We start from the raw sequence: 57,671 nt of genomic DNA, 5'->3' as shown, positions 1-57,671 counted from the left end.
TTACTGTTTAAAGTTGTTTTGTGCTAAAATAAGGAATAGTTTATTTTTAATTTTAGAAAATGAATATAAATATTTGTTAAGCAAACACTATTTATAACTACTTAATTGCTACATTTACCATTGCGCATTTTTATAGCCAAAAAAAACTTAAAAGTATTATTGTTTATTATTAAAATATTCTGAATGATTAAATGAAAATACTAACCACACCTTGGAAAGACCAATTCCTGGAATTGGTTGCCAACGCTAAGACCTCAATAAAAATAACCTCTCCTTTTCTGAAAGAACCTATTTGCAGCGAAATGCTCGAAGCAAAGCATCCTGATACTTCGCTTGAACTTATTACTTCTTTTAAATTAAGTCACACCTATTCTGGCTCGTTGGATATTGATGCACTTATGAAGATAAGTCATGCTGACGGAGTTATTAAAAATTACTCTAAACTTCATTCTAAAATTTATTTATTTGATGATAAAGAAGTTATCATAAGTTCAGGAAATCTTACGGATAGTGGTTTGAGTAAAAATTTTGAATATGGTATTTATTCTAAGGATGAAGCAATTGTATCTAAAGTTGTGGAAGATTTTAATTCATTATCGAATCACGAAAATACGAATATCGTTTCCATTGGAAACTTAGTTACTGCTAAAGAAATATTATCAAAAATACCTATAAAAAAGAATAAATTTCCTTTAATAGAATTTGAAACAGTTTACGGCGCATCCGATTTACTGGAAGTTCCAACAAAATCTATACGAACAACGTTAACCGATTGGAGAAAAGAGGTTTTCTTATGTATCGATATAATTCCGAGAATCAATTTTACTTTAGAAGAAATTAATGCTTTTGAACCTCATTTAAAAAGAATTTATCCTGATAGTTATTATATCACAGACAAAATTATGGAGCAATTACTCTATTTGAGAGATATTGGATTGGTTGAATTTTTGGGTAATGACAATTTTAGAAAACTTTGGAAATAAAAAACCTATTACTGATTGGTAATAGGTTATCTTATTGCTTTATGAGAACTATTATTCTTTTTTCGCTGTTTTTTTAGTTGTTTTCTTTTCTTTTACTTCTTCAACAACTTGTTCTTTGATTGCTTCAGCATTTTCAACTTTTGGCTCTTCTTTAGAAACCAATCCTTTGCTTTGAAGAATATTGTACCAATTGATTAATTTCTTAATATCCGAAGCATATACTCTTTCTTGGTCATAGTCTGGAACAATTTCTGCAAAATAAGCCGCCAATTTTGACGCATCATCTTTTGAAGTTACAGGAGTTGGTCCTTCGTTTTCTTTTACAGCAATAGCGCGCATGATATCAACCAATGGTTTTTCTTCGCTATAGGTATACATTGAAATTTCAGAAAGTAAACTAACATTACTTCTCATTCCTACTGTAATTCTTTTTCCGTCTAATAACGACTCAGCTAAAAAACCAGTACGTGTTTGAATTTTTAATTCGAATAAACCTGGTTTACCTGCAATTGCTAAAATTTTTTCTACGTTCATTTTACTATTTTATTATGGGACAAATATATGTGAATTATGAATTATCTTCCTTTTTTGTTTGCAAATTTCATTCTATAATCAGGAAAAGCTTTTCCATCCATAATGTTTTGCAATTTCTTTTTGATTAATGTTTTCTTCAATGAAGAAATTCTATCTGTGAATAAAACTCCTTCGATATGGTCGTATTCATGTTGAATTACTCGCGCAATTAAACCATCAAAAACCTCGGTTTTCATCTCAAAGTCTTCTTCGCAATATTCGATAGTAATTCGTTCTTTTCGGTACACATCTTCACGAACATCTGGAATACTCAAACAACCTTCGTTGAAACCCCATTCTTCACCTTCTTCTTTTAAAATTTTAGCATTGATGAATGTTTTCTTGAAGTTTTTTAGTTGTTCTTGTTCTTCATTAGATAAATCTTTATCATCACTAAAAGGTTTGGTATCTATAACAAAAAGACGAATAGCCATGCCGACTTGTGGTGCTGCAAGTCCAACACCATAAGCGTTATACATTGTTTCATACATGTTGGTTATTATTTCTTTGAGATTAGGATAATCGGCAGCAATTGGTTCTGCTACTTTTCTCAAAACTGGTTCACCATAACCGTATATTGGAATAATCATAGCGATTTTTATATTATAATTTCTAATTTTAAAAGTGCAAAAGTAACTAATTTAAATCATTTTTCGAGTTAAATACTCTTGCAATAAAATAGTAGCTGCAATTTCATCAACCAATGCTTTGTTTTGACGTTGCTTCTTTTTCAATCCGCTATCAATCATAGTTTGAAATGCCATTTTTGAGGTAAATCGCTCATCAACGCGTTCAATTTCCATCTCGGGAAAAGCAACTTTAAAATCGGTAACAAATTTTTCAATTACTGGAGTACTTTCAGATGGTTGACCATTCATTTGTTTTGGTTCGCCAATTAGTACTTTTGCAACTTTTTCTTTTGAAAAGTAGTCTTTTAAAAAAGCAATTGCAGTATCAGATGGAACAGTAGTTAATCCGGAAGCAATGATTTGCAACTCGTCGGTAACTGCAATTCCTGTTCTTTTAAAACCATAATCTATAGCAAGGATTCTTGGCATTTGTGTTAATTTACAACTACAAAGGTAGCAATTGGAGTTTTGCTAGTGCCAAAAAAAGTTAGATTATCTTTATCTAAAACGTAATGTGTTGTTTCTTCCAGCATTCGAATAAACTCATTTTCGGTAGACATATCAGGACAAGCCATTCTGGTAGCGCCAATTTCAGAAAAAGAAATACTATTAACTTTTGGCATAGCATAACTTCCCATCATGTTGTTACAACCTGCAAAAGCGCTGAATCTTCCATCAGATGAATTCATTTTTATGAAATTGGTTTTACTACCTTTTTGCTTAACGGTTTTCCCATTAAGCTTTATAAGTTTCCATTTGGTTTCTGCCAAGGTATGTTTTCCAACAGCTGGATTTACATGCTCAATTTTGGCAGTGGCTTCTAACTTATTATTCAGATTAACTGTTGGACCTGTTACTTGATTGTTTTCTATTTCAACCGCATGTGCAGGTAATTTTGTAAGCTCATATTCCTTTGCTAAACTGCCTTCAATTATTTTTCCTTCTAAATCTAATTGAGTTAATTTACCAGTAGTAACCAAATATTTATTGGGTGAATTTTGAATTTCAAGTAATTCTAAAACATTTCCAAGCGTGTTCCACGAAATTGTTCCTTTTTGTTCAAATATTTTATTTCCTTTTCCTAAATATCGCACTGATTTGGTGTATGTATTATTTTCGTTTACTGTGATTTTTGTTTCCATTCCTTCACAGTCAGCACATGGAAGTATGCCTTGATAAACACCTACATAATTTTGATTGTTATTTACTTTTGGGAAATCATTTAAAGACAAAGACTTCTTTTCTTGATTTGTCTCTTTTTTGTTTTGGCAGCTTAGTAAAATAGCAATAAAACAACAAGTTAGAAATAATTTTAATTTCATGATTGATTAGATTGATAAACAAAAGTATTAATAATAACCAAAGAAAAAGTTAAAGAAAAATCAATTTTATCAATAGGTTAAAAAACTTATCTTTGCTCACCCAAGACCATAAGGTCGAACCGAACGAGATTAAATTCAAAAAAGATGGTTACACTTAAAAATATTATTGAAACCGCTTGGGAAAACCGAGCTTTACTTCAAGAAGAAATTACTATAAAAGCAATTAGAGAAGTAATTGCATTACTTGATTCAGGAACATTGCGTGTTGCAGAACCAACAGCCGATGGCTGGCAAGTGAACGAATGGGTTAAAAAAGCGGTAGTTATGTATTTCCCAATTCAAAAAATGGAAACATGGGAAGCCGGAATTTTTGAATATCATGATAAAATGTTGCTAAAAACAGGATATGCAGAAAAAGGAATTAGAGTTGTTCCACCAGCAACAGCAAGATATGGCGCTTACATTTCAAAAGGTGTAATTCTAATGCCAAGTTATGTAAACATTGGTGCTTATGTTGATGAAGGAACCATGGTTGACACTTGGGCAACTGTTGGAAGTTGTGCACAGATTGGAAGAGATGTTCATCTTTCGGGTGGTGTTGGAATTGGAGGCGTTTTGGAACCATTACAAGCTGCGCCAGTAATTATTGAAGATGGAGCATTTATTGGTTCACGTTGTATCGTTGTAGAAGGTGTTCGAATTGAAAAGGAAGCCGTACTTGGTGCAAACGTTTGCTTAACCGCATCAACAAAAATAATTGATGTTACTGGTTCTGAACCGAAAGAATATAAAGGATTTGTTCCTGCTCGTTCAGTTGTTATTCCTGGAAGCTATACTAAAACTTTTGCTGCTGGTGATTATCAAGTACCATGCGCTTTAATCATAGGACAAAGAAAACCATCAACAGATTTAAAAACTTCTCTGAACAATGCTTTAAGAGAATATGATGTAGCTGTTTAAAAAAAAAGATAAATACAACTTGAAATCTATGAACTGATTGCTTCTTTAGCTAGTTCATAGATTTTTTTATTTGTTTTTACCGATAATTTTAAATAAGACTGGTAATCAACTGAACCTGTTCAGGTTCTAATTCATAATACAAAGGCAATCTCAGCAGACAATCTGTAAATCTATCAGAATTATTTAAAATTCTACCATCATGTTTATCATGGTAAAATTCACTTTTATGAAGTGAAAGATAATGAAAAACAGATAATATGTTATGTTCTTTTAATTTAGAAATAACAGCAGTTCTACTTTCTAAACTATTAAAAACCAAATAAAACATATGTGCATTATTTGTCGCATAATCAGGTAATTCTGGTAGACTGAAATTAGGATTTGTTTTTTCACTTAAATGCTTGTGATAAGTTTCCCAAATTAGTTTTCTCTTAGTTTGTATTTTTTCTAAATTTTCTAATTGTGCCCAAAGAAACGCAGAAATAATTTCGCTTGGCAAGAAAGAAGATCCTGTATCAACCCAACCATATTTGTTAACCTCACCTCTGAAAAAAGAAGCTCTATTGGTTCCTTTTTCCCAAATAATTTCAGCTCTTGAAATTAAGTTTTCATCATTTACCACTAACATACCTCCTTCGCCTGAAATAATATTTTTAGTTTCATGAAAGGAAAATGCGGCTAAATGACCTATACTTCCAAGTGCTTTTTTTTCACCGGTTTTGCTTATATAAAAACTATCAATCGCTTGTGCTGCATCTTCTATTACATATAAATTATGCTTATTTGCTAGTTCCATTATTTCATCCATATCACAAGCAACACCTGCATAATGCACTACTACAATTGCTTTAGTTTTTGGAGTAATTAATTCTTCTAAAATAGAAGTATCTATATTGGGATTATTTCTTTGAGAATCGACGAAAACTATTTTTGCTCCTTGTCTAACAAATGCAAGAGCACTAGAAACAAAAGTATAACTTGGAACAATTACTTCGTCATCTATGCCAATGTTGGCTAAAATAGCACACATTTCTAAAGCATCAGTACATGAAGTAGCCAGCAATGCTTTTTTAAAACCATATTTAGCTTCAAAAAAATCTTGACATTTTTTAGTAAAAATTCCATTCCCAGAAATTTTTCCAGATTGAACAGCTTCTTCTATATATTTAGTTTCATTACCTGTTAGATATGGTTTATTAAATGGAATCATCATGGTCATTTTTTAAATAAATATTATTAGTTTTATTTTAAATTAAAAAGAATTAGAAATTATTTTTCCAATAATTTTTGATTATGATTTCTTCTGAAATTATGTAACCCATTTTTGTATAGAACTTACATGCTTGTTCATTCTCTGATTGTGTTGGAATTAAAAGACGCTTTACATTATTTTCTAGACAATAATTCTCAACTTTAAGTAAAAGGTTTTTCCCAATACCTTTTCCTTGCAAATTTGGTTCAATGGCTATTAATCCAATTTGTGCAAATGTATCTTTAATTTTTACAGTTACAAATCCAGCTATATCATCGTTTTCTTTGTAATAAAATATTTTATCTGCAAAACTCTTATTAACACTGTTTTTTATCCAAAGTTGATACAGTTTTTTAAACTTATTATTAGGAATGTTTTTATCTAATTTATACCTGCTAAATTTTCCACTCTCATAAGCCAATTCATATAGTAATTTTTCATTTATTTTAGAATCATCAAAGTCTATTATATCAATTTTTATTTCAGAACTTTTATCTAAGTTTTTACTAAAAATAGTTTTGATTTCCCAATGAGACAAAGAATGAGTTTCTGAAATAATATTTAAAGGATATTTACTCCTAACCTGGAAAAAAGTAAAAAAGTCTGAGTTAAAAACTTTTGAATCTGATGTTTCGCATTCAACAAGTAAATCACCTACTGGAAATCCAAAAAAATTAGAGTCCCATTCTAGTTTTTTAATTTCCATAATTATTTTACTATTTCGTAATTAAAATTATCCTTGATTAAAATTTTCAGTCGTTCAAGATTATAAATTTCTAAAATAATTTTTCGATTATGAATTCGTGAATTTATGTCAAGTGGATTATCTATATCCGTTTGAGTAATAGACTCTAATTCAAATATAACTAAATCCAGCTTTCTTGCCCATAAAAGGATTGGACTTTTTTTAGGAATAAAAACTTTTGTCCCCAAATACAATAAAATTAGAATGTTGCCAACAGCTTCTTGACGAAAATTAGCATATATAGCATGGTTAAAGCTCAACATCAACTGATTGTATTCTGCTAAAGGAAGAAAATTATCTAATACTTTAAAATTATCTCCAAAATACTCAACTCCTTTTGATTTTACAGTCTCTTTGTATTCTTTGGTGCCTGAATAACTTAATGGAACTACTACTTTTTTATTTCCTAAATTAATTTTGGACAAAAATTTCATTGCATATTCATGGTTATTTGTAATTGAAGCCGAATTTCCTATTTGGATATTATCACCTTCAACCCATTCTTGCATTAATGCTTCACTTAATACTGACTCAATTGGATAATAAAAAAATTCAACACAGGAAATATTTTTAAATTTTGGAAAATAGTTTACCAAAATATTATAATCTATTTTCGTTTTGTCAATGGCGATATAATTTATCCTTTTAGAAATAAATTTTTCCATTTTATAAACTTTTATATTTTCAACCAGCTTATTAAATAGTCTTAATATAAAAGACTTTTTTGTTTTTTTATAATAGGTACTTTGTGTATCATATAATTCAAATCCTTTGGTATGCAAGAGCTTATTATACAAATCATTCCCCCAAATTATCCAATAAATAGTTGCTTTATTTTTTATAAATTGATTTATAAATCTAATTTTTCTTGAATTTAAAAAATGAATAATCACAGAAGAAAATTCAACATTACTGTATTTTTTTTTAAACTCTTTAAACAGAATTACATTTTGCTGATAGTTAACATGCTTTAAGTTATGCCTAGTAAAAACTACAAATAAGTTTTGATTAGGCGCTACTTCTTCAAAAATAGAAATAGTTCGATTTATAATTTTTTCATCATGTACTAGATGTAATATCATTTATTCCTATTTATTAGAATCTATACCAATTGGTGTTTTGATAACTTTATTTTTCTTAGTGTTTTCTCGAATAGAATAGTTTTTCTTCCAAGTTTCTTCGTTTACATAACCGCGTTTATGGTCTAAATGAACACAAATTGCTGAATAACGAATTTGTTTCGACTTCAATCCTTTGTTGAACATGCGTTCACCCAATTCTCTGTCTTGACCGCCATATTGCATTTCTTGATTAAAACCATTTACTTCCATCAAATCTTTTTTCCAACCCGAAGCATTGTGACCATTCCAAGAAGCATTTGTTGGTGTTATGGCATTTAATATTTTAGAAATAATTCCTTTTGACGTAAATTTAATATTCTTATAACTTGAAGGTAAACCTTTTTCTTTTAGCCAATTGATATCAAAACAACGCTGGTTTATTATATCATCTTTAGTAATAGCTTTTGAAATATCCATAGGCAATTTAAAATAACCGCCTGAAAGAAAATAACCTTGTTCTCTGTACTTATTATGAACTTCCACAAAATCTTCTCGAGGAATACAATCACCATCAGTGAAAATTAAATAATCTGATGTTGATGCAAGGATTGCTTTATTCAAAATTTGAGATTTTTGAAAGCCATTATCTTCTTGCCAAACATGAATAATTGGAATTTCAATTTCTCCTCGTAATCTATCTATTAATTGTTTTGTGCTTTCTCTTGAACCATCATCGGCAATGATGATTTCGAAATCTTTAAACGTTTGCACACTAAAACCCCAAACAACTTTTTCGAGCCATTCTTCTGAGTTATACGTACTAAAAATTACCGATAGTGTCATAAATTTATTTAAAACGTTGCAAAGTTACATATTTTTAACCTTTCTGAATTCCTGTTTCAATCCAAGTTACTTTGTTTTTACTATTATATTTTCGAACTTCAAGATTGTATTTTATTTTTTCCTCATTTACATAATTTCTTGCATGGTCAAGATGAACACAAATTGCTGAATAGCGAATCTGTTTTGATAATAAGCCATTATTAAACAAACGTTCACCCATTTCTCTATCTTCGCCACCATATTCGAGCAACTCGTTAAAACCATTTATTGCTAAAATATCCGACTTATATCCCGAAGAATTATGTCCGTTCCAGGAGCGTTTGGTTGGCGTTAACCAATTCATAAATGCTGCAAAAAAACTATTGCGTACTAATTTTGTGCTTTTAAAATTTGGCGTAAATCCATTAGTCTTTAGCCAAGAAATACTAAAACATTGTTGATTTTGAATTACATCATCCGAAATAGCTTTAGAAATATCCAAAGGTAGTTTGAAATAACCACCTGAAAGAAAAAACCCTTTTTCTCTGTGTTTTAAATGTTTTGCAACAAAATCTTTTCTAGGAATACAATCGCCGTCGGTAAAAAGCAAATAATCTGTTTTTGAGTTGACAATGGCTTTGTTTAGAATTTTACATTTTCTAAATCCTTTATCTTCTTGCCAAACATGTTGAATTGGATGTCTAAATTTATCTCTTAAAGAATCTATTACATCTTTTGTTTTTGAAGTTGAACCGTCATCGGCAACAATAATTTCAAAATTATCTTCCGTTTGAATAGCATAGCCAAGCAACACTTTGTGTAACCATTCTTCTGCATTGTAAGTAGAGATTATGACGGACAACTTCATACTTCACAAACTTAAAGAAATAATTGGATTTTAAGCAAAAGAAGCTTCATCCTTTTTGGACTTCAAAAAAAAAACTAATTTTACCAAAATTTTCAAAAATGATTCAAATCATTTCAAATGAATGACTTCAATTAGAATTTAACCCATTGAAATGTGAAAGAATACTTTTTAGTGTTTTTCAAAAATAAACTCTTGATTAAAACTGAAATAAATCTTTTAAAGAATAAAATATTAATAAGCTTCAAATCAAAAAATTAATTGAATTTCTAAATATAACAAGTAATAAATTAAACCACATCCTAGTAAAAGATATACAAAATGAATATTAAATTTAAACGTAAACATTTTTTAAAAGAACTCAGTAATTTAATCTTCTTTTGGTTTTTTGGAATACTTTTTTTTACCATTTTCAGAATAATTTTCATTTCAATTTTTTACAAAAGCATCCAACAAGAAGTTGATTTTGCTGAACTATTGAATGTATTATTCATGGGTTTCCGATTTGATTGTACAGCAGTTGCGTATTTTTTATTGCTTCCTTTTTTATTTTTATTAGTCTTAGCACCTTTCAATCTTTATAAAATAATTAAAATTACCCGTAAAATTCATCAAATTTTATTTGTGATTTTTTCTACTTTGATTTGTGTCGTCACTATTAACTACTTTAAAGAATATGAAGATCAGTTTAACAATTTTTTGTTTTTAGCCATTTATGATGATAAAAAAGCTGTTTTCAATACTATTTTAGAATATTATCATCCAATTTTAAATAGTTTAATCATTATTATTACAATTACAATTGGACTCTATATTTTTCGATTTTTTAGTGATAAGAAAAATATATACCAATTATTCAAAAAAATAAGATTTAAAAGAAGTAAATACGTCTTTGCTTTATTGGCTTTGGTTTTATTTATATTTGGAATTCGTGGTTCTGTTTCTTCTATTCCTGCTCTTAGACAATATTCGGGTATTTCAAAAGATGTCTTTTTGAATAAAACCATAATAAATCCTTATCGTTCCTTAGATTATGCTATAAGCGATTTTAACCGTGTAAATCTTTTAGATGGCAAAAATCCATTTATGAAAGAAAACGAATTTGAAAAAACATTTACTACAAATAAGGTAACTGACGAAATAACCAAAACTGCACAAGGTCCAACAATTGAAAAACCCAAACAAATTTTCCTTATTGTCATGGAAAGTTATGACTCTTGGCCTTTGATGGATAAATATTTACCCTTTGGTTTTTCGAGTCAATTGAATTCGATTGCAAAAAATGGAACACATTTCACTCATTTTTTACCCGCAGGAAATACAACTATAGATTCTTTTGGTGCAATAATGACAAATGTCCCAAATTGTGGTATTAACTTGAGTCATATTGGAACAATTAACGATCCTTTTGATACTTCTATTTTTACTCAGTTTAAAAAATTAGGTTATGAAACTAATCTATATTATGGTGGCTATTTATCATGGGAAAATATCGGTGAATTGGCTAAATATGAAGGTGTAGATAGAATTTTTTCTGGTGTTGATGGTGGTGGAAAAACTGATACTGGAGGTTGGGGAATTGAAGACGAAAAGCTGTTTAATTTAGTTTTTAAAAACACCGATAAAAATAAATATTCTTTCAATATTATTCTAACCACAAGTTATCATGCTCCATATACAGTAGATTTAGAAGCTAAAAATTTCCCATATCAATCTACCGATGAATTTCCAGCATCGATGAAAAAGTATTATGATGGTTCTATGAATTTAAAAGAGTTAGGACATTTATGGTATGGTGATAAGGCTTTGGGAGATTTCATAAAAAAAGCAGAAAAGGAGTTTACTCAAAACTTGTTTTGCCTTACTGGTGATCATTACGGTAGAAAATTTATAAATAGTAAACCAAATCTTTATGAAAAATCATCTGTAGCTTTCATTCTGTATGGAAAAAACATTCCTAAATCTATAAATACAACTCCAGGAAGTCACATTGATATTATGCCAACTCTAATAGAAATGATTGCTCCAAAAGGATTTCAATATTATAGTTTTGGCACTTCAATGTTTGATAAAAATAAAACTGAAGGTATTGGTTATCAAAAAATGATTACTCAAAACAATTTATATTATTTTCCGAATGAAGCCAAAATTCAGGAGATTGATTTAAATTCATTTAAAGAAAACTCATTTAAAAAAAATGATTTAATTAACAAACACAATAAATTGATGGCTTTGGCTTGGTATTATACTAAGAAAGGAAATAAAATTAAACCAATCGAAAAAAAAACTAATTAGTTTTCTTTTTTCCCATATGTTTCCATCGTTTGTGTGTCCAAAGATAGTATTCAGGTTTTTCTAGAATTTGAGCTTCTACTTTTCTATTGAATATTTCAGTAATTTCAAAATCAGGTACAGATTTCACATCATCTGAAAGTAGCTCCAGTTTAGCCTCATAATGTCCGCGTTTTACTTTTTCTACTTTCAAGAAAACAACACTCATATCATATTTTTTAGAAATCAATTCGGCACCAACATATACTGGAACTTCAATTCCCATAAACTTACTCCAATAAGTTTTAGGTCTTATTTGCGGTGATTGATCGCTAGCAAAACCATATATTGCATGATTTCCATTGCGTTCATTATTTTCAATAACAGCTCTAGTTTCTCGAGTTGTTATTAAATATGCTTTAAATCTAGAACGTATTTTTTTTACTAAATCATCAAAGTATTTATTGTTTACTTTTTTATATATGGCGTAGCCTTGATAATTAATTTGTCCGTTCATTGAAATTACCCATTCATAACTGGCATAATGAGCACACATTAAAGCAATACTTTTTTGCTTTTTCTCCAATTCTTTTACCATTTCTAAATTGGTAAAAACAAATCTTTTTTGAATCTCTTTTGTCGAAATAGTCATTGTTTTCATCATTTCAAGAAACATATCACATAAATGCTGATATGATTTTTTTTCAATGTCTAAACGTTCTTTTTCAGATAAATGAGGTAAGGCAAGTGCTAAATTAGTACGAACCACTTTTTTTCGATATCCAAAGACATGATAAACTAAGAAAAACACAAAATCCGAAAAAAGATATAACAATCTAAAAGGTAAAATAGATATTAAATATAAAATGGGATAAAGTAAGCAGAATAAAACAAATTGCATTGCTGTATTTTTTTTGCAAATATAACCAAATCTAAATCTTTGAGTTTATATTATCTTTGCACAAATTAAAATTTAGCTTAATGGATATCAATACTGAAGTTCATAATGCCTTTGAAGTAATTCAAAATGGAGGAATAATTTTGTATCCAACAGATACAGTTTGGGGAATTGGTTGTGATGCATCTAATGAAGAAGCAGTAAAAAAAATCTATGCTTTAAAACAGCGCGAAGAAACTAAAAGCACGATTGTTCTGATGAATGGTGATAAAATGATGTATAATGTTTTTAAAGAAATTCCGGAAACGGCATGGCAAATTTTAGATTTAAGCGAAAAACCAACAACATTAATTCTCGATAGTCCAAGAAATGTAGCTAAAAATATTGTTGCAGAAGACAATACTTTAGGAGTTCGAATTGTTAAAGAACCTTTTTGTTTCAAATTAATGGAACGAATGAAAAAACCATTGGTTTCAACTTCAGCCAATATTTCAGGCGAACCAACTCCAAAATCATTTAAAGAAATTAGTCCCGAAATTATAAAAGGTGTTGACTATGTAGTAAATTTGCATCGCGAAAAAATTTGCGACAAACCTTCTACAATTATAAAATTAACTTTAGACAATCAAGTGAAAATTATTCGCAAATAATTTCAAGTTTTAGTTTACACTGATGAATTACACCAAAGCACTCCAAAATCCAATTTTTAAAATTATTGCACAAGCAAGTCAAGAACTTGGATTGGAAAGCTATGTTATTGGCGGTTTTGTTCGTGATTTTTTATTGGGAAGAGATTTCAAAAAAGACATCGATATTGTAGCTATTGGTTCCGGTATTGATTTAGCTTTAAAAGTTTCTGAGTTATTACCAAACAAACCAAAAGTTCAGGTTTTTAAAAATTATGGCACAGCAATGCTTCGTTACAAAGAAATCGATATTGAGTTTGTTGGCGCTCGAAAAGAAAGTTATTCTGAAAATAGCCGAAATCCAATTGTTGAAAACGGAACGTTAGAAGATGACCAAAATCGACGAGATTTTACCATAAATGCATTGGCTTTTTCATTGAATTTAAAAAATTATGGTAATCTAGTTGATCCATTCAATGGTTTGCAAGACTTAGAAAACAAAATCTTAAAAACTCCTTTAAATCCCGATATAACCTATAGCGATGATCCGCTTAGGATGATGCGTGCTATTCGATTTGCAACGCAACTAAATTTTATTATTGAAACTGAATCTTTAGACGCAATAACTCGAAATGCTGAACGTATTAAAATTATTTCAGGTGAACGAATTGTTGATGAATTGAATAAAATTTTAGAAACAAAAAAACCATCTACCGGATTTTTATTGTTGTATAAAACAGGTTTATTAGACTTAATTCTTCCAGAATTGACTGCTTTGAATAATGTAGAAGAAATTGAAGGTCATACTCATAAAAATAATTTTTATCATACGTTAGAAGTTGTAGATAATATTGCTCCAAATACAGAAGATGTTTGGTTACGTTGGGCTGCTTTACTGCATGATATTGGAAAAGCTCCAACGAAAAAGTTTAACAAAAAACAAGGTTGGACATTTCATGGCCATGAATTTTTGGGCGGAAAAATGGTAAAAAAAATATTTACTCGTTTGCATATGCCACTAAACAATAAAATGAAATTTGTTTCCAAAATGGTGATGCTGAGTTCAAGACCAATTGTACTTTCAGAAGATATTGTAACTGATTCGGCCGTGCGACGATTGGTTTTTGATGCTGGTGAAGACGTAGATGATTTAATGACTCTGTGCGAAGCTGATATTACCACTAAAAACCCAGCAAAATTTAAAAAATACCATAACAATTTCGATATTGTTCGCAGAAAAATAATTGAAGTTGAAGAACGTGATAAAGTGCGTAATTTTCAACCACCAATATCTGGAGAAGAAATCATGGAATTGTTTGGTTTAAAACCTTCTAAAGAAATTGGCGTTTTAAAAGAAGCTGTGAAAGAGGCAATTCTAGAAGGAGAAATTCCAAACGAATATCAAGCAGCATTTGAATTTGTTTTAAAAAGAGCTGAAAAATTAGGACTAAAGAAAGTTAAAAAATAATTAAATAGATTAACTTTTGTTAATGCAAAAAACAATTGTCTATTGTTACTTTTGTTGAATATATTACATGAAAATGAAAAAAGATAAATCGGTCATTATTTGGCTACTTTCAGGTTGTGTTTTAGTATTTATAATGGTAGTTGTTGGTGGAATTACTAGATTAACAAATTCGGGATTATCAATGACCGATTGGCATTTGGTAACGGATACATTTCCTCCAATGACTGAAGCAAAATGGAATGCTGCTTTTGAAGAATACAAAAAGTTTCCAGAATATCAAAAAATCAATATTCACAACGATTTTCAACTTTCAGACTATAAATTCATCTATTTCTGGGAATGGTTTCACCGTTTTATCGGAAGAATTATTGGTTTGGTTTTTATTATTCCATTTATTTATTTTTTAATAAAAAAAAGAATTGACAAATCTACCTTAAACAAATGTTTTGTTTTGTTAGGAATGGGCGCTTTACAAGGATTTTTTGGATGGTTTATGGTAAAAAGCGGTTTAGTTGATAATCCTGATGTTAGTCATTTTCGATTAGCATTACATTTAACCTTTGCGTTCATCACATTTGCCTATACTCTTTGGGTTGCATTAGATTTAATTTATCCTGAACGAAAAGAGATAATTCTACCATTACGAAAACTAGCCAGAATTACATTAGTTGTGCTATTAATTCAAATAATTTATGGCGGATTTGTAGCAGGTTTAAATGCCGGATTAATTCATAATCATTGGCCGTTAATGAGTGATGGAGAATTTTTCCATGAAAGCGTAGTACTTGAAAAAGACAGTTGGTTACTAAGGTTTACCGAAGGCAAAAGCGGCGTACAGTTTATTCACAGAACAATGGCATATTTTGTAGTTGCTCTAATTTTGATACTTTATTTTAAAAGTAAAAAATATATACTGTCAGCTCAGCAACAAAAAGGATTAAATGCCTTGTTGGTTATTGTTTTGATACAATTTGCTTTAGGTGTTTTTACTTTGATAAATGGGGTTCCATTATGGTTAGGTTTAACTCATCAAATTATGGCATTCTTTCTACTTACTGCTATGACTTTTACTTTACATAGACTTAGCAAATAAAAAACCTTATATTTCTTATAAAAAAGAAGACACTAGTTTTAATTTTTATAAGATAATTTGCTCTTTTTTTATAGATTTATTTTTTATAGATTTTTATCAAAAAACCTCTTTACTCGATTTAATCTTATAATGTCTTATAAATAAAAACATTATCTGAAAAAAATATGCAAAAAAAATGCGTAAATAATAATTTAAGAGTAATATTTATTTAAATTTGTAATCGATTGCATAATAATTGTAATCGATTGCATTTGTGTCTGTATGAAAAAAATAATAATCCTCTTGAACATTTTATTATTTAAAGCGATAGCTGGCAATGCTCAGGTTGGAATTAATACATCAACTCCAAATACAAATGCAGTTCTTGAATTAAATAGCCAACAAAGTAGTGGTACTTATGGAGGCTTTATACCTCCTCGAATTACATCGGCTCAAAGAGATGCAATTGCCATTACTTCTGCCGATGACGGATTAATGGCCTATGTTCATTTTCCTGATGGTAAAAGATGTCTACAAATATATAATGGTGTAAATTCTGTTTGGGAAAGTATAAATTGCATAGAGCCTATAACCGCATGGTCAGAAACCTTAGGAAATCCTGGCAGTTCAATTGACGTAACCAGCTACACTGGTTATGATAATAATGGTATTAATACTTATACTTCTGGTTCAACTACGGTGCCACAAGTTAAAGTTGTTGCTCCGTTATCTAATCTTGTTGGAGGCTCGGGTTTCGGGTATTTATTTTTTACCCAATCCTCTGATAGAGAATTTACAATAGGAAATATTAATGTTTCTGCTTATACTTCTCCTCTAACCTTGAAATTATTAATTTTCAAGGAAGCAACACCTAGTGTTGTTGCTGCTCAAGCCGCTAATGGTTCCGAACTTGTAATAGATTACTATAATTCTGCAACATCAAGTTGGACCGTTGTTACTGTTACTGATCTTCCAACTGGTTCTGGAACTGAAAATATATGGTATGCAAGAACTTTATCAGCTACTGTTCCAAATACAATTACAAAAATAAGATTCACAAGAACAACAGCTTCAGGTGGTCCGGTATATAGAATTGATGATATTAAGTTAATAAAACCCTAAATCAAATATTAAATTAAGTATAAAAGCCTCGATAACCTCATACTTTATGATGTAAAATAATAATTAAAAAACAGTATTAATTGATTACACTGTCAAAAATGAAAAAAGTATTAGTCTTATTAAACATTTTAGTATTCGTTGTTACCATCAATGCCCAGGTAGGAATAAATACGTCTACTCCAAGTTCAAACTCAGTATTAGAACTGAACAGTCAATTTAGCAATGGAAATTATGGTGGTTTTATGCCTCCACGTATAACTGAAGCCCAACGCAATTCAATTCCAGTTACTACTGCAGATGATGGATTAATAGCTTACGTAAGCTTTCCCAATGGAGACAGATGTTTACAACTATATGATGCAGTAGGTTCTACATGGGTAAGTATAAAATGCATCACAACTCCTGTAATTCCTGTAACTGTTTTCTTTGAACCGGTTAATAGTGTAACTAGTAGTCAACTAGTTACTGCTTACACGGGTTATTCAAACACTGCCCCTATTGCATTTACAAAACCATATTATAGTACAGCAGCATCAGTAAACAATAATTCACCTTCAGATGCTACAATCAGTACTGCATCTGGAACTGGAAATTTTTATTTACAAAGTGGTGCTAATAGATCTTTTGGTATTACAGGAATAGATTTAAGTTCATATACAGGTACTTTTACTTTGTCAATTTTGGTATTTAAATCAACAACAACATCAACGGGATCTGAACTTGTAATTGAATATAATAATGGCACATCGTTAGTTCCTCTAAGTATTACTGACCTTCCAACTGGTGCCGGAACAGATAATATGTGGTATGAGAGAACATTAGCCACAAATATTACAAACATTACTGAACTTCGATTTTCAGTACCAAGCAGCAATGGAACCACATTTAGAATAGATGATATTAAAATAACGAATCCATAAAAAAAGTCCCGATTGAATCGGGACTTTTTTTATTTCTTTACTTTAATCGTACATCCAATTGCTTTGGTAGTTTCTGGTGAAGGTGCTTTTCCTTTTTCTAAAGCGGCTATTGCATTTTCAAGATACTTTTCTTTAACATTATTTGCATCATCCACATTATCATCAATAGCGCCAATATATTTTACAATATGATTTTTATCTAATAAAAAAACATGTGGTGTTTTTGTAGCACCATATTGTGGATAGATTTTTTGCCCTTCATCAAATAAATATGGAAAAGCAAAACCTTTTTCTTTAGCACGAACTTTCATCAATTCAAAACTGTCTTCAGGTTGTGCTGCTGGATCATTAGGATTGATGGCTAATAAAACATAACCTTGTGGTTTGTATTTTTTTGCTAAAGCATTAATTCTATCTTCATATTTTACTGCAAAAGGACAATGATTACATGTGAAAACCACAATAAACCCTTTAGCATCTTTATAATCTGCCATACTATACATTTTACCGTCAACTGATTTTAGTTTAAAATCAGTTGCTTTATCTCCAGGTTTATAACCACTTGATGGAGCAACTATTCCTATCAATATTGAAGAAATAATAACCGAAAAAAAGGAAAAAATTTTCATGATATTTTGTTTTTAGATGTTGTTTAAAGCATTAACGAATTCTTGTAATTCTTTGGCGGAAGCAAATTCTTCTTCTTTGAAAAGACTTTTATTTCCTTTTATTAAAAGTGTAGCTGGAATCGAACCTGACCAGTTTTCATCGACTTTATTGAGCCAGTTGTTATAATCTTTATCAGTCAGCGCAACAATTTGCGAACTATACTTTTTCTTTTCTATAAACTTTTTAAGTTTTGTGTCGATTTGATTCTTAAAATCTAAACTAACCAATAGTATTTTTACTTTCTGATTCTTTGTGTTTTGATAAAGAGTTTCAAAATGTGGCAATTCTTTCACGCATGGTGCACACCAAGTTGCCCAAAAATTAACCACATACAAAGTTTCACTATCTGTAATTAATTCTTTTTTCAAAGACTCATAATTATCGTAGACTTTTAACTCTTGGGATTGAGCTAAAAAGAAAGAAGTGAAAATTAAAATATTGGTGTAAATTTTTGTCATGCTTTAAAAAAGTTCTCAACGAATGTAAAAATTATCATTGGGAAACTTATGTTAATTAACATAACATTAAAGAGATTTAATGATTTTATAATGTTACTCGAGCCATTCTTTGAACTCATTAACTCGCTCTCTAGCAACAATTACCTCATCGTCTTTATAGGTTGGAAGTATTACTTTTAATCTAGAATTACTGTGTAATTGGATTTCTTTTATAGCTTTTAACGGAATGATAAACTTCCTTGAAACTCTGTAAAAATCATCCGGATTAAGTTCAGATTCTAATTGTTCTAAAGTGCCATCTAACAAGTAATCTCTGTTATCTAAAGTATGAATATAGGTTCCTTTATTTTCACTGTAAAAACATTCTATCTCTTCTACAGGAATCATTTTTAGTTGCTGACCTACTTTGATAGTAAATCTTTTTTTGTATTCACGTTCTGCTGGATTAACCAACATTTTTTTTATCATTTCAAAGTCTAAAGAAAGATTGGACGCCGAATTATTTCTTGCTTTAAATTTAGAAATAGCTGTTTCTAAATCTTCTTCATCAATGGGTTTCAATAAATAATCAATGGAATTTAATTTGAAAGCACGCAAAGCATATTCATCATAAGCCGTCGTGAAAATCACAGCACTTTTAATATCGATAGCCTCAAAAATTTCAAACGATAACCCATCCGAAAGTTGAATATCCAAAAAAATTAAATCGGGATGCGGATTGTTGTTAAACCAATTTATAGCTTCTTCTACCGAATGCAGTAAATGATTAACCTGTAATCCTAGTTTTTCAACTTTACGTTGCAATAATCTTGCTGCTGGCTTTTCGTCTTCAATAATAATGATGTTCATGGTTTATAGTTTGTGATTTAATAGATTTATTCCCATTTGTTATCGCTCTTTTGTTTTTCCATCAATTCTTTTATCTTTCTTTCTTCCCAATCTTTACCCAAAAACCAAGTTGGCATAAAAACCGATAATCCATGTGCCAAAACACCTATTCCCCAAAAGATTGGCGTACTGAAAAGTCTTAATCCAAAGAAATCCTCATTTGGCCCAAGATTTTGATAATTGACAATGAACAGAGCAATGTTTATCACAATATAAACCATCAAATGCGTATAAAATCCTTTGATTCTTTTAACTCTTTTAAGAGCTGTTTGATATTTTATGTCGTCTAAATTCTCCATGATTATTCGTATTTACTTCTTTTGTTTTTTTCCTCGTCCATGTATTCTTTTATCTTTTGCTCTTCCCAATTTTTACCCAAAAAAGGTGTATAGTTAAAAGCTTTCATTCCGTGAAAAATCAAACCAATTCCCCAACCAGCCATTGACCAAAGAAACCATAAATACTGAGGCGAATATCTTAAATTAATAAAAATCAAACCTATCATTACGATGATATAAGTAAACAAATGAGTATAAAATCCTTTTATTTCTTGCACTTGTTTGTGTGCTTTTTGATATTTTTCGTAGTCGTTATTAAACTGTTCCATGATTATTGCCATTTTGTAGTTTTTGATTGTTCTTCATCCATCATTTCTTTAATTTTTTGTTGTTCCCATTTGGTTCCAAAAAATCGCTCTCTAAAAAATAGTTTTACCGCTTTTATACCAACAATGAATGTCCAAATCCACATGAAAAACTCATTGATAAAATTAATTGGCCAAAAATTAATAGGCAATCCAAAATACCTTTTCCCTATGTAAAGCGCTACTGCTATAGAGTAAATTAACACATGAATATAAAATCTTTTTAATTCATGAACTCGCATTCTTGCATTGTCAAGTTCTATATTTCCCGATGGTTCAAAATAGTTTCTTCTCATGATTAATTCCATTTTTGATTAGACTTGTTATCTTTATTCATGATTTCCTGGATTTTCTTTTCTTCCCATGATTTTCCAAAACCAAAAGTTTCTAAAGCATGAAAGGTTAAACCTAAACCCCAACCTAACATTGGGAACCAAAACCATTGAAAACTTGTAGTTCTCAAATTGATAAAGATTAGTAAAGGAATAACGCAACAATAGGAAATCAGGTTGCTGTAAAATCCTCTTAGTTTTTCTACTCGTTCTTTGGCTTTCATGTAAGCCATATTTTCGTTGTATTTATTTTGTGATTCCATGATGACGATTTGTTTGGTTAATATTGGAATTTTAATTCGGAAGAAATCTGCGGTTTCTTCCACCAATACTTTGCGTTCCGAAAGTAATCCGTAGCGGTTGACGATGTTCTGCAGTCCTACACCTTTTCGTTCTTGGAGTACTTCTTTCTTCTGCAAATTATTTTCTACAATCAGATAATTATCCTCTATATAAATTTTAATTCTAAGTGGTTTGTTCTCGCTAACGATGTTGTGTTTAATAGTATTTTCAAGTAATAATTGCAACGATAACGGAACTACTTTGGCGTCGGGATTTATAAAATCGGTTGGTACTTCATAGCTGATACTGTTTTCAAAACGCATTTTTAAAAGGTTCATATACGTTTTGGCAAAACTCAATTCTTCTTCTACCGAAACCAGTTCTTTGTCTTTTTGTTCCAACACATAGCGGTATATTTTTGACAACGAAGTGGTAAACTTTTGAGCATTCTCTGGGTTTTCTTCTATCAATGAACTCAATACATTCAAACTATTGAATAGAAAGTGTGGATCAATCTGATTTTTTAAACTCTCAAACTTTGCGGAAGCCGTTCCTGCTATTACTTTTTGTTCTTTTAGCTTATTCTCCTGCGATTTTTTATAGAAATAAATCAGGTGAAAAATCAATGTTATTACAATGGTTATAAGCAAAGAAACAATGTAGTATCTGAATCGCTCTTTTTGTATAAATTCACTAAAAGATGTTCCTTCTATCATTACTCTGGTTACAATTCGCAAACCAAAAATCCCCAACATCGTTAACGATATTCCACCTAATGCACCAATTAACAATCGGTATTTAGTATACTTTTTCCAAACTACAATGTTGTTTAAATAATGAAAGAACGTTCCGTTAATAAACGTTAATGTCACTCCATAAAGCAAATAATACCCTAATTCTACTTTTAGTTTTTCATCAAAAACCAATTCTCTTCCAAAGATGCATTCAATAGTTATCAATACTGCCGCAATGATAAAACTAATTACAATCCCGGTAATAATAGTTTTGAATATATATTGAATGACTTTTTGCATGATGATTATCCTATTATTTGATTACAATTTACAAAATTACTTTTTACAATTTGCCAAAGTTTCTTTAGCTCTGTCTAATCCCCAGTTAGGATAAAAAGGAACATCTGATTTAAAGCTTTCAAATAATCCAATTGAACGCTCTACTTCTTTGCATAATGCTTTTACGTCTGCACCACTCCATTGTGCACCACCAATTTCAAAATCAGCTTTAGAGAAAACTACTCTAGGATTTTCTGGTGCAATCATTTTAGCTTTAGTATAAACTTCCATCACTTTTGGCGAATATTTCATTCCGTTAGTCATTGGATCTTGTACTATCATTACCGTATAAATTAACCCTTGTACAACCATTAATTCAGGATTGTTTGGACTAATTAATGAAGCTTCGTCTACAGCTCTTTGGGCTTTATCTAACAAGGCGTTCACTTTGTCTTTATTGGCTGGATTAAATCCTGCTGTGGTATTAATCATTGCCACATAGTAGTTAGGCAACCAGTTTGTTTTTTCTACCGCTGCAATGCGTTCCATTAAAGCCGAAGCTTCTGTTGTTTTTCCTTCTCCCCAAAGTCCTAAGGCTTTAGACATGTTTTCTTCATATTTTGTTTGTGCTCCAACTAATGAAGAAATAACTAATGCAATGATGGTGATAATTTTTGTCATGATGTTTTGGTTTTAATGTTGTTATTTGATGATTGAAACGTTGTTTTTAATTTCTGATGTAAAATTAGTTCGGTTGGCTCACTCCTAAAATTTATACTTACCGAATTGTTGTTTTTGATGGATGAATTGTTTTTTTACAGTTTAGAAGTTTAAAAGTTAATCCCTTCTAAACTCATAACCTTATAACCTCTTAACCTTCTTCTACAAATTATTCAACTGATTGTCTTTTTTGTTATCACTGATAGTCCAAAAGAACCCAACAAAGAAAAACTGATCTGCCGTTGGTCTTATAGCTCTGCGGTCATACATTCCGTTGGCATTAGGTGTGTTGGCATATTCATACCCAAATACATTTTGCGTAGCCAATACATTCGATGCCGAGAAATATAATATCTTTTGCTGACTGATTAAATAAGCCCAACCCAAACTCAAATTATTATATCCTTTGGTTTTACTGCCCAAATAAGTACTTTCATTCGGATTGTTATAAGGTCTTCCAGTCGAAAAACTATTGGTGATGCTTACCTGCGATTTCCATTTGTTTATCCACCATTTACCAACTACTGATAAACTTTGGTCGGCCACAAAACTTGGCGTTGCTTCCGTTGGAAAGTTTTTATAATCTCTTTTGGTATCAATAAACGAATAAGAAACCCAATACTCTAAATTCTTAATCGATTTGTTATCTCTCCAAAAAATATCCAACCCTTTCGCATATCCTGTTCCGTTGTTGTTATATACAGTCACAGGTGCTCCACTTGCATCATTGTATTTCACCAAATCGGCATAGTCTTTAAAATAAACCTCAGCTCTGAAGGTTTGTCGGTCTTTGTTATACTGATAGTTCAAGATGTAATGGTCGGCTCTTTCACTCGATAAATAGTCTGCAAATTTCAAATAATCTTGTCTTGGCGCTTGCGAAAACATTCCATAAGCCAACGAGAATTGTCCCGCTTTCGATACTTTGTAACCTACCGAAAGTCTTGGTGTAAATACAGTTTCGTTTAAGTAATCGTTGTTCGAAATTCTTCCGCCTACTTTCATCGCCAGTTTTCTCGAAAAAAATACGTCTGTTTCTACATAAGCTGCTGCAATATTAGCATCATAACCATAATCATAGCGTGCTAAATCACTCGAATTTTGAAAATACTCATCAAACTTAGTAATGAAATAATCCGCACCAAAAGTCAGTTTGATTCTATCGGTCAACGCCTTGTTTACCTTTACTTTCAAATGGTTCGAGTTTTCTACATTAAACACTTTCCCCGAATAGATGTTAATATCATTTTGCCCATAACCATACGCCAAACCGGTAAACAATTTCCACTGATTGCCTAAGTTCCCTTTATACGAAGCATTCAGATAAAAATTGTTATTGTTCAAATCTACTCTTCGTGGCGAAGGTTGATTGATGCTTTCCTGATTAATATCAAACTCCGAAGCATCAAAAGCCGCATAAAGTTTAAAAATCCCGTTATTAAATGTATGACGATACACCGCTTCTCCCGAAAGCGAGTGAAAAGGTTTGTTCCACGAAACATTTTGAGGAATCAGTTTTTGATAAGGCGCCAGGTCAATATAAGCCGTGTTAAACGTCAACGAATTGTTTTTCCATACTTGCGTATTCGCCAAGCCAAGCCCAACAGTCATTAGCGAAATATCCGTTTTCTCTTCCGTAGCTTCATCAGTAGTATTCAACAACAACACACTCGATAACGCTTCGCCATACTCTGCCGAATAACCACCCGTTGAAAACGACATACCGCTAAACAAAAAAGGCGAAAATCGTCCGCGTGTTGGCACATTTGCTGTGGTTGAACCATACGGTTGCGCTACTCTGATGCCATCCACAAACGTTTGAGTTTCATCAGCTTCACCACCACGAACAAACAACCTTCCATCTTCGCCAACGGTTTGTGTTCCTGGTAAGGTTTGCAACGCTGCTACAATGTTAGCATTCGAACCTGCCGTAGTCACAATATCCAATGGTTTCAACACCGAAACTCTTGCCTTTTCACCAGCATCAAATGTTCCCGCCGTAATGATAACCGTATCCAGCGTATTCATGCTTTCGCGTAACGCAAAGGTTTTATCCTTGCAATTAGCCACATCAATAGGCATTTTCAAATCCTCATAGGTAATCATGGTTATCACCAGCGTTTGTGTTCCTGTTTCGGTAGTGGTAAAGCTAAACTTCCCGTTTTCGTCAGTCGTGGCGCCGTCATACGTTCCGTCTATATAAATGTTGGCTCCTGCCAGTGGTCGGTTCTTTTGGTCAACCACAATACCCGAAATTTCAGTTTGTGCAAACGTTATAAAACTACAAGCAAAGAATAAAAAAGAATAAAAAGTTTTCATGGTTTTGAATTTTGATAGCACAAAGTTGCTTCAAACCCTAAAACTATAAAATTTAACATTACCGAATTGTTGTTTTTTCGGGATGAGTTGTCATGCTGCTAAAAATCAAATTCATTATATTTGAATAACGCTTTAAGGCATTCACTATTCAAATGGAAAAAACAATATTTGAAATCAGTAAAATGGACTGTCCTTCCGAGGAGCAACTCATCCGCATTAAGTTAGGCAGCATTTCAAGTATCTTTCATTTAGAGTTCGACATTCCTAACAGAAAGCTAACCGTCATTCACAACAACAACCTCAACCTGATTGAAAAATCACTACACGAACTCAATTTAGGCACGCAAAAAATCAGTTCCGAACCTACCGAATTCACAAAAACTAACGACAACACTTCGCAAAGAAAAGTACTGCTCATAGCACTCTACATCAACATTGCTTTTTTTGTAATCGAAATAACAACAGGCTTTTTCTCAAAATCAATCGGACTCGTTGCCGACAGTTTAGACATGCTTGCCGATGGTTTTGTATACGGAATCAGTCTTTTTGCCGTTGGTGGTAGCATGCTCAAAAAGAAACAAATTGTTCGAATGGCGGGCTATTTTCAACTAACCCTGGCCGTTATCGGATTTGCAGAAGTCTTCCGCCGTTTCATTGGTCAGGAACCAATGCCAAATTTCAAAACCATGATTGTGGTTTCCATTTTCGCTTTTATTGCCAATGGCGTTTGTTTATACCTCCTTCAAAAATCAAAAGGAAAAGAAGAAGTCCACATGCAGGCAAGCCTCATCTTTACATCAAACGATGTCATTATCAATCTGGGAGTCATCACCGCAGGACTTTTAGTCCATTGGCTTCACTCAGGACTACCCGATTTAATCATTGGAGCCATAGTATTTGTAGTGGTAATTGGCGGCGCTTTTCGTATATTAAAACTGAGCAAATAAATATAAAGCAACTTCAAAGTTCCGTAGGAACGACAATATTGATAGGTAGGTATTTCAATGCCTGCTACTAAGCCTTTTTACAGCAATCGTCTAATTTTTCATAAGCTGTTTCATCGGCTTTTATTTCATCGGCATCAAATCCTAATTTCGAAATAGCCGTTTTTATAGCTTGCAAATCCGTTTTTTGAGCATTAAAATAAACGGTTATAGTCATTTTTTCTTCATCAATTTCAAATGTCTTTAACCCTTTTATTTTATATAAGTTAGCTTGAAAATTTTTACCACATGTTTCACATTCCTTACAGTGGTCACAATTAAAAACTGTCTGAATAACAGCTTTTTGATTCTTCTTTACTTGCCCCGAAACCGAAAAAGACAACAAAGCAAAAACCAATAAAATAAAATTTTTCATCTTCTCTTTTTTTCAAATATAATAAAAAACATCCTGTTTTATATTGCTGATAAAAGGAAGATTACATGAAGTCAATCTAAAACTATTACTTAAGATGAAACCACTAAAACATGTGTCCACTTAAGAAAAAGAACAACCACAGCAGTTACCCCAAAGCTACACAAGAAAAGCAACTTCCAGTAATGCGTTCGTGTGCCAAAGGTTTTCCACATTTTTTCACCGCTTTCCTGAATTGATTTTTTGAGGGTTAATTTTGCTAACAAAAAAGTTACTACAGCAAAAATTAAAATAGATACTATCCAAAAAGTCGTCATGGTTATATATTTTTGAGAATATCAAAGATACGTTATTTATTAAAATCCAAACGTATCCTATTGACAAAAAGCATTGCATAATAGACATAAAAACCCATGCAATGCAAAGCGCAGCTTTGCTAACCTTTTGCGCCAGTGTAGAGTTTAAAATTCGTAAAGAAATTGCGAATCCTTGTAGCAATTTTAGAATTTTAAAATCGGTTTTGGCTCGCCAAAAACACCTTCGCAAAAGTGTCCTTTTTTTGATTCGTTTTTTTGGACAAGCAAAAAAAAGAATGTAAAAAAACATTTTATAATATTAATACAGCAATAATCAACCTACCTTCAAAAGTTCTCGCTCCAGTCTATCAAAGTTCTCCTCATTCTTAGGCGTAGCAAAACCTTTAATCTTGTTGCATTCCTCAGCAGAGTCAAAAATCATTCGAAAAGAAATCTCCGTTCGGGCATCATCCAGTTTTTTAAACCCAACCTCCATAGCAAACAAAGGCTTCGATTTCCGTTGCCAAGCCACCAACTCCATCGGCACAACAGTCGTAAACACCGAGGCATTTTCATAATGACCAACTTCCGGTCCGTGCATCGTCAGTATCCAGTTGCCACCCGGTTTTAAGTCAAACTCATGAATAGTATTCGTAAAACCTTCAGGTCCCCACCAATCCTTCAAATGCTCCACCTCAGCAAAAGCCCGATACACCTTCTCAACAGAAAATTCCAAAACCCTAGAACTGTATATTTCGCAATCTGTGTTTGTATTCATAGCCTTCTAAACTTAGTTTTTATTCAATTCATTTTTTATTACATATAAAAAATCTCCAACAGTATCCTGCTTATTTTTATATCGAATCATTTCAAAATGATTAGCATCATTAAACCCTTTCGAAGGTTTTATAACTGCGAATTCAAAAAAATCATCTTCCTCCAACCCATGTACAATATCATTAAAAAAGATAGTATCATTTTTAATTCTATAATTCCCAGTAACTTCACTTATCCCAAAACAAACAACCCTTTCTTTAAACCTATTATTTTCTTTCAGTTTCAGAATAGTCATGCAGTTAGCCACACCTTCTCTTTGAGCAATTAAAACGGCTTTGCTCTCAAAACTTTCAAAATTAATTATCCCTTTTGGTTTAAAAAAAGTAAGAACTAGTAAAGTACACATCAATCCAATAGTTAAATTTTTGTTTCTATCTTTAAAATTATCTTTTATTAAAAAATAGAATTGCTGCAGCAATGCAAAACATAGCACTAAAAAAACTAAAATTAAAATTATAAAAACTGGGAGCGCCAAAGAACCAAATTTCCCCATCCAAAAGTAACTTGTGTTCACTACAAGAAATAATAAAACGGTCAATGTTAACCAAAGTTTACTTTTCATTTGTCTTTACTTATTTATCTGGCTACCCAAAGTCTCTGTACTTTAAGCTAACTTCCACCAAATCTAATCAATTCCATTCTCATAAAAAAGGGGGAAATCCCCCTAATTTTAAAAACTTACCATTAACTTGTCCTGCTGACAAAGGAAGCATCGCATAACGCTGATTAAAACGAGCTATTGCGGAAACCTGTGTTAGCAGTAGTTTGTTTTAATCGAGACCAAAATATGTTGTCATTACTGTTTGAGATTTATTTTCGATACAAACAAAACTAAAAAAATAAGTCCAAAAATTTGGATAAGGAATCAGAGCCGGCCTAATTGTTTCTAGATTTATAAAATAGAATTCGCCTTCGATTAAATTCAATTCTTGTAAAATGACTTCAACTTCTTTGAAATTAGTTTTGAAAACTGGTAAATCAACTCCCCAATCTTCATCTTCCCAATATTTCTCGACTGCTTCTTTCAATCCATTAAAATTTGTTTTTTGAAAATCACTTTCCATTAACTTGTTACTGTCTAAAGGTCCAAATTCATCTACATTCCGCTTTATTAAATCGTTAAGACCTTTGTCAAATTTTGCAGAAAGTAAACTGTGTTTTAAAATTTCTATGAGATTTATATCAGTCTCGTCTGCTTTAAAAATGTTGAATGAATAAAATCCCAGATAATTGGTTTTATCAATTTTAAAGAAATGTTGTATTTGGTTAAATTTCATTCAAAGTTGTGTTTAACAAATTACCGCTAACTTATATATACCCGCTACTCACTAGCGTAATACCTTCCAAATATAATCAATCCCATTCTCATAAAAAAGGGGGAAATCCCCCTAATTTTAAAAAATCATTCGCTAATTACTAAATTCGCTTTAATTCGCTAATTGCTTCATCACAACCTCAACCTCAAACCGCGTACCTTTATAAAAAACCATTTCAACAACAGTAGTTTCATAACCCGGTCGGCTAAACACAAACTCATAAACACCATTCTCCATATGCTTCAAATAAAAACCACCACTTGCCGCAACCCTGCGTTTAAAATTCAACTTCTTGCATTCCATCGTTACCTTCCCAATGCGTTCCCCAGCATCATCAACCACCGCACCTCTAGCACTCATTTCTACAAAAGCAGGCTTATCAATACGTTTCGCAATCACAAACTCCTTTACAAAATCAGGATAATCCTTTTTCTTCGTCTTACTCAAAATAAACATCTTTTTCAAAAACTCACTCGCCTCTTCAAACTTCTCTTTTAACTGCTCCGTAGCAAATTTTTTATCCTGAATTCCCGCTTTTGGCTTCGGAATAGTTAACTCAAACAAATCAATCTTTGCCTGAAAATCAGTCAAAACACCACTCGTAATTCCATATGTTGCCAATTCTGTTACATACTCTAATGCCTTATCATGAATAATCTGGCAACACGTTTTACAAGCAGTATCTGCCATTTGCAACAAAACATTTTTAGTATACTTCACTTCATTAAAAAGCAAAAAGTTATTCTCATAATTAGCATAAGCCATCACTTTCGATGCAATATCATCCGCATCAAAACACAAGCTATCTCTAACATAAATTTTCTCCAAACGGTTACCTTTTCGGTTAAGCATCTGGTTACCCGTCAATACATTAATCTCGTTAATTTTTAACAAAAACTTGTCAAATAACGTTTCAAAATTTGGCATTGAAGCCAATATTGCAGCAAGCGTACCTTGAATAAACTGCGCAAAAACAATAAACATCGAAAGCTTTCTTTCTTGATAAGATGTCATAATAATTAATTTAAAAGTTAGTATTATTTTTTACAGATAATCTTACAGCAAATTAATATAATAAAATCTAAACAATTGATATTCAATGCATAAAATTTTAAGAAATCCCTTAATTTTTATGAATTATTTATTTTAAAAACATTCTTTTTAACAAAACAGCAAAAAAGACATTAAAACACATATTAAAAATAAAAAACTTACAAAAAAAGTAGTGAGAGACGCGTGCATGGTAGTGAGAGACGCATGCATGGTAGTGAGAGAAGCATACTTGGCAGTGAGAGAAGCATACTTGGCAGTGAGAGAAGCATACTTGGCAGTGAGAGAAGCATGCATGGCAGTGAGAGAAGCATACTTGACAGTAAGAGAAACATACTTGACAGTAAGAGAAGCATGCATAGCAGTGAGAGACGAATGCTAACAAGTGAGAGAAGCGTATTAGTAAGTGAGAGAAGCCTTCTCACAAACAAGCAACAAATAAAACCCTTACTACTCCTGTTCTTCAGCAAAAACACCTTCCGAATCAGGGAACACAAACTCATTTTCAGAAAAATCTAATGTCTCCGAGTTAGGCAAATGCTCCATCAAGCTAGTAATCCCTTTTTGAAATAAAAGTTCCGTAGAAAATTTTCGGCTGGTAGCCAACACCAAGCCATCTTTAGCCAGGCGAAAAAAGTATTTCCCAGCAGCATTCTTATTACGAGTAAACGTAAACTGACCAATATTCTCCTGAATAGCCGCTATCATCTTCTCACAATCCGATTTATTTTTACAACCAATGCTCGTAAAAATGGTTTTCCCTCGTCGAGTTGCAAAAATGAATTTATAATCGCCATTCAATCGCTTACTGATTACAAATGCTCCCATAAATAAAAGTCCTTTTTCTAAAACACCCTGAAACTCAAAAAAATCAGTTTTTGAAGCTTCAAGATTTCGGTTTTTTCAAATCTAAACAAATTAAAAGAATCATAAAACCTTTTAATTTGCCTCCCGAAATTGTTATTAACCTCAGCCCAACTTATTGAACTAATTAAAAGATATTTAGAAAAATAAAACTTGTTGAAAAAAATGTAATTTAGTGTTTTATTTAAACCTTTGAATCTAACATTGAAAGCAAAACTTTTAAACCTAGGATTAATAATAACCTCATTAATGGGTTACCTTCAATGGGGAAAAGGAAACAGTTCGTTCCTTTTTGAAGCTGAACTTGAAGTAATACAAAAACTATTTACTAATCCACAATCAGCAGTACATCCTTTTACATTGCTACCACTACTTGGGCAAATCCTTTTACTGTTTACTTTGTTTCAAAAACAAGTAAGCAAAACATTAACCATCATTGGATTAAGTTGTCTTTCATTGTTATTGGCACTAATGTTTGTAATTGGACTAATGACTTTGAACTAAAAGATTATTGCATCTACCATTCCTTTTATATCAATAAGTATCTTGACGATAAGGCATCTTAGAACTAAATTAACTAATAAGTAGAAAAACAAATCAATAAACAGCTATTTTTCCAAAAAAATTAGTAACATTGCAATACCAATTTTAAAAACAAACATTATGAAAACGATAAAAACTCTTTTAGTAGTTGTAATTTTAGCTCTTGGTTCTCAAGCTAATGCTCAAAAAATACTTGACAAATGGGAAGAATTAAACAACGTAAATCAAATAGTAACAAAAATAAATTATATAGCAAATGAAGGACGTTATGATTTAATTCCTGAGTATGCTACTATACTTGAAACATATACTGCAAAATTAGATGTTAAAACAATTGAAGCATATGGTTTTAAAGGAGTTTCTGAATCTATCAATAATTTAAAGACTCAAGCAACAGCTCTAAACACTAATGCAAGATTAAAAACCTCAAAAGAGGAAATCAAAAATAATCTCGACAGTTTTAATCAAACACTGACCACGTTAATCGGTCAATGCAAATTAGAATAAAAATTCACCTAGCTACGGCTAGGTTTTTTTTTGAAAATACTTTTCAACAAATCCATTTTCGCAATTTCATTTTGACAATTATATTTTACCTTTGCTAGCTCAAAAAATAATAGATTATGATTTATAAGTTTAGAGCTATTCTCGATGCTGAAGAAGATGTTTTTAGAGATATAGCGATTGATGAAAACGATACTCTAGAAGATTTACATAATGCTATAGTTAACGCATTTGGCTTTGACGGAATGGAAGTAGCTTCATTTTACACTTGCGACGATACTTGGAATCAAGAAGATGAAATCCCAATGTTTGATTCGGGTGATGTTCCTGGTGAACAAAAAATAATGAGCGACTTTGCTTTGAATGATTTACTATATGATAATCAAACCAAAATCATCTATGTGTATGATTTTATCAATATGTGGACTTTCTTAGTAGAACTAGCTGCTATTGAAGAAGCTCAACCCGGAGAAACGTATCCAGCATTATTATTTTCTCACGGAGAATTGCCTGCTGAAGCTATTGAGAAAAAATTTGAAGCCGATAACGATGATGATTTTTATTCTGAATTTGAAGACGATTTAGATGATGATGATTTAGACATGTTTGGTGGTGATGACAGCTTTGAAGACTACGGATTTGAGGAAAATTGGAATTAATAAAACTTATAAAAAATAAATGATCAATCTTTTTAACGCTCATATCGAGAGTTTATCTATTCACCGAGTTGGAAACAAAAGCAGAAACGAAGCCATTTTCCTTTCGGAACAACCTTATAATTTAAATGACGAAATTGTTCCTTTGTTAAAGGAATATTTTTTCAAACCTTTCAGAGAAAAAGAGGAAAACTATTTTCAATTTGCTCATGATGTTGATTTGGAATACAACGATATGTTCAATTTGGCAACAGAGATATTCACTAATCCAAGTGAAGCTCATGCTGTTTCTAAAAAAATAACGCAACACCTTTTTGAACAATCCAATCATCCTCATATTAAAAACGGTGAAGTTTATGTTGCCTATATCACTAACATATCAATAGACAACAATGTAGTTGATGCTATTGGTGTTTTTAAAAGCGAAATCAAAACCGATTTCATGCAGTTTGAAGAAAAAGGAAAAACTCTTGAAATGATTTTGCAACAAGGAATCAACCTGAATAAACAAGACAAAGGATGCTTGATTTTTAATTACAAAAAAGAAGAAGGTTATAAAATTCTAACGGTTGATAGCAATCGATATGATGCACGTTATTGGTTAGAACATTTCCTTTCGGTTGATGCTTTTCAGGATGAAAACTTCTTCACTAAAAAGTACTTAAAGTTTTGTCAAGGTTTTGCAAAAGACGTTGTACTTCCTGCCGAAGATAAAAAAGAAGAAGTTTTATTTATGAATCGTTCTGTGAATTATTTTGCCAAGAACGATGAATTTGAAGAAAGCAAATTCTTGAATGAAGTAGTAAACAATCCAGACTTAATACCTGAATTTAAAAACTACAAAGCTGATAAAGGCGAAAAATACAGTATTGAAGATTTAACAAGTTTTCCAATTGCTAATGCTGCAGTAACCGATGCTCGAAAATCGATAAAAAATGTTATCAATCTTGATACTAACATTCAAATCAAACTGGATTTCATTAATCCTGAAAGTGCTGAAAAATTTGTAGAAAAAGGTTGGGACGAAGAAAAACAAATGTATTATTACTTAGTTTATTTCAACAAAGAACAAAAAAGTTAAGTAATAAATTCTCAAAATAAATTAAACCTCAAAAAACACTTTTGAGGTTTTTTTCTGTGCTTTCATTAAATTGATTAAATTGCTCTTTTATTAAAACTTTCATGAAAAAAATAAAATTCCCTTCTGCACAAACCATTTTATTGCTTATTGCTGCTTTGGTTACGTTGCTAACTTGGATAGTTCCGGCAGGAAAGTACAATCAATTATCGTATAACAAGGAAACCAAAACTTTTGCAATTATCAGCGGCGAAAACTCAAAAACAGTAGCAGGAACCGCTAAAACATTAGACAGTTTAGGAATAAAAATTCCATTAGAGAAATTCACAAATGGTGATATTTGGAAACCTATAAATATTCCCAATACATATAAAGAAGTTGATGCTAAACCTCAAGGTTTTTTTGAATTTGTAAAATCTCCAATTAAAGGAATAATTGAAGGTGCAGACATAATTTTTTTAGTTCTTTTTATTGGTGGTTTAATTGGCTTAATGAATATTACCGGTGCTTTTGACGCTGGAATTTCATGGTTAGCAAAAGCGTTGAAAGGAAAAGAATATATTTTAATAATTCTTGTTACCGCTTTAGTTTCAATTGGTGGAACAACATTTGGTTTGGCAGAAGAAACCATTGCCTTCTATCCTATTTTAATTCCCGTTTTTCTTGCCGCAAAATATGATGCAATGGTTGCCTTAGCGTCTATTTATCTTGGTTCTAGTATCGGAACAATGTGTTCAACTACAAATCCATTTAGTGCAATTATCGCTTCTGATGCAGCAGGAATCAATTGGACTTCTGGTTTAACTAGTCGTTTCATAGCTTATGTTATTGGCACATTAATTTGTATTATTTACATCATGCGTTATGCCAAAAAAGTAAAAGATAATCCTAGTAAATCAGTCATTTTTGATCAAAAAGAACAAATAGAAAACTTATTCAAAAACAACACCGAATCAGAATTAAAACTAACATCCAGACTGCGCTTAATTCTATTTGTATTCAGCATGTGTTTTGTAGTAATGATATATGGTGTGGCTAGATTAGATTGGATGTTTACTGAAATGACAACAGTATTTTTTGTTGGTGCTATTCTCATTGGTTTCATTGCAAAAATAAAAGAAACTGTTTTTATAGATGCTTTTTTTAAAGGTGCAGGCGAACTATTAGGCGTTGCTATAATCATTGGAATTGCTCGTGGAATAACGGTAATTATGAATGACGGATTAATTAGTGATACAATGCTTTTTTATGCCAGTAACATAACCGAAGGAATGAATAAAGGATTATTTGCTAATGTTTTGTTTGTTATTTATGGCGGATTGTCATTTTTCATTCCATCATCATCAGGAATGGCCGTTTTAACCATGCCGATAATGTCTCCATTAGCCGATACTGTTGGTGTTGGTAGAGAAGTTGTAGTTGATTGTTATCAATATGGAATGGGTTTATTTTCGTTCATTAGTCCAACTGGCTTGATTCTTGCTTCTTTAGCAATTGTAAAAGTTGGTTATGATAAATGGTTAAAATTTGTGATGCCTTTGGTATACTTACTTTTCATTTTTTCCGTTATTATACTAACTGTTTCTGTTTATTTTTAGAAATTTAATTGTTTTCAATTGCTATGAAAATTAAGTTAGTTGTATTTTGTTTTATGATTTCCTTAATCATACCTACTTGCTATGGTCAAGAAGGCAAGTCAACTAATAAAGATTCCATCAAAGTTTATAAAAATATAGAAAACTATTCGCGAAAGACTAAATTCGGAAAGTTTGTTCACAAACTTTTGTTTCGTTCAACACGAAAAAAAACAAGTAAAAGAAAAGTAAAAACTATTAATCGAAATTATGAAAAAAACGAAGGAAAAATTATTCGTAACATAATCATTGAAACGCTTGATCCTTTTGGTTTTTCTGCAGAAGACAAAAATCAAACCGCTGAAAAAGGTTTTGAAAAATTTGGAAACAATATTCATATCAAAACAAAAAAATGGACCATTAGAAATCAATTGCTTTTTAAGAAAAATGATATCTTAGATTCAATTGTATTGAAAGAATCAGAGCGTTTAATAAGAAGCCGAAGGTATGTTAGAAGTGTTGTTATTCTTCCCGTAGCAATACCAAAAAACAAGGATTCTGTTGATGTTTCAATTCGCGTTTTAGATTCATGGAGTTTAATTCCTACTGGCGCTATTTCTGAAAGTAGTGGAAATTTAGAAATTACCGAACGAAACTTTTTTGGACTAGGTCATGAATTTGAAAACAACTTTATTAGAGATTTTGATGAAGAAGAAAATGGTTACAGCGCTAGATATAGTATAACTAACGTTAAAAACACATTCATCAATACTACTTTCAGGTATCAAAATTCAATTAGAAATGATATTACCAAAAGTGTTCGTGTTGAACGTAAATTCTTTTCTCCATTAACACGATTGGCTGGTGGTATTTTCTTTGAAAACAGGTCATTTAAAGATTCGTTGCCTGATTTTCAAAACGATTTTAAAACATTTGATTTTAAAAATGAAAATTGTGAATTATGGTTTGGTCATTCAATCCAACTTTTCAAAGGAAAGTCTTTTGATTTCAGAACTACAAATTTAGTAACCACCATTGGTTATAATAAAATATGTTATATCAAAAATCCAGATGAAATTTATGACCCAAATCGTTTTTTTTCTAATGAAGAATGGCTTTTGGGTAGTATCGGATTAAACACAAGAAAGTTTACACAAGACAAATATCTTTTCAATTTTGGAATAATTGAAGATATTCCATACGGAAAAGCTTATGCAATTACTGGTGGTTTTCGAAATAAAAACAATTCCAAAAGAGCTTATTTTGGAGGTCGATTTTCTTATGGATTATACTATGGATTTGGATACCTTGGAACCAATGTAGAATGGGGAAGTTTATTCAATAATGGAAAAACGGAAGAAACAACTTTTAAAGTTGATGCACTATATTTTACTCCACTATTGAATATTGGAGAATGGAAATTAAGACAATTTGTGAATTCTGGTCTTGTTGTTGGCGCTAATAGAGTTAATATTATTAAAGATAGAATTTCATTAAACGACCAAAATGGCTTTTCTGGTTTTAGAAATCCTTTATTTAATGGAACTCGAAAAATGAGCGTGGCACTTCAAACCCAAACTTATGCTCCAGGAAATTGGCATGGCTTTCACTTTAGTCCTTTTACAAATGTTACTTTTGGATTACTTGGTAATGAAAGCAATAAGTTTTTTAATAACAAATTATATTCTAAATTTAGTTTGGGTGTTCTGATTAATAATGATTATTTAGTGTTTAATAGTTTTCAAATATCTTTTTCATATTATCCAACAATTCCATTTGAAGGCTCATCTATTTTCAAAACTAACACCTTGAAAAACGATGACTTATCGATACCAAATTATGAAATTGGCCAACCTTCAATTGTTAATTTTAAATAAATATATTGTAAGTTTATATCACTTTTTATGTTAAATAAGCGCATTTCAACGATTATTTTATACATTTTATAGATAGTTTTCTAATTTTAAGGATGTAACTTAAAAACTTACCATTATGAAAACGAACTACTTAGAAGAAAAAAGCTTTACTAAAAATTTACTTTGTACTTTGTTTGGGCATCATTATGTAGAAGTAAAAAAAGTAAACAATCATTTCAAAGAATATGAATGTACACATTGCAAATTGCAAGTAACAAATGATAACAAAGGGAACAAAATTGTACTTACTTCAGAATTAAAAGACATCAATAAAACGTTATCCTATCTACATTTAAAAAGACAATTTCTTTCACATTTTTACTTTTCAAGAAATAAATAGTAACATTTAAAGGTTTCATTCGTCCTACAAATAAACCTTTAAACCACTACTCTTGGAAACACCTATTCTTTCAATCAAAAATCTTCACAAAAGGTATGGGAAAGTTCATGCCGTAAATGACGTTTCACTCGAAATTCAAAAAGGAAATGTTTATGGAATATTGGGACCAAATGGTTCTGGTAAATCAACTACGCTTGGTATTGTTTTAAATGTTGTCAATAAAACTTCGGGAGAATATTCATGGTTTGGCGGAACACAAGAAACTCATGAAGCATTAAAAAAAGTTGGTGCAATCATAGAAAGACCTAATTTTTATCCCTACATGACAGCCAAAGAAAATCTAGAATTGGTTTGTAAAATTAAAGGTATAAACTATTCTAAAATTGAAGAAAAGCTGGAAATTGTTGGGCTTACAGACAGAAAAAACAGTAAATTCAAAACCTATTCGCTAGGAATGAAACAACGTTTAGCAATTGCTTCTGCATTACTAAATGACCCAGAAATTTTAATTCTTGATGAACCAACCAATGGTTTAGATCCACAAGGAATTATTCAAATTAGAGATATTATTCGATTAATTGCATCTCAAGGAACGACTATACTATTAGCATCACATTTATTAGATGAAGTCGAAAAAGTATGCAGTCATGTTTTGGTTTTGCGTTTTGGAAAAATTTTATACAATGGAAAAGTTGACGAAATGACTACTAAAGGTGGTTATTTTGAATTACAATCAAATTCAAATGATAGATTAATTGATTTGATTAAAAATAACTTCTCAGTTGAAAAAATTTCTGAAAATGATGGTAAAGTAATTGTTCATTTCAATCAAGAAGTTGAAGCATCAAATCTTAATAAGTTTTTGATTCAACAAAATATCTATCTCAGTCATTTGGTGAAAAGAAAATCGAGTTTAGAAGAACAATTTTTAGAATTAACAAATAACAATTAATCAAATCATGAAAAGACTTCTTTCTATAGAACTTCAAAAAATTTGGAAAAATCGCTCAAGTAAAATACTGACTATTAGTTATTTTGTGATTCTTTCTTTTATCGCTTTGATAGCATCAATCAAATTTGATTTAGGAAATTTCAAACTGCATTTTGCTGAAATGGGAATTTTTAATTTCCCTTTTATTTGGCATTTTAATACTTACATAGCTTCTTTATTAAAAGTTTTTTTAGCAATTATTATTGTTTCAATGATGGCAAATGAATATAGTTATGGCACTTTAAAACAAAACCTAATAGATGGAATGAGTAAAAAAGAATTCGTTCTTTCAAAGTTCATTACTGTCTTATTCTTTGCTTTTGTTTCTACATTCTTTGTTTTTATAATGTCTTTAATTTTAGGTTACAGTTTCTCTTCTTATGATGAATTTGGAATTGTTTTTTCTGATTTAGACTATTTACTGGCATACTTTGTAAAACTTGTAGGTTTCTTTTCTTTTTGCTTGTTTTTAGGTGTTTTGATAAAACGTTCAGCTTTTGCCATAGGATTTTTATTTGTTTGGTTTATTGGCGAAACCATCACAAGATTATTACTTACCTACGATATTTTTCCAAAAAGCAAAACAGCAGGTCAAATCACTCAATTTTTTCCACTTGAATCTATGAGTAACTTAATTGTTGAACCTTTTTCACGATTGTCTGTAATCAAAAACATTCAAGAAACCATTGGCGAGAACAATATCAAAGATTATGACGTTCATCTAACATCTATTCTGATAGTTTTTGCATGGACAACAATATTTATTTTTTGTTCATACTTACTTATCAAAAAAAGAGATTTATAATACATTCATCAATCATTTCTTAAAGAAAACTTAAATAGAAAAATTTCTGATTTAAGTTTTCTTTTTATTTGTTAATTTTAGCAAATGAAAAAGAAGTTACTTTATTTGCTAATTATGATGTACATTGGTGTGACTTCCAATGCTCAATTTAGTAAAACCCATTATATTCCACCACTATCAAATTCTAACTCAATCAATATTGGTAATAAATATATTTATATTTCAACTCCAAGTATTATACCAATAAATGTACAATTAAAAGAAATTAGTGGAAATACCATAAATGCTACCGTTTCAAGAGATTCACCATTTGTTTACAATACAAACAATGGAACAAATGGACAACTGTTTATAAGTCAATCTGAAATTAATTCGATTCAAACCAATAAAGGTTATATTGTTGAAGCTGATGATGTTGTATATGTATCTGTGAGAGTTGATACCAGCGACGGCAATCAAGCTGGTGCTTTAGTTTCAAAAGGTTTAGCTTCACTAGGAACTGAATTTAGAATTGGGGGATTTTTAAACACTTTGATGGCAAATTACAGTACTATACATCATACATTCATTACTGTTCTTGCAACTGAAAATAATACTATAGTCAATTTTAGCGATATCAAAACTGGTGCTACACCAATAAACAGTTCATTTGGAAATGCTCCATTTAGTGTAATATTAAACAGTGGAGAAAGTTATGCTGTGGCAGTTCAAGGTCCAAATGTTTTTAACAAAGATGCTTTGATTGGTTCTTTAGTAACTTCAGATAAACCAATAGTTGTCAATTGTGGTTCAATTGGCGGAACAAATGGAGAATTAGGAAATTTAGATTTAGGCTTTGATCAAATTGTTGGAGCCTCAAGAATTGGTAATGAATATATTTTTTTAAAAAATACAGGTCAGAATAATGTTGAAAGAGTTTTATTAGTTGCAAACGAAGATAATACAGGTATTTTTATAAATGGAAATACAACTCCAAGTTATACTCTTAATGCAGGACAATATGTTGGATTGATTGGTTCAGATTTTAGTCCCGATGGAAATTTATACGTTCGCACAGCTGATGCATTAAATCCATTGCTTGCAAAAAATGTTTTTGCTTATCAAAGTATTGGTGATAACACATTTACCGGTCAAGCTAATCAGGAAATGTTTTTCGTTCCGCCACTAAGTTGTCAAACACCAAAAGTAATCAGCAACATTCCTTTAATTCAAAGAATTGGAAATAGAACATTTACTGGTAGAGTAACACTAACAACTCAAGTTGGTTCAACTTTAGATTTTATCGTAAATGGTTCTCCCTACACTTTAGCAACTTTAAGTTCTATTGGAGTTAATGTTCAAGGACCAATTGCAGTTACTGGAAACACAAATTATGAATGCTATATATTGGTTGGTATTACTGGCAATGTATCTGCTTTTTCCACTGGTGAATTATATTTAGCAGCTTACGGTAGTGATGGCGCAGCCACTTTTGGTGGTTATTACTCTGGATTTACTTTTAATCCCGAAATATCATTCAACCGACTTGATCTTTCTGCTCCCAATTGTATTCCAAATTCCGTTTTAGCAGTTAATACACTTAGTCCATTTAATACTTTTCAATGGTATTTTAACGACAATCCAATTAGTGGCGCAACAAATGGTTCCTATACGCCATCTGTGCCAGGTTATTACAAAGTTTCGGCAACAATTGCTGGATGTGGAACTCCAAAAGAATCCGATAATATTCCTGTTAGTATTTGTCCCGATGATACTGATAATGATGGAATAAATAATAATCTTGACCTTGATAATGATAATGATGGAATCACAAACTGTGATGAGTCATTCGGTAATCAAAATTTAAATTTAACCAACAATCCTGTTGGGTTCATCAATGTCAATAGCTATACCAACACTTATGTTACAAGTTTAGCATTTGCAGGAACAGGAACGCCTTCTGCTACTCCATTTGTAGGTGATGTAAATGGTAATTTCACAACAGAAGCCGTAATTGGTAAGGATAACGACGTTAGTTATTCACTTGCATTTAATAATCCTTTGAGTTTATCCGTTGAATATGCAACAACTGCCTCAACAAATGATTTATTAACATCTTCAACTGAGGTAAGAATAACTTGTCCCGTCAACAGAACTTTAACTGTAATAAATCCAGATGATCAAATACTAATTGACACAAATTTTGATGGCATTTTTGAAAGCGGTGTAACCCAATTTTCTTCTTTCGAAATAAGATTTCGTTTGAATAGTAATGTTCCGTTAGCATCGGGTACAGGAACATTTTCGATTAGAGGAAATTTAATTTCTACCTTAAAAGTAACAAACATTAACCTAACAGACACTGACCTTAGTAGAGTTGCTTTACATATTACTGCAACTTGTGTTCACAAAGATTCAGACAATGACGGTGTTCCTGATCAATATGATTATGATAGCGATAACGATACAATTCCTGACTGGGTTGAATCTCAAGGACAAACTGTAGTTGCATTATCAGGAAATGACGCCAATCAAGATGGAATTGATGATGTTTTTGGAAATGGTATAACACCTGCAGACTCAGACAATGATACTTATCCAAATTATTTAGATTTAGATAGTGACAACGATGGAATTTTTGACATTATTGAATCTGGAAGTCCTGGAAATGGTTCTAATACTAATGGGATTACAGTAGCAAATGTTGGAAGTAATGGATTAGACAATGCACTAGAAACTTCGCCTGATAGCGGAACCATAAACTATTCAATTGCAGATACAGATGCCGATGGAATATTCAATTATATTGAAATTGATAGTGATGATGATGGTTGCTACGATGTATTTGAAGCAGGTTTTGCAGACCCAAACAATGATGGAATAGTAGGTAATGATTCTCCAACAATAATAAATAATAACGGTACTGTTTTAAACAGTAGTGGTTATGGAATTCCTAATGCAAATTATACCATTGGCGCTCCAATTTCAATTATAGACCAACCTCAAAGCATCCAAGTTTGTGAATTACAAACAGCAACATTTACTGTTAACCCAACTACAGTAACAAGCTATCAATGGCAAATTTCTACTGATGGTGGAACTACTTGGACAAATTTAGCCAACAATGCCAACAACTCAGGAGTAACAACCAATACATTAACTGTTTCCAATGTTACTCCGGCATCACCAAATCATCAGTATCGCGTTTTCTTAAACAGAACTGGAAACTCTTGTGGACTATATTCTTCACCAGTTATTTTAACAACTTATGCGTTACCTGTAATTACGACTCCAATCGATTTAAAACAATGTGATGATGATACTGATGGAATTTCAGTATTTAACCTAACTCAAAAAAATGATTTTATCTCAACAAATTATTTGAATGAAACATTTACATATTATACAACATTAGCGGCGGCTAATACTCAAAATGCAGCATTTCAAATTAGCAATCCAATTGCATATACTTCGGGTACTGCTAGTGTATTCGCTAGAGTTCAAAACAGCAATGGTTGCTTTAGAGTTGTCCAAATAAACTTGATTGTTTCGGTTACGCAAATTCCAGCAAGTTTCGTTATTCAGGATAAATATTTATGCGATGATTATCTTGATGCCGTTAATGATGATAGAGATGGAATTTCAGGACCATTTGATTTTACTGCAATAAAAGCAAGTCTTTTGGCAATTTTACCAAACAATGTAACAGTTTCATTTTACAAAAATCAAGCTGATTTTCTAGCCGAAACCGACATCAATGGAAACTCATTGGCAATTCAAAATATTGCAACTTACAGAAACATAGGCTATCCAAACCAGCAAACCATTTGGGTTCGCGCTGATAGCACCGTTGATAACTCTTGTTTTGGATTTAAAACATTTACCGTCAACGTTGAAGCACTTCCAGTTGCCAACGATGTAAATCCTCAAAATTTAATTCGCCATTGCGACGATAATCAAGACGGAATTTATGGATTCGATACCACTGGAATTGAAGCTACAATTCTTAACGGACAAACCAATGTGAACATGCTTTATATTAGAGGAAATGGTTCACAAACTGCATCACTACCAAATCCATTGTTTGTTAATGTGAATGAAACAATAACTGCCAGAGTTCGTAATAATACCACACAAACTAATGGTCAGCCTTGTTATGATGAAGTTCAAATTCAATTTATTGTAGACGATTTACCAGAAGCAAATATGCCAACAACCGTGGTTACGCAATCTTGTGATGATGAAGCCGATCCATTAGACCAGGATGGAATTCTGGTTTTTGACACTACAAATTTAGAGACTGAAATTCTTAACGGACAAACATTAAGCAATTTTTCAATCGCTTATTTTGACACTAATGACAACCCATTATTAGATTTCAACGGAAATCCAATAGTTAGTCCATTTCCAGCCACATTCAAAACTAGCACAAGAATAATCCGTGCCGTAGTTACCAATTTAATAAACACAAGTTGTACCGCAACAATTGACATTCCTTTCATAATAAATCCAACACCTAAAATTGATTTACAAGAAGAAGTGCTTATTTGTCTACCTTCAACACAAACCACTTTAGATGCTGGAATTTTAGATGGAACTCCAACTAGTAGCTACACTTTCCAATGGTATTTAAACGGTAACGCACTAGCTGGACAAAACAATCCAACCCTTACTTTAAATACACCAGGAACATATAGCGTAGAAGTAACCAATGGTTTTAATTGTACAAAAACCAGAGTTATTGAAGTAATCGGCTCGGAAATTGCAACACTAGAATCCATTCAAATTAGCGATTTAACTCAAATCAACACCGTTTTAATTAATGTAACGGGTTCCGGAAATTATGAATATGCCTTGGATGATATCATTGGACCATATAGAGATTCCAACTTTTTCACCAATGTGCCAATGGGATTGCATGAAGTTTATATCCGCGATGTTAATGGTTGTGGTGTTCTTGGACCGTTACCAATTGCTGTTTTAGGTATTCCGCAATATTTTACACCAAATGGCGATGGATTTAACGATACTTGGAATGTTAGAGGTATAACCTCTTCAAATGCCCAATCAATCATCTATATTTTTGACCGATACGGAAAATTAATCAAGCAAATCAGTGCTACAAGTTCAGGTTGGGACGGAACTTATAACGGTCACTTAATGCCTGCAGATGATTATTGGTACAATATTCAGTTTCAAGATGGAAGAAATGCTAGAGGACATTTCAGTTTAAAGAGATAAAAGCACTAATTTTGCATCCCGCTGGGTTTAAATAAAAAATCAATGCTTTTAAAAAGAATATACATCTTCTTTCTACTGTTTTTTGGCTCTGCTTCTGCGCAATACATCAGTACTGATGAAAGCAGAACCCCATTACAATTAATCGAAGACGTATTAATAAATTCAGGTTGCGCATCTGTTTCTAATGTTTCCGTTTCAGGAGGTTTTTTCCCAACGGGTGAAAAAAGCTATGGTTACTTTAATGCCAATGGTTCAACTTTTCCCTTTCAGGAAGGTGTAATGCTCAGCACAGGAAAAATTGTTAGCGGTATCGGTCCAAATACTTCGCTTTCTGATGATGGTAGCGATCCAAGTTGGACAGGTGACAACGATTTAAATCAAGCATTAAATATCAACAACACCTACAATGCAACTGTCTTAGAATTCGATTTTGTTCCTTTAGGAAATCAAATCAGCTTTGAATACATTTTTTCCTCAGAACAGTATCTCGCAAATCCAAGCGCCAATCAATGCGGTTATACCGACGGTTTTGCCTTTTTATTGCGCGAAGCCAGCAGTAGTAGCTATACTAATTTAGCAGTTATACCAAATACAAATATTCCTGTAAAAGTAAATACTGTTCGCGGTCCGGGAACCATTTGTCCACCAGCAAATCCTGAGTACTTTGATGCATTCAATAGTCCGCAACATCCAACAAACTACAACGGACAAACAAAAGCTTTAACAGCAAGATCTACCGTTATTCCTGGCACAACCTATCACATCAAATTGGTTATCGCCGACCAAGGCAACTATCGTTATGATTCCGCCATTTTCTTAAAAGGGGGAAGTTTCAATTTGGGTGTTAATTTAGGCGATGACAGAACCATTGCTAATCAAAATCCAGTTTGCAGTAACGAATCATTAACCTTAGATGCAACTTCTGTTGGTGCACAAACCTACCAGTGGAAATTCAACGGAAATCCAATTCCAAGTCAAACCGGAAGCACTTTGGCCTTCAGTCCACCGTATAATGCTTCTCAAAACGGAAACTATTCAGTGGTTATAACTTTTTCACCAACCTGTACTTTAGAAACTGACATCGATTTAGATTTTTCTCCCGTACTTCAAACCAATCAAACCTCATTTTCATTCTGTGATACCGATTCCAATCAAGACGGAATCAGTGCCGTTACACTAAGCAACATCACACCTGCATTGTTCACTAATTTGCCTTCAAATTTTCAGGTCAATTATTATAGTAGTCCAACAAGCACAACAGCTTTGCCAAATTCCTTTACACTAACTACGCCTTACCAGCAAACCATTTATGCAAAAATTCTAAACAATAATTGCTATCCAGCCTTTCCCGTTACTATAAACATTCAAGTATTCAATGACACCATTCTTGACCAAACCGTTGGAATTTGCAGCAACAACCAAATTACACTAACTGCCAACAGCGGTTATCCATCCTATCTTTGGGATACAGGCCAAACCACTTCGTCAATACAGGTCACAACTCCAGGAACATATTCCGTTACCATTACTAATGTTCAAGGTTGTTCCAAAGTAAAAACGTTCACCGTTGTTGGTTCCGAAATTGCAACAATTGATAACATTACTATCAACGACTTCAACGATAATAATTCTGCAGAAATTATAGCTTCCGGTAATGGTGATTACGAGTATTCCATTGATGGAATCAACTACCAAACCTTACCTTTTTTCACCAACCTGAATGGATTAGAATATACCGCTTTCGTTCGAGACAAAAACGGTTGTGGAATTGCTACCAAAAAATTCTATTTACTCCTAATCCCAAAATTCTTTACTCCAAATGGTGATGGTTACAATGAAACTTGGTACATAAAAAACCTTTCTAAAAGAGGTTTAAATCAAGCCACAATCTCAATCTTCGACCGCTACGGAAAATTACTCAAACAATTCAGCGGCTCAACCATCGGTTGGGACGGAAACTACAACGGAAAACTAATGTTAGCCGATGACTATTGGTTTACCATCACAAACGCTGGCAAAGAATTATTCCGTGGACACTTTGCTTTAATAAGATAATCTACCTATTGTCATTCCGTAGGAATCTTAATTGATAAGTGCGGAAACTAATTTTCAATCGACGGAAACCTTATTTTTGTTGACATTTCAATAATTCCCATAAAACAAAAAACCCTTTCATCACTGAAAGGGTTTCTTTTATAGTTCATTAGTAAACCATTACATCTTAAAACGTTTTCTGTCGTTTTCATTCAAATAAATTTTTCTCAAACGAATGTTTTTTGGAGTAACCTCAACATACTCATCTTTTTGAATATATTCCAAAGCTTCTTCCAAAGTAAACTTAATCGCAGGAACAATTTTATTCTTCTCATCAGCACCAGCCGAACGGAAGTTCGTTAACTGTTTCGTTTTAGTAATATTAACCGTCATATCATCACCACGAGAATTTTCTCCGACAACTTGTCCTTCATAAATATCTTCATTCGGGTCAACAAAGAATTTACCTCTATCTTGTAGTTTGTTAATTGAATAAGGAATTGCTTTTCCATTCTCCATTGATATCAAAGAACCATTAATACGTCCCGAAATTTCTCCTTTAAATGGTTCATAACCAATAAAACGGTGCGCCATGATTGCCTCACCAGCAGTAGCAGTCAACAATTGATTTCTCAATCCAATAATTCCACGAGAAGGAATATTAAACTTGATAATCATTCGCTCACCTTTTCCTTCCATCGAAAGCATTTCACCTTTACGAACAGAAACAAACTCTACAGCTCTACCCGAAACATTCTCTGGTAAATCAATAGTCAACTCCTCAATTGGTTCACATTTTACACCATCAATTTCTTTAATGATTACTTGCGGCTGACCAATTTGCAATTCATATCCTTCACGTCTCATGGTTTCAATCAAAACCGATAAGTGAAGAACGCCACGACCAAAAACCATAAACTTATCAGCAGAATCAGTTTCACTAACTCTCAAAGCTAAGTTTTTCTCTAATTCTTTTGTTAATCTGTCTTTAATATGTCTTGAAGTCACAAACTTTCCTTCTTTTCCAAAGAAAGGCGAATCGTTGATTGTAAACAACATACTCATCGTTGGTTCATCAATAGCAATAGTTTGTAATGCTTCTGGATTTTCAAAATCAGCAATTGTATCACCAATTTCAAAACCTTCAACACCAACGATTGCACAAATATCACCGGCAACAACTTCTGTTACTTTTTTTCTTCCTAAACCTTCAAAAGTATGAAGCTCTTTTATTCTAGATTTGATAACTTTTCCATCTCTTTTTACCAAAGAAATCGGCATTCCTTCTTTTAAAACACCTCTTTCCAAACGACCAATCGCAATACGTCCAGTAAATGAAGAGAAATCTAAAGAAGTAATCAACATCTGTGGCGTACCTTCCGATACTTTTGGAGCAGGAACATGTTCTACAACCATGTCTAATAATGGCTCAATGTTTTCAGTAACATTTTCCCAATGATCCGACATCCAGTTATTCTTAGCTGAACCATAAACCGTTGGGAAATCCAATTGCCATTCTTCAGCACCTAATTCAAACATCAAATCAAAAACTTTCTCATGAACTTCTTCAGGCGTACAGTTTTCTTTATCAACTTTGTTAATAACTACACATGGTTTTAAACCTAAATCAATTGCTTTTTGTAGTACAAAACGCGTTTGAGGCATTGGTCCTTCAAAGGCATCAACCAACAAACAAACACCATCTGCCATGTTCAATACACGTTCTACTTCTCCACCAAAATCCGCGTGACCTGGAGTATCAATAATGTTGATTTTTGTTCCTTTATATACTACAGAAACATTCTTTGAAGTAATGGTAATTCCTCTTTCACGCTCTAAATCGTTGTTGTCCAGAATTAAATCGCCAGTATTTTCATTTTCGCGAAATAATTGACAATGGTACATAATTTTATCAACCAATGTAGTTTTACCGTGGTCAACGTGAGCGATAATTGCAATGTTTCTAATAGATTCCATGAGTTTTTTTTTGAAGGTGCAAAGGTACACTTTTATTTTTGAAATAAATCAACAAAAAGCATTATGAAAAAAATAGAATTTCATTGATAAGTTTTTGGGTAATAATAGATACAAATTTTAATTTATTTATATATTTGGAATAATGAAAAGTAATCCGAGCAAATTTTCTTTTATTTTTTTATTGATTCTAACTTTCAGTGCGTTAGGAATTTATTTCCTAATGAATTTAGAACCTAACTCAATCAATTTAACTTCTTTACTTATAAGCAACTGCATCCTGATAATTATTGCCGTTTCTACATTTGCTTATTTAACCAATTTAAATAAAATCAAAAACAAAAAAGAATATCAAAATCTAGTTGATATTAACAAAGACATTATTGAAGCAAAAGAAAGATATGATATTGTTGCCAAAGCCACTAGCGATACTATTTGGGATTGGCATATTGAAGATGATATCATGATTTGGAATAAAGGAATTCAAGGTGTTTTTGGATATAATAAAAAAGAAATTGAAAAATCTTCTAAATGGTGGTTTGAAAGAATTCATCCGGAAGACAGTTTAAAGATGTCAGTCAGACTTTATTCGTTTTTAGATTTTGTTAAAGACAGATGGCAAGATGAATACAGGTTCAGGTGCGCCGACGGAACTTATAAACATGTAATTGATAGAGGTTTTCTTTTAAAAGATAAAGATGGAAAAATCATCAGAATGATTGGTGCAATTCAAGATGTATCAAAAGAAAAAGAGGAAGAACAAAGACTAAGATTATTAGAAACAGTAATCACCAATACAAAGGTCGCAATAGTTATTACCAACATCGAGTTAAATGAATCTCAATTTCCGAAAATTTGGTATGTAAATCCAGCGTTTACTGATATTACAGGTTATGAATCTGAAGAATTAATTTCAAATGATTTTAGCATTCTCTTTGGCAAAAATTCAGATTTAATACAACTTGATTTGTTGATTAATTCCATTAAAGAATATCGTGAGTGTTCTATTGAAACTATTTGTTATAAAAAAGATGGAAGTAATTTTTGGATTAGTCTTTCCATGATTCCTGTTAACGACAAAGAAGGAAAACATTCTCACTGGATTTCAATACAAAGAGATATCACTATTGAAAAAGAGAAAATAAAAGAAAGAGAACAGCTAATTAAAGAGTTAACAAAAAATAATAATGATTTAAAACAGTTCTCCTATATAACTTCTCATAATTTAAGAGCACCTTTATCTAATCTAACAGGACTTTTAAATCTTATAGAAGATATTCCAATTGAAAATGAAGATTTAAAAGAAATAATTGATGGTTTTGCTAATTCAACTTATATGTTAAATGAAACAATAAACGATTTAGTAAAAGTCATAATCATAAAAGATAATCCATCAATAAAAAAAGAGAAAATATTAATAAAGGATGTTTTTGAAAGTGTATTTAATCAATTGAGTTTTTTAATAAATAATCACAAACCTATACTTAAAATTGATTTAGAAGAAACTTATGTTTTAAACAGCAATAAATCATATCTGGAAAGTATTTTTTTGAATTTAATGACCAATTCTTTAAAATATAAATCTTCAAAACGTCAATTAAAAATAACGGTAAGTTCAAAAATTGAAGATGATGAAATAGTAATTGTTTTTTCAGATAATGGAATTGGTATTGATATGGAGAGAAACAAAAATAAAATTTTTGGATTGTATCAAAGATTCCATAATCTTCCAGACAGCAAAGGTTTAGGGTTATATTTAGTAAAATCTCAAATTGAAGCTATGGATGGAACCATTAGTGTAGAAAGCGAAGTTGATAAAGGAACAACTTTTATAATAAAATTTAAAAACAAGTAAATGTTAAATAAAGTTTTATGTGTAGACGATGATCTAATTACTTTAATGCTCTGTAAAAAAGTAATTGAAAGAGTTAACTATACGAAAGAAATTGAAACGGCAAAAAACGGTGAAGAAGCAATTAATTATTTTAAAGAAATAAAAAACAATAATACTAATCCACCCGAATTAGTATTGCTAGATTTAAACATGCCCATAATGAATGGCTGGGAATTATTAGACAGTTATTTGGATTTGGAATTTAATTTATTGTACCCCGAAACAAAGTTCATCGTATTGTCTTCTACTATTGATCCAAGTGATGTTGAAAAATCAAAAAGTTATCCAATGGTAATTGATTTTATATCAAAACCAATCACTAAAGAAATTTTGAATCAATTAAAACTATAAAAAAAAGCACTCAATTTGAGTGCTTTTTAATATCTATAAAAACTTTGTATTAAAGTTTAGCTACGTGCTTAGTTAATTTAGATTTTAAGTTAGCTGCTTTGTTATCATGAATAACATTTTTCTTAGCTAATTTATCAATCATAGAAATTACAGCAGACAACTTAGCAGCTGCATCTGATTTATCAGTTGCCATTCTTAATGCCTTAATAGCATTACGAGTTGTTTTGTGTTGATATCTATTTAACACTCTTTTCTTCTCGTTACTTCTGATTCTTTTTAAAGCTGACTTATGATTTGCCATTTTTTCTTTTTTCTATTATGTAAATTTGTAGCCCGTAGGGGAATCGAACCCCTCTTACCAGGATGAAAACCTGGCGTCCTAACCGATAGACGAACGGGCCATCTTTCTCAATGCGGATGCAAAAATACAACTATTTTTTATTTTCGCAAGAGTAAAGATAATTTTTTTTTAAAATATTTTAATACGCTTTTGCAAACAACACTCTTCCAACGGATTCCTTTCCTGAAAAAACACAATTTCCATTCTCAAATTTTCTATCCAAAGGAATACAACGTATAGTTGCTTTGGTTACTTCTTTAATTTTTTCTTCCGTTTCACCTGTTCCATCCCAATGTGCAGAAACAAAACCTGTTTTATTTTCTAAAACATTTTTAAACTCTTCAAAAGAATTTACTTCCGTAATATGATTATTTCTATAATTAAGTGCTTTTTCAAATAATTCTTTTTGAATAATATCAAGCAATTCTGTTATATAATTTACTATTCCTTCTTTCGCTTTAACTTCTTTTGTTAGAGTATCTCTTCTAGCTATCTCAAAAGTTCCATTTTCTAAATCTTTTGGTCCTACAGCAATTCGAATAGGAACACCTTTTAATTCCCATTCAGCAAATTTAAAACCAGGTTTATGAGTTGTTCTATTATCAAATTTTACAGAAACATTTGCTCTTCTAAATTGTGATACTAATTCATTAGCCACTTCTGAAATTGCGTCAAACTCTTCATCTGTTTTAAATATTGGAACAATAACTACTTGAATTGGTGCTAAATTTGGAGGTAAAACTAATCCGTTATCATCAGAGTGCGTCATCACTAAAGCGCCCATTAATCTGGTAGAAACTCCCCAAGATGTACCCCAAACATAATCTTGTTTCCCCTCTTGATTGGCAAACTTAACATCAAATGCTTTAGCAAAATTTTGTCCTAAAAAATGAGATGTTCCAGCTTGTAAAGCTTTTCCATCTTGCATTAAAGCTTCTATACAATATGTTTCTTCTGCTCCAGCAAATCGTTCATTTTCTGACTTTACACCTTTTATCACCGGAATTGCCATAAAACGTTCTGCAAAATCTGCATAAACATTCATCATTTGAATTGTTTCTTCTAGGGCTTCATTTTTTGTAGCATGAGCTGTATGACCTTCTTGCCATAAAAACTCAGCTGTTCTCAAAAACAATCTTGTTCTCATTTCCCACCGAACAACATTAGCCCATTGATTTATCAATAATGGTAAATCTCTATAAGATTGAATCCAATTTTTATAAGTACTCCAAATAATGGCTTCACTGGTTGGTCTAACAATTAATTCTTCTTCCAATTTTGCATTTGGATCTACCATTAGCCTTCCAGGTTTATCCTCATCATTTTTTAATCTATAATGAGTAACAATAGCACATTCTTTAGCAAAACCTTCTGCGTTCTTTTCTTCTGCTTCAAACATGCTTTTAGGAACAAAAAGAGGAAAATAGGCATTACTATGACCTGTTTCTTTAAACATTTTATCCAATTCTGCTTGCATTTTTTCCCAAATTGCGTATCCATAGGGTTTAATTACCATGCAACCACGAACACCTGAATTTTCAGCTAAATCAGCTTTAACTACTAGTTCATTATACCATTTTGAATAATCTTCTTCTCTTTTTGTTAGATTCTTGCTCATATTGAATATTTTGGCACAAATATTGTTTATTTTTTTTTAACTAAATTATTCAGCAAAACTAACTATTTTTGTATAGTCCAACAATAAAAAAAGCTATCGATTATGAAAACTATTCTCCTATCAACAAAAAAAACATCCAGTTTTTACTTAATTGGATGTGTAATGCTATTACTTACTTCATGTGGATCTTATCAAAATGCATCCTATTATGATAATGATGGTGTTTATTCTAAAAACAACAATACTGAAAACAGCTCGAAAGCCAAAAGCAATGAATATCAAGAGTATTTTAGCTCGTTAAATCAAGATGACAATGAAATTTTTTTAGATGTAGAACGATATAACTCAATGAGTGATTCTACAAAAACAAAAAGTAATTCAGAATACAATGAAAGTTATTCAAGTTGGGGCAATAATCCTCAAACTGTTGTAGTAAATGTTTACGACAACAACTGGGGTTATGGATATTGGAATAACTATTGGTATGGAAACTATTGGGGTTACAATAATTGGAATTGGGGATTTGGATGGAATAGTTGGTATGGACCAAGTTGGGGTTGGGGTTGGAATAGTTGGTACGGACCAGGATGGGGATGGAATGGTTGGTACGGAAATTATTGGGGCTATAACAATTTTTATTACAGTCCATATTGGGGCTATAATGGATATTACACCAATTGGAATGGTGGTAGAAGAGGAAACAATTACTATTATAACGGAAATAGAGCTGGAAGAAATAACTATAGCGTTATAAACGGAACAAGAAATACTGCGTTTGGAAATTCAAGAAGCTCAACACGAGGAAATTCTTTCTCTACAACAAGAAATAATAGTGTAAGATCAAATAATTATTCAGGAACAAGAGGAAACTCTTCAACAACTTCTAATCCGTATAGTTCAGGAACTAGAAACAATAGTGTTAGAACAAATCCAAATTCAAGCACTACTACACCTACTCGTTCCTATTCATCACCAAGCTCTAGCAATTATAGCGGAACTCGTTCATACTCGTCAGGTAGTTCTGGCGGAGGAAGATCATCTGGTGGTTCATCTGGTGGAGGACGTTCATCTGGAGGAAGAAGATAATTGTTATTCCAACTTTATTAAAAAACTATGAAAAAAATATATTCCTTTTTGTTTTTTGGTCTGACTATATTTTCAATAAAAGCCCAAGAAACAACTGTTGATGATGCTTTAAGATTAGCTGTTGACAATATTACCGGAACTGCAAGATACAGAGCTATGAGCGGAGCATTTGGTGCCGTTGGAGGTGATCTATCTTCATTAAATCAAAATCCTGCTGGTTCAGTATTTTTTACAAATAATTTTGCTTCAATTTCATTATCAAGTTTCAATGTTAGAAATAAATCAAATTATTTTGGCACAAAAACAATTGAAAATGATAATACTTTAGACATAAATCAAGCTGGTGCTGTTTTTGTTTTTGAGGATAAAAATCCTGAGAATGATTGGCAAAAATTCTCTCTAGCTGTAAATTTTGAAAATACTAATAATTTCAATAACACTCTTTTTTCTGCTGGAACAAATCCTTATAATTCTATTGGAAATTATTTTTTGAATTTTGCTCAAGGAATTCCACTAAACATATTGACTGATTATAATTTCAACCAATTATACTTCAACGAACAGCAAGCATATCTTGGTTATGATACTTATATTTTTGAATCAGTAACAAATAGTGCAAACAACACTGATTATTACACAAATATTCCAAATGGAGGAAATTTTTATCAAGAGAATTATATAAATTCTAGTGGATATAACGGAAAGTTAACCGCTAATTTTGCTACAGCTTATAAAAACAAATTATTTTTGGGAGTTAATCTAAACTTCCATATTGTAGACATACAAAAATACTTTACTGTTTACGAAAGCAATAATAATCCTGAATATGAAACTGGTTCAACAATTGCAGAAATTATTTTCGAAAATCAACTTGATACTTTTGGTAATGGATTTTCTTTTAATTTAGGCGCAATTTATAGTCCAGTTGAAAGTATAAGATTAGGTCTTTCATATGAATCACCAACATGGTTCCGATTAACTGACCAATTAACACAAGGTGTTGCAACTACAAGTCTTAATAATCAAGATAATAATTCAACACCATTTTCATATCAAGACACACAAGAATATTTACCTTATAAAATTCAAACACCTAATAAATGGACTGGAAGTTTAGCCTATATTTTTGGAAAAAAAGGTCTTTTAAGTGCTGATGTCTCAATGAAAGATTATTCAACTACTAGATTTAAGCCAAAAAATCAACAACCTTATATTAGCCTAAACTCTAACATGAGTTCAAACTTAGATAATGCAATTGAAGTTAGGCTTGGTGGTGAATATAAAATCAAACAATTTTCTATTCGTGCAGGATATCGTTTTGATGAAAGCCCATATAAAGTTGATGAAGCCTTTGGAGATTTAACAGGATATTCAGGTGGTATTGGTTATACTTTTGGTGAAAATAGAATTGATTTGGCTTATGCTCACGAATACAGAAACATGAATCAAACACTTTTATCTTCAGGAATATATGATGCAGCAAGAATAAACAAAAAAAATAATACGGTTACATTTACCTATTCCATTAATTTTTAATCAAATAATACAATTTAAAAGCAAACCATTCCATTATTGGAATGGTTTTATTTTTTAAGAAATAGAAATAAATAGTGTAATTTTGCACTCCAATTTAAATGAAATGAGAACAAAATCTTTAAAGAAAAATAAAATAAATGTCATAACTCTTGGTTGTTCAAAAAACACTTATGATAGCGAAGTGTTGATGGGACAATTAAAAGCTAGCGGAAAAGATGTAGTTCATGAGCAAGAAGGAAATATAGTTGTAATTAATACTTGTGGATTTATTGATAATGCAAAAGCGGAGTCAGTAAATACAATTCTTGAATATGCAGATAAAAAAGAAAAAGGAATTGTTGATAAAGTATTTGTTACTGGCTGTTTATCTGAAAGATACAGACCAGATTTAGAGAAAGAAATTCCAAATGTTGACCAATATTTCGGAACTACCGAATTACCTTTATTATTAAAAGCACTTGGTGCAGATTATAAGCATGAATTACTTGGAGAACGAATTACAACAACTCCTAAAAATTATGCATACTTAAAGATTGCCGAAGGTTGCGACAGACCTTGTAGTTTTTGCGCAATTCCTTTAATGAGAGGAAAACATGTTTCTCAACCAATAGAAAAATTAGTAAAAGAAGCGGAAGGTTTAGCCAAAAACGGAGTAAAAGAATTAATTCTTATAGCTCAAGATTTAACTTATTACGGTTTAGATTTATACAAAAAAAGAAATTTAGCTGAATTACTTGAAAACTTAGTAAAAGTGGAAGGAATTGAGTGGATTCGTTTGCATTATGCATTTCCTACTGGATTCCCAATGGATGTTTTGGAATTAATGAAAAGAGAACCAAAAATTTGTAATTACATAGACATTCCTTTACAGCATATTTCAGATAATATTCTAAAGTCAATGCGCAGAGGAACAACTTATGCTAAAACTACTCAACTTTTAAAAGATTTCCGTGCTGCAGTACCTGAAATGGCAATTAGAACAACATTAATTGTTGGTTATCCGGGTGAAACAGAAGAAGATTTTGAAATTTTGAAAAATTGGGTACAAGAAATGAAATTCGAAAGATTGGGTTGTTTTGCCTATTCTCATGAAGAAAATACACACGCCTATTTATTGGAAGACGATGTTCCTGAAGAAGTAAAACAAGCTCGTGCTATGGAAATTATGGATATCCAATCGCAAATTTCTTGGGATTTAAATCAAGAAAAAATAGGACAAACTTTTAGATGTATTATCGATAGAAAAGAAGGTCAATATTTTGTGGGAAGAACCGAATTTGACAGTCCAGATGTTGATAACGAAGTGTTGATCGATGCTTCAAAATTTTATTTAAAAACTGGTGATTTTACTAATATTAAAATTACTGACGCTACAGAATTTGACTTATATGGCGAACCTGAAAATAACTAATGTTATGAAAAAAATACTTTTAATTTTATTTTTATCACTATCAATGTTTTCCTTTTCACAAATGGACAGAAGAATTGGAAGAACACCTAATATGAGTACTGGAAAAAGACAAGAGAAAGTTGATCCAATTCAAGTTCCATTAGATTATTTAAAAAAAGAACTAAATCTTGATACCTTTCAGGAAGCAGCTGTTAAAACATTCCTTGAAGAAAATTTAAAAGAAAAAGAATATATTTTAACCTTGGATATTGCAGATTCTGATAAAATGGATAAGTTGAAAACTTCTTATGACAAAATGGATTCTCAAATTGAAGGTTTATTGAATGCTAAACAAAAAGAAACATTTGCTAAGCTAAAAGAAAAACAAAAAGGCAATAATGATAAAAAGAAAAAGAATAAAAAAGAAAACAAAGAAGAATTAGAAAACCAATAAATTCTTTTCACTTAATTTTTGAATCGGTTTTGAAAACCAAAACAATTCAAAATCGTCAAAATCTTGTTCGAAATCTTGTTTCAATTGTGAAAAAGTCAGCATAGAAGAATTGTTGATAGAGATTTTTTCTAGAGTGTTCATCAACCAAAACGCTCTATCTTTTTCCAAAACAATTTCAATTACTTCCGTCTTATCGTGAAAAATCATTTTGGCCATTTCCCAAGAATTTCCTTTTTTGGATTTAATAAAATGCTCTAAAATTGGTTTTCCTCCAATCCATAAAATCTTTGCAGTAGGTTTAACAGCCAAACTATCTTCTTTTTCAAGACACGAAACAATGAAATCAGCTTCTATTTTCGTTCTTGGAATTTTAAAATCAAACCAATCTTGTAAATCATATTCAAAACAAATTCCATGCATATAATTAAAGAGTGATTTCTTTAATCCAAAAGAAAACTTATCGTGATTTATACCTGTTTTATCTTTGAAATCAATGTCATTGTGAGCAAAAGTTATTTCATTGACTTGTGGAATAACTCCAAATTCTTCTGGAAACATACCAACTGGACTATGAGCTGTCATTGCAAATTGATGCCAAAAACCACTTTGCAAAACACCAACTTCAAACATCTGTCGCACCATTTCTAAACTATCTATAGTTTCCTGAACGGTTTGCGTCGGATAACCATACATCAAGTAAGCATGAACCATGATGCCGCTTTCGGTAAAGTTTCT

General features: G+C 31.5%; 56 protein-coding genes and 1 tRNA gene (1 of these 57 cut by a window edge). 26 read left to right on the top strand and 31 right to left on the bottom strand.

All coding sequences use genetic code 11. The features are described 5' to 3' along the window. Positions 1-191 precede the first annotated feature (191 nt). Positions 192-983, top strand: coding sequence for a phospholipase D-like domain-containing protein (locus tag RN605_RS13820; protein ID WP_313325686.1), 792 nt, complete (start codon positions 192-194; stop codon positions 981-983). A gap of 51 nt (positions 984-1,034) precedes the next feature. On the opposite strand, the gene RN605_RS13815 is transcribed toward RN605_RS13820, so the two are convergent. The 4 genes from RN605_RS13815 to RN605_RS13800 are packed head-to-tail and all read right to left on the bottom strand — an operon-like array spanning position 1,035 to position 3,507. Further along, the gene (locus RN605_RS13815; protein WP_313325685.1) at positions 1,035-1,517 is read right to left on the bottom strand and encodes a DUF5606 family protein; all 483 of its coding nucleotides are present in this window, start codon (positions 1,515-1,517) and stop codon (positions 1,035-1,037) included. A 41-nt stretch (positions 1,518-1,558) separates the two neighbouring features. Further along, positions 1,559-2,146: a peptide deformylase gene (def, locus tag RN605_RS13810; protein ID WP_313325683.1), complete on the bottom strand. Its 588-nt coding sequence runs from the start codon at positions 2,144-2,146 to the stop codon at positions 1,559-1,561. Positions 2,147-2,197: 51 nt separating this feature from the next. After that, positions 2,198-2,614: a Holliday junction resolvase RuvX gene (gene ruvX, locus RN605_RS13805; protein WP_313325681.1), complete on the bottom strand. Its 417-nt coding sequence runs from the start codon at positions 2,612-2,614 to the stop codon at positions 2,198-2,200. Between the two features lie 5 nt (positions 2,615-2,619). Beyond that, positions 2,620-3,507 (bottom strand): copper resistance protein NlpE N-terminal domain-containing protein, encoded by an 888-nt coding sequence (locus RN605_RS13800; protein WP_313325679.1) that lies wholly within the window; start codon positions 3,505-3,507, stop codon positions 2,620-2,622. A 144-nt stretch (positions 3,508-3,651) separates the two neighbouring features. Between RN605_RS13800 and RN605_RS13795 the strand changes: the two genes are divergently transcribed. Beyond that, on the top strand, positions 3,652-4,467 hold the full coding sequence (locus RN605_RS13795) for a 2,3,4,5-tetrahydropyridine-2,6-dicarboxylate N-succinyltransferase (RefSeq protein WP_313325677.1): 816 nt from the start codon (positions 3,652-3,654) through the stop codon (positions 4,465-4,467). Positions 4,468-4,555: 88 nt separating this feature from the next. Here RN605_RS13795 and rffA read toward each other — a convergent pair whose 3' ends face one another. Genes rffA through RN605_RS13770 form a run of 5 tightly spaced genes read right to left on the bottom strand, consistent with a single transcriptional unit; the run spans position 4,556 to position 9,215 of the window. Next, positions 4,556-5,677, bottom strand: a complete 1,122-nt coding sequence (gene rffA, locus RN605_RS13790; protein ID WP_313325770.1) for a dTDP-4-amino-4,6-dideoxygalactose transaminase — start codon at positions 5,675-5,677, stop codon at positions 4,556-4,558. A gap of 52 nt (positions 5,678-5,729) precedes the next feature. Continuing rightward, positions 5,730-6,425 (bottom strand): GNAT family N-acetyltransferase, encoded by a 696-nt coding sequence (locus tag RN605_RS13785; protein WP_313325675.1) that lies wholly within the window; start codon positions 6,423-6,425, stop codon positions 5,730-5,732. A gap of 2 nt (positions 6,426-6,427) precedes the next feature. Next, on the bottom strand, positions 6,428-7,546 hold the full coding sequence (locus tag RN605_RS13780; RefSeq protein ID WP_313325674.1) for a TDP-N-acetylfucosamine:lipid II N-acetylfucosaminyltransferase: 1,119 nt from the start codon (positions 7,544-7,546) through the stop codon (positions 6,428-6,430). Between the two features lie 6 nt (positions 7,547-7,552). Further along, a complete protein-coding gene (locus RN605_RS13775; RefSeq protein WP_313325672.1) occupies positions 7,553-8,368 on the bottom strand; it encodes a glycosyltransferase family 2 protein in 816 nt (271 codons plus the stop codon). A gap of 34 nt (positions 8,369-8,402) precedes the next feature. Beyond that, on the bottom strand, positions 8,403-9,215 hold the full coding sequence (locus RN605_RS13770; RefSeq protein WP_313325670.1) for a glycosyltransferase family 2 protein: 813 nt from the start codon (positions 9,213-9,215) through the stop codon (positions 8,403-8,405). 318 nt (positions 9,216-9,533) lie between these two features. Between RN605_RS13770 and RN605_RS13765 the strand changes: the two genes are divergently transcribed. Then, positions 9,534-11,507, top strand: coding sequence for an LTA synthase family protein (locus tag RN605_RS13765; RefSeq protein WP_313325669.1), 1,974 nt, complete (start codon positions 9,534-9,536; stop codon positions 11,505-11,507). Here the strand turns inward: RN605_RS13765 and RN605_RS13760 are convergent. Further along, positions 11,500-12,384, bottom strand: a complete 885-nt coding sequence (locus RN605_RS13760) for a lysophospholipid acyltransferase family protein (protein WP_313325667.1) — start codon at positions 12,382-12,384, stop codon at positions 11,500-11,502. The genes RN605_RS13765 and RN605_RS13760 overlap by 8 nt on opposite strands. An 80-nt stretch (positions 12,385-12,464) precedes the next feature. On the opposite strand from RN605_RS13760, the gene RN605_RS13755 reads away from it, so the two are divergent. The 5 genes from RN605_RS13755 to RN605_RS13735 all read left to right on the top strand — a co-directional run bounded on the left by RN605_RS13755 (position 12,465) and on the right by RN605_RS13735 (position 17,589). Then, positions 12,465-13,031 carry an L-threonylcarbamoyladenylate synthase gene (locus RN605_RS13755; protein WP_313325666.1) on the top strand — a complete coding sequence of 189 codons (567 nt, stop codon included), beginning with the start codon at positions 12,465-12,467 and terminating at the stop codon, positions 13,029-13,031. 22 nt (positions 13,032-13,053) lie between these two features. Beyond that, the gene (locus RN605_RS13750) at positions 13,054-14,475 is read left to right on the top strand and encodes a CCA tRNA nucleotidyltransferase (protein WP_313325665.1); all 1,422 of its coding nucleotides are present in this window, start codon (positions 13,054-13,056) and stop codon (positions 14,473-14,475) included. Positions 14,476-14,548: 73 nt separating this feature from the next. Further along, a complete protein-coding gene (locus RN605_RS13745) occupies positions 14,549-15,568 on the top strand; it encodes a COX15/CtaA family protein (protein ID WP_394853504.1) in 1,020 nt (339 codons plus the stop codon). A gap of 261 nt (positions 15,569-15,829) precedes the next feature. Further along, complete coding sequence (locus tag RN605_RS13740; protein WP_313325662.1) at positions 15,830-16,669, top strand: hypothetical protein; 840 nt, start codon at positions 15,830-15,832, stop codon at positions 16,667-16,669. A 98-nt stretch (positions 16,670-16,767) separates the two neighbouring features. After that, the gene (locus RN605_RS13735) at positions 16,768-17,589 is read left to right on the top strand and encodes a hypothetical protein (protein WP_313325661.1); all 822 of its coding nucleotides are present in this window, start codon (positions 16,768-16,770) and stop codon (positions 17,587-17,589) included. 29 nt (positions 17,590-17,618) lie between these two features. On the opposite strand, the gene RN605_RS13730 is transcribed toward RN605_RS13735, so the two are convergent. The 9 genes from RN605_RS13730 to RN605_RS13690 form a co-directional block, all read right to left on the bottom strand. Beyond that, positions 17,619-18,218 (bottom strand): thioredoxin family protein, encoded by a 600-nt coding sequence (locus RN605_RS13730; RefSeq protein WP_313325660.1) that lies wholly within the window; start codon positions 18,216-18,218, stop codon positions 17,619-17,621. Positions 18,219-18,230: 12 nt separating this feature from the next. Continuing rightward, positions 18,231-18,716 (bottom strand): TlpA disulfide reductase family protein, encoded by a 486-nt coding sequence (locus RN605_RS13725; RefSeq protein WP_313325659.1) that lies wholly within the window; start codon positions 18,714-18,716, stop codon positions 18,231-18,233. 93 nt (positions 18,717-18,809) lie between these two features. Beyond that, a complete protein-coding gene (locus RN605_RS13720; protein ID WP_313325658.1) occupies positions 18,810-19,565 on the bottom strand; it encodes a LytR/AlgR family response regulator transcription factor in 756 nt (251 codons plus the stop codon). A gap of 26 nt (positions 19,566-19,591) precedes the next feature. After that, positions 19,592-19,903, bottom strand: a complete 312-nt coding sequence (locus RN605_RS13715; RefSeq protein WP_313325656.1) for a 2TM domain-containing protein — start codon at positions 19,901-19,903, stop codon at positions 19,592-19,594. A 2-nt stretch (positions 19,904-19,905) separates the two neighbouring features. Then, the gene (locus RN605_RS13710; protein ID WP_313325654.1) at positions 19,906-20,223 is read right to left on the bottom strand and encodes a 2TM domain-containing protein; all 318 of its coding nucleotides are present in this window, start codon (positions 20,221-20,223) and stop codon (positions 19,906-19,908) included. Next, positions 20,214-20,555: a 2TM domain-containing protein gene (locus tag RN605_RS13705; RefSeq protein ID WP_313325653.1), complete on the bottom strand. Its 342-nt coding sequence runs from the start codon at positions 20,553-20,555 to the stop codon at positions 20,214-20,216. The genes RN605_RS13710 and RN605_RS13705 overlap by 10 nt, the downstream gene beginning before the upstream one ends. Continuing rightward, positions 20,546-21,895, bottom strand: a complete 1,350-nt coding sequence (locus tag RN605_RS13700) for a 2TM domain-containing protein (RefSeq protein ID WP_313325651.1) — start codon at positions 21,893-21,895, stop codon at positions 20,546-20,548. The genes RN605_RS13705 and RN605_RS13700 overlap by 10 nt, the downstream gene beginning before the upstream one ends. A gap of 36 nt (positions 21,896-21,931) precedes the next feature. Next, complete coding sequence (locus RN605_RS13695) at positions 21,932-22,555, bottom strand: hypothetical protein (RefSeq protein WP_313325650.1); 624 nt, start codon at positions 22,553-22,555, stop codon at positions 21,932-21,934. A 201-nt stretch (positions 22,556-22,756) separates the two neighbouring features. After that, positions 22,757-24,913 carry a TonB-dependent receptor gene (locus RN605_RS13690; RefSeq protein ID WP_313325649.1) on the bottom strand — a complete coding sequence of 719 codons (2,157 nt, stop codon included), beginning with the start codon at positions 24,911-24,913 and terminating at the stop codon, positions 22,757-22,759. A gap of 152 nt (positions 24,914-25,065) precedes the next feature. On the opposite strand from RN605_RS13690, the gene RN605_RS13685 reads away from it, so the two are divergent. Continuing rightward, complete coding sequence (locus tag RN605_RS13685; RefSeq protein WP_313325648.1) at positions 25,066-25,860, top strand: cation transporter; 795 nt, start codon at positions 25,066-25,068, stop codon at positions 25,858-25,860. Between the two features lie 67 nt (positions 25,861-25,927). Here the strand turns inward: RN605_RS13685 and RN605_RS13680 are convergent, their stop codons facing one another. The 7 genes from RN605_RS13680 to RN605_RS13650 all read right to left on the bottom strand — a co-directional run bounded on the left by RN605_RS13680 (position 25,928) and on the right by RN605_RS13650 (position 30,596). Beyond that, on the bottom strand, positions 25,928-26,272 hold the full coding sequence (locus RN605_RS13680) for a cation transporter (RefSeq protein WP_313325647.1): 345 nt from the start codon (positions 26,270-26,272) through the stop codon (positions 25,928-25,930). An 89-nt stretch (positions 26,273-26,361) separates the two neighbouring features. Further along, positions 26,362-26,586, bottom strand: coding sequence for a hypothetical protein (locus RN605_RS13675; RefSeq protein WP_313325646.1), 225 nt, complete (start codon positions 26,584-26,586; stop codon positions 26,362-26,364). Positions 26,587-26,899: 313 nt separating this feature from the next. Beyond that, a complete protein-coding gene (locus RN605_RS13670) occupies positions 26,900-27,343 on the bottom strand; it encodes an SRPBCC domain-containing protein (RefSeq protein ID WP_313325644.1) in 444 nt (147 codons plus the stop codon). A gap of 12 nt (positions 27,344-27,355) precedes the next feature. Then, positions 27,356-27,964, bottom strand: a complete 609-nt coding sequence (locus RN605_RS13665; RefSeq protein ID WP_313325643.1) for a hypothetical protein — start codon at positions 27,962-27,964, stop codon at positions 27,356-27,358. Between the two features lie 208 nt (positions 27,965-28,172). Then, positions 28,173-28,679, bottom strand: a complete 507-nt coding sequence (locus RN605_RS13660) for a hypothetical protein (RefSeq protein WP_313325641.1) — start codon at positions 28,677-28,679, stop codon at positions 28,173-28,175. 150 nt (positions 28,680-28,829) lie between these two features. After that, positions 28,830-29,732 (bottom strand): carboxypeptidase-like regulatory domain-containing protein, encoded by a 903-nt coding sequence (locus tag RN605_RS13655; RefSeq protein WP_313325639.1) that lies wholly within the window; start codon positions 29,730-29,732, stop codon positions 28,830-28,832. Between the two features lie 486 nt (positions 29,733-30,218). Further along, a complete protein-coding gene (locus tag RN605_RS13650; RefSeq protein WP_313325638.1) occupies positions 30,219-30,596 on the bottom strand; it encodes a YegP family protein in 378 nt (125 codons plus the stop codon). A gap of 240 nt (positions 30,597-30,836) precedes the next feature. Between RN605_RS13650 and RN605_RS13645 the strand changes: the two genes are divergently transcribed. The 11 genes from RN605_RS13645 to RN605_RS13595 all read left to right on the top strand — a co-directional run bounded on the left by RN605_RS13645 (position 30,837) and on the right by RN605_RS13595 (position 46,314). Continuing rightward, a complete protein-coding gene (locus tag RN605_RS13645; RefSeq protein WP_313325637.1) occupies positions 30,837-31,136 on the top strand; it encodes a hypothetical protein in 300 nt (99 codons plus the stop codon). Between the two features lie 159 nt (positions 31,137-31,295). Beyond that, positions 31,296-31,682: a hypothetical protein gene (locus RN605_RS13640; RefSeq protein WP_313325636.1), complete on the top strand. Its 387-nt coding sequence runs from the start codon at positions 31,296-31,298 to the stop codon at positions 31,680-31,682. Positions 31,683-31,798: 116 nt separating this feature from the next. Next, positions 31,799-32,338 carry an IS1096 element passenger TnpR family protein gene (locus RN605_RS13635; RefSeq protein WP_313325635.1) on the top strand — a complete coding sequence of 180 codons (540 nt, stop codon included), beginning with the start codon at positions 31,799-31,801 and terminating at the stop codon, positions 32,336-32,338. 19 nt (positions 32,339-32,357) lie between these two features. After that, the gene (locus tag RN605_RS13630; RefSeq protein WP_313325633.1) at positions 32,358-33,416 is read left to right on the top strand and encodes a nucleoid-associated protein; all 1,059 of its coding nucleotides are present in this window, start codon (positions 32,358-32,360) and stop codon (positions 33,414-33,416) included. Positions 33,417-33,517: 101 nt separating this feature from the next. Beyond that, positions 33,518-35,011 carry a YfcC family protein gene (locus tag RN605_RS13625; protein ID WP_313325631.1) on the top strand — a complete coding sequence of 498 codons (1,494 nt, stop codon included), beginning with the start codon at positions 33,518-33,520 and terminating at the stop codon, positions 35,009-35,011. 23 nt (positions 35,012-35,034) lie between these two features. Then, the gene (locus RN605_RS13620) at positions 35,035-36,864 is read left to right on the top strand and encodes a BamA/TamA family outer membrane protein (RefSeq protein WP_313325629.1); all 1,830 of its coding nucleotides are present in this window, start codon (positions 35,035-35,037) and stop codon (positions 36,862-36,864) included. A 115-nt stretch (positions 36,865-36,979) separates the two neighbouring features. Beyond that, positions 36,980-37,243, top strand: a complete 264-nt coding sequence (locus RN605_RS13615; RefSeq protein ID WP_313325628.1) for a hypothetical protein — start codon at positions 36,980-36,982, stop codon at positions 37,241-37,243. 52 nt (positions 37,244-37,295) lie between these two features. After that, complete coding sequence (locus RN605_RS13610; protein WP_313325627.1) at positions 37,296-38,195, top strand: ABC transporter ATP-binding protein; 900 nt, start codon at positions 37,296-37,298, stop codon at positions 38,193-38,195. 7 nt (positions 38,196-38,202) lie between these two features. Next, positions 38,203-39,039: an ABC transporter permease gene (locus tag RN605_RS13605; protein WP_313325626.1), complete on the top strand. Its 837-nt coding sequence runs from the start codon at positions 38,203-38,205 to the stop codon at positions 39,037-39,039. A gap of 84 nt (positions 39,040-39,123) precedes the next feature. Then, a complete protein-coding gene (locus RN605_RS13600; RefSeq protein WP_313325624.1) occupies positions 39,124-44,259 on the top strand; it encodes a T9SS type B sorting domain-containing protein in 5,136 nt (1,711 codons plus the stop codon). Positions 44,260-44,301: 42 nt separating this feature from the next. Then, positions 44,302-46,314 (top strand): T9SS type B sorting domain-containing protein, encoded by a 2,013-nt coding sequence (locus tag RN605_RS13595; protein ID WP_313325623.1) that lies wholly within the window; start codon positions 44,302-44,304, stop codon positions 46,312-46,314. Between the two features lie 159 nt (positions 46,315-46,473). Here the strand turns inward: RN605_RS13595 and typA are convergent, their stop codons facing one another. Continuing rightward, the gene (gene typA / locus RN605_RS13590; RefSeq protein WP_313325621.1) at positions 46,474-48,270 is read right to left on the bottom strand and encodes a translational GTPase TypA; all 1,797 of its coding nucleotides are present in this window, start codon (positions 48,268-48,270) and stop codon (positions 46,474-46,476) included. Positions 48,271-48,490: 220 nt separating this feature from the next. Here typA and RN605_RS13585 point away from each other — a divergent pair, with 220 nt between their 5' ends. Both RN605_RS13585 and RN605_RS13580 read left to right on the top strand, forming a co-directional pair. Further along, positions 48,491-50,122, top strand: a complete 1,632-nt coding sequence (locus tag RN605_RS13585; RefSeq protein WP_313325620.1) for a PAS domain-containing protein — start codon at positions 48,491-48,493, stop codon at positions 50,120-50,122. Beyond that, positions 50,123-50,512, top strand: coding sequence for a response regulator (locus RN605_RS13580; RefSeq protein WP_313325618.1), 390 nt, complete (start codon positions 50,123-50,125; stop codon positions 50,510-50,512). It abuts the gene before it with no gap. Positions 50,513-50,561: 49 nt separating this feature from the next. On the opposite strand, the gene rpsT is transcribed toward RN605_RS13580, so the two are convergent. From rpsT to proS, 3 genes are all read right to left on the bottom strand, one after another. Further along, complete coding sequence (gene rpsT / locus RN605_RS13575) at positions 50,562-50,813, bottom strand: 30S ribosomal protein S20 (protein WP_313325617.1); 252 nt, start codon at positions 50,811-50,813, stop codon at positions 50,562-50,564. 28 nt (positions 50,814-50,841) lie between these two features. Then, positions 50,842-50,913 (bottom strand) — tRNA-Glu (locus RN605_RS13570). A gap of 78 nt (positions 50,914-50,991) precedes the next feature. Continuing rightward, complete coding sequence (proS, locus tag RN605_RS13565) at positions 50,992-52,470, bottom strand: proline--tRNA ligase (RefSeq protein ID WP_313325616.1); 1,479 nt, start codon at positions 52,468-52,470, stop codon at positions 50,992-50,994. Between the two features lie 102 nt (positions 52,471-52,572). Between proS and RN605_RS13560 the strand changes: the two genes are divergently transcribed. The 4 genes from RN605_RS13560 to RN605_RS13545 all read left to right on the top strand — a co-directional run bounded on the left by RN605_RS13560 (position 52,573) and on the right by RN605_RS13545 (position 56,936). After that, positions 52,573-53,556: a hypothetical protein gene (locus tag RN605_RS13560; RefSeq protein ID WP_313325615.1), complete on the top strand. Its 984-nt coding sequence runs from the start codon at positions 52,573-52,575 to the stop codon at positions 53,554-53,556. A 27-nt stretch (positions 53,557-53,583) separates the two neighbouring features. Further along, positions 53,584-55,092: an OmpP1/FadL family transporter gene (locus RN605_RS13555; protein ID WP_313325614.1), complete on the top strand. Its 1,509-nt coding sequence runs from the start codon at positions 53,584-53,586 to the stop codon at positions 55,090-55,092. 103 nt (positions 55,093-55,195) lie between these two features. Beyond that, positions 55,196-56,503: a 30S ribosomal protein S12 methylthiotransferase RimO gene (rimO, locus tag RN605_RS13550; RefSeq protein WP_313325612.1), complete on the top strand. Its 1,308-nt coding sequence runs from the start codon at positions 55,196-55,198 to the stop codon at positions 56,501-56,503. A gap of 4 nt (positions 56,504-56,507) precedes the next feature. Then, entirely contained in the window at positions 56,508-56,936 is a 429-nt protein-coding gene (locus RN605_RS13545; protein ID WP_313325610.1) for a hypothetical protein, read from the top strand. Here the strand turns inward: RN605_RS13545 and RN605_RS13540 are convergent. Next, positions 56,922-57,671: the 3' end of a B12-binding domain-containing radical SAM protein gene (locus RN605_RS13540; protein WP_313325607.1), read on the bottom strand. 1,437 nt of this gene lie beyond the right edge of the window; 750 of the gene's 2,187 nt are visible here — the last part of the coding sequence; its start codon lies beyond the right edge, outside the window; the stop codon is at positions 56,922-56,924. The two genes, RN605_RS13545 and RN605_RS13540, sit on opposite strands and share 15 nt — an antisense overlap.

Origin of the sequence: Flavobacterium sp. PMTSA4, from assembly GCF_032098525.1 — a bacterium.
Lineage (GTDB): Bacteria > Bacteroidota > Bacteroidia > Flavobacteriales > Flavobacteriaceae > Flavobacterium > Flavobacterium capsici.
This window is presented reverse-complemented; position numbering and strand designations above follow the sequence as displayed.

Coding starts and splice junctions, on each gene's coding strand:
- RN605_RS13820 (WP_313325686.1), top strand. CDS start 192: ATGAAAATACTAACCACACCTTGGAAAGACCAATTCCTGGAATTGGTT.
- RN605_RS13815 (WP_313325685.1), bottom strand. CDS start 1,517: ATGAACGTAGAAAAAATTTTAGCAATTGCAGGTAAACCAGGTTTATTC.
- def (WP_313325683.1), bottom strand. CDS start 2,146: ATGATTATTCCAATATACGGTTATGGTGAACCAGTTTTGAGAAAAGTA.
- ruvX (WP_313325681.1), bottom strand. CDS start 2,614: ATGCCAAGAATCCTTGCTATAGATTATGGTTTTAAAAGAACAGGAATT.
- RN605_RS13800 (WP_313325679.1), bottom strand. CDS start 3,507: ATGAAATTAAAATTATTTCTAACTTGTTGTTTTATTGCTATTTTACTA.
- RN605_RS13795 (WP_313325677.1), top strand. CDS start 3,652: ATGGTTACACTTAAAAATATTATTGAAACCGCTTGGGAAAACCGAGCT.
- rffA (WP_313325770.1), bottom strand. CDS start 5,677: ATGATTCCATTTAATAAACCATATCTAACAGGTAATGAAACTAAATAT.
- RN605_RS13785 (WP_313325675.1), bottom strand. CDS start 6,425: ATGGAAATTAAAAAACTAGAATGGGACTCTAATTTTTTTGGATTTCCA.
- RN605_RS13780 (WP_313325674.1), bottom strand. CDS start 7,546: ATGATATTACATCTAGTACATGATGAAAAAATTATAAATCGAACTATT.
- RN605_RS13775 (WP_313325672.1), bottom strand. CDS start 8,368: ATGACACTATCGGTAATTTTTAGTACGTATAACTCAGAAGAATGGCTC.
- RN605_RS13770 (WP_313325670.1), bottom strand. CDS start 9,215: ATGAAGTTGTCCGTCATAATCTCTACTTACAATGCAGAAGAATGGTTA.
- RN605_RS13765 (WP_313325669.1), top strand. CDS start 9,534: ATGAATATTAAATTTAAACGTAAACATTTTTTAAAAGAACTCAGTAAT.
- RN605_RS13760 (WP_313325667.1), bottom strand. CDS start 12,384: ATGCAATTTGTTTTATTCTGCTTACTTTATCCCATTTTATATTTAATA.
- RN605_RS13755 (WP_313325666.1), top strand. CDS start 12,465: ATGGATATCAATACTGAAGTTCATAATGCCTTTGAAGTAATTCAAAAT.
- RN605_RS13750 (WP_313325665.1), top strand. CDS start 13,054: ATGAATTACACCAAAGCACTCCAAAATCCAATTTTTAAAATTATTGCA.
- RN605_RS13745 (WP_394853504.1), top strand. CDS start 14,549: ATGAAAAAAGATAAATCGGTCATTATTTGGCTACTTTCAGGTTGTGTT.
- RN605_RS13740 (WP_313325662.1), top strand. CDS start 15,830: ATGAAAAAAATAATAATCCTCTTGAACATTTTATTATTTAAAGCGATA.
- RN605_RS13735 (WP_313325661.1), top strand. CDS start 16,768: ATGAAAAAAGTATTAGTCTTATTAAACATTTTAGTATTCGTTGTTACC.
- RN605_RS13730 (WP_313325660.1), bottom strand. CDS start 18,218: ATGAAAATTTTTTCCTTTTTTTCGGTTATTATTTCTTCAATATTGATA.
- RN605_RS13725 (WP_313325659.1), bottom strand. CDS start 18,716: ATGACAAAAATTTACACCAATATTTTAATTTTCACTTCTTTCTTTTTA.
- RN605_RS13720 (WP_313325658.1), bottom strand. CDS start 19,565: ATGAACATCATTATTATTGAAGACGAAAAGCCAGCAGCAAGATTATTG.
- RN605_RS13715 (WP_313325656.1), bottom strand. CDS start 19,903: ATGGAGAATTTAGACGACATAAAATATCAAACAGCTCTTAAAAGAGTT.
- RN605_RS13710 (WP_313325654.1), bottom strand. CDS start 20,223: ATGGCAATAATCATGGAACAGTTTAATAACGACTACGAAAAATATCAA.
- RN605_RS13705 (WP_313325653.1), bottom strand. CDS start 20,555: ATGGAATTAATCATGAGAAGAAACTATTTTGAACCATCGGGAAATATA.
- RN605_RS13700 (WP_313325651.1), bottom strand. CDS start 21,895: ATGCAAAAAGTCATTCAATATATATTCAAAACTATTATTACCGGGATT.
- RN605_RS13695 (WP_313325650.1), bottom strand. CDS start 22,555: ATGACAAAAATTATCACCATCATTGCATTAGTTATTTCTTCATTAGTT.
- RN605_RS13690 (WP_313325649.1), bottom strand. CDS start 24,913: ATGAAAACTTTTTATTCTTTTTTATTCTTTGCTTGTAGTTTTATAACG.
- RN605_RS13685 (WP_313325648.1), top strand. CDS start 25,066: ATGGAAAAAACAATATTTGAAATCAGTAAAATGGACTGTCCTTCCGAG.
- RN605_RS13680 (WP_313325647.1), bottom strand. CDS start 26,272: ATGAAAAATTTTATTTTATTGGTTTTTGCTTTGTTGTCTTTTTCGGTT.
- RN605_RS13675 (WP_313325646.1), bottom strand. CDS start 26,586: ATGACGACTTTTTGGATAGTATCTATTTTAATTTTTGCTGTAGTAACT.
- RN605_RS13670 (WP_313325644.1), bottom strand. CDS start 27,343: ATGAATACAAACACAGATTGCGAAATATACAGTTCTAGGGTTTTGGAA.
- RN605_RS13665 (WP_313325643.1), bottom strand. CDS start 27,964: ATGAAAAGTAAACTTTGGTTAACATTGACCGTTTTATTATTTCTTGTA.
- RN605_RS13660 (WP_313325641.1), bottom strand. CDS start 28,679: ATGAAATTTAACCAAATACAACATTTCTTTAAAATTGATAAAACCAAT.
- RN605_RS13655 (WP_313325639.1), bottom strand. CDS start 29,732: ATGACATCTTATCAAGAAAGAAAGCTTTCGATGTTTATTGTTTTTGCG.
- RN605_RS13650 (WP_313325638.1), bottom strand. CDS start 30,596: ATGGGAGCATTTGTAATCAGTAAGCGATTGAATGGCGATTATAAATTC.
- RN605_RS13640 (WP_313325636.1), top strand. CDS start 31,296: ATGAAAACGATAAAAACTCTTTTAGTAGTTGTAATTTTAGCTCTTGGT.
- RN605_RS13635 (WP_313325635.1), top strand. CDS start 31,799: ATGATTTATAAGTTTAGAGCTATTCTCGATGCTGAAGAAGATGTTTTT.
- RN605_RS13630 (WP_313325633.1), top strand. CDS start 32,358: ATGATCAATCTTTTTAACGCTCATATCGAGAGTTTATCTATTCACCGA.
- RN605_RS13625 (WP_313325631.1), top strand. CDS start 33,518: ATGAAAAAAATAAAATTCCCTTCTGCACAAACCATTTTATTGCTTATT.
- RN605_RS13620 (WP_313325629.1), top strand. CDS start 35,035: ATGAAAATTAAGTTAGTTGTATTTTGTTTTATGATTTCCTTAATCATA.
- RN605_RS13615 (WP_313325628.1), top strand. CDS start 36,980: ATGAAAACGAACTACTTAGAAGAAAAAAGCTTTACTAAAAATTTACTT.
- RN605_RS13605 (WP_313325626.1), top strand. CDS start 38,203: ATGAAAAGACTTCTTTCTATAGAACTTCAAAAAATTTGGAAAAATCGC.
- RN605_RS13600 (WP_313325624.1), top strand. CDS start 39,124: ATGAAAAAGAAGTTACTTTATTTGCTAATTATGATGTACATTGGTGTG.
- RN605_RS13595 (WP_313325623.1), top strand. CDS start 44,302: ATGCTTTTAAAAAGAATATACATCTTCTTTCTACTGTTTTTTGGCTCT.
- typA (WP_313325621.1), bottom strand. CDS start 48,270: ATGGAATCTATTAGAAACATTGCAATTATCGCTCACGTTGACCACGGT.
- RN605_RS13585 (WP_313325620.1), top strand. CDS start 48,491: ATGAATTTAGAACCTAACTCAATCAATTTAACTTCTTTACTTATAAGC.
- RN605_RS13580 (WP_313325618.1), top strand. CDS start 50,123: ATGTTAAATAAAGTTTTATGTGTAGACGATGATCTAATTACTTTAATG.
- rpsT (WP_313325617.1), bottom strand. CDS start 50,813: ATGGCAAATCATAAGTCAGCTTTAAAAAGAATCAGAAGTAACGAGAAG.
- proS (WP_313325616.1), bottom strand. CDS start 52,470: ATGAGCAAGAATCTAACAAAAAGAGAAGAAGATTATTCAAAATGGTAT.
- RN605_RS13560 (WP_313325615.1), top strand. CDS start 52,573: ATGAAAACTATTCTCCTATCAACAAAAAAAACATCCAGTTTTTACTTA.
- RN605_RS13555 (WP_313325614.1), top strand. CDS start 53,584: ATGAAAAAAATATATTCCTTTTTGTTTTTTGGTCTGACTATATTTTCA.
- rimO (WP_313325612.1), top strand. CDS start 55,196: ATGAGAACAAAATCTTTAAAGAAAAATAAAATAAATGTCATAACTCTT.
- RN605_RS13545 (WP_313325610.1), top strand. CDS start 56,508: ATGAAAAAAATACTTTTAATTTTATTTTTATCACTATCAATGTTTTCC.